Below are 57671 nucleotides of genomic sequence, written 5' to 3' on the forward strand. Positions count from 1 at the left end.
CGACTACTTGACGCCTTATGAAGTGTTCAACAACACTCAGGAATCACTCACCGTTGCGCTTCGCAGTTGAATCCAAGCGGCTTGGAGGGCAAAAATTGCATTAATTCAGCATGTTGGAATGGCCCGACCCCACTTTGCACTTAGAAGGTCTTTTTTAGGCACGAATTGCGGCTTGAAGCGCAAGCAGCTCCAACACTTCGTTATCAGCCGCGTTTTCGAACGATAAATCACGCTCTAAGGTGCAAAACAAGCGACCTGGAGGGCAAAAATTGCATAACTTCAGCATGTTGGAATGGCCCGACCCCACTTTATGCAACCAGCCAGGCCGTGGCCACCAAATCACTCCGGCATTCCATAAACATCTGCGGGTATTACCAGGCCCTGAACCCGGGCTGCAAACCCAACCGAAAATTCATATCTTCTGCGCGCATGAATTCCCTACGCGTTCGTAGCAATTTGGTTTTGTCTCGCGCCAGCACCTTTCGCCAGCGCGCTTCATGGCTGATTCTGCTAGCCGGGTGCCTGGCGTCCAGCGTCACCCAGGCCGGCTTGTGCCTGGTGGATAAGGACGCGGCCGGCGCGAATAACGGTACGACCTGGGAGGACGCCTACACTCATCTGGCGGGAGCTATGCTTCATTCACATTGCGATGAGTTGTGGGTCGCGGGGGGGACGTATACGCCCACCGATAGTCAGGACCCCCAGGGGCGCTTCATCCTCCAGCCCGGGATTGAAGTGTATGGCGGCTTCGCGGGCACCGAAACGGAACGTGAGCAGCGCGACCCGCGGGCCAACCCCACCATTTTGTCCGGCGATCTGGGGGATGGAATACACTCCATTGCGCTGGTTTTTTTTGAAGGGTTTGACCATGATCAGGATCCCCCCCCTGCGCCCCAGGTTCTGGACGGCTTTACCGTCACCGGCGGTGTCACCTCATCAATCAACGAGTTTGGTGCCGGTATTTACATCGATGCGGGTACGCACATCGGGGTTCAAAGGGAGTGCAACCCCATATTGCGCAACCTGATCATCGAGGGGAACGCGGCGGGCACGGGCGGCGGTGGCGTATTCATCGACGCGACGATTGATGGCTTTTCCAGTCCCATCTTCGAGAATGTCACATTTATCAATAACACCGCGTTAAGCGGCGCAGCCATGTACATCGATGGTCATGGCGCCGCGGCTTGTCCCACGCTGAACAATGTCACATTCGTCGATAATCACGCCGAAGACTTCGCCGGCGGCATTCTCCTGATCCAAAATGTTACCGAAGCATGCCTGGTCATGAACAATGCCACGTTTAGCGGCAATACTTCGGGGATTTCCGGAAGTGCAATCACGATTTCCGCCGAGGGGAGCACCGGCGGCACACCGACGTTCAACAACATCATTGTCTGGGGCAATCCCACCGGCGATGACAAGCAGTTCGCCGATTTGCACCCCGTGGCAGAGATCAACAACAGCGTCATCGAGAGTGGCTGCCCGACCGGCAGCACCTGCAACAACCTGGTCTCGACGGACCCGTTCCTGGGAGCGCTGGGTGACCACGGCGGCCTCACACCCACCATGCCGATCTCGAAAAGCGGTTCGGCGTTCGATGCCGGCGACGACGCGACCTGCCTGCCGACCGATCAGCGTGGAGTACCCCGGCCCCAGGGCGAACACTGCGACATCGGCGCCTACGAGAAGCCGGTAGGCTTCTTCGCAGACGGATTCGAGTCGGCCCCGCCCCCCTGAATCACCCGCCGTCCCTGAGAGGCACCGCGCAGAGCGAGACACCGCTCAGGTGGAAGCCGAGCGCGGGTGAACCGAATTCCAGTTCCGCCCTGTTTAATCGCAGGGTCAACACCGAACGGTTACTGAACAGGCAAGCCACCCGCTCCCCATGGAATGGCCCGACCCCACTTTCCCCGGAATGCTCAACCTGGGTCACCCCGGCCTTGAGCCGGGGTCCATGATTCCTGGGCCGATGGATCCCGGATCAAGTCCGGGATGACGGCTCTGGGATCAAGTCCGGGATGACGGCTCTGGGATCAAGTCCGGGATGACGGCTCTGGGATCAAGCCCGGGATGACGATTCCAGGATCAGATTCGGAATGAGGTGTGCACTCTGATCTGACCACCTCTCTGACAAAAAAGGCCCGCCGAAGCGGGCCTTTTTCACGACCGAAAACCGTGAACGGTCACTCCAGATCGAGGAAGCTTCGGAGCTGCTCCGAACGGGTGGGGTGGCGCAGCTTTCTGAGCGCCTTGGCTTCGATCTGCCGGATGCGCTCGCGGGTGACGTCGAACTGTTTGCCGACTTCCTCCAGCGTGTGATCCGTGTTCATGTCGATGCCGAAACGCATGCGCAGCACCTTGGCTTCGCGCGGGGTCAGGCCGGCCAGCACGTCCTGCACGGTACCGGTGAGGCCGGAACCGGTGGCCGAGTCGATCGGCGAGGAGATGTTGGCGTCCTCGATGAAGTCGCCCAGGTGCGAGTCCTCGTCGTCGCCGATCGGGGTTTCCATCGAAATCGGCTCCTTGGCGATCTTCAGCACCTTGCGCACCTTGTCCTCGGGCATTTCCATGCGCTCGGCCAGTTCCTCGGGGAAGGGCTCACGACCCATCTCCTGCAGCATCTGGCGCGAGATGCGGTTGAGCTTGTTGATGGTCTCGATCATGTGCACCGGGATGCGAATGGTGCGGGCCTGGTCCGCGATCGAGCGCGTAATGGCCTGCCGGATCCACCAGGTCGCGTAGGTCGAGAACTTGTAGCCGCGGCGGTATTCGAATTTGTCGACCGCCTTCATCAGGCCGATGTTGCCTTCCTGGATCAGGTCCAGGAATTGCAGGCCGCGGTTGGTGTATTTCTTGGCGATGGAAATCACCAGGCGCAGGTTGGCCTCGACCATTTCCTTCTTGGCGCGGCGGGCCTTGGCCTCGCCGATGGACATCTGGCGGTTGATGTCCTTCAGTTCGGCGATGCTGAGGCGCGATTCGGCCTCGATGCGCGCCAGGCGCTCCTGCACGGCCTTGATTTCGGGCGCATGCTCTTTCAGCGCCGGCACCCACTTCTGCTTGCCACGCAGAATCGGGGTCAGCCATTTCGGATTGGCCGCGTTCTCGCCAAAGCTCTTGAGGAACACGGACTTGGGCATGCGCGCCTGGACCACGGCCATCTGCAGGATCAGGCGTTCCAGGTCACGGGTCTGCGACACCGTGTAGCGCATCCGGTCGATCAGGTGATCGATCATGCGCGCCGGGAACTTGATGCGCAGGAAGATGTGCGCCATGTCCTCACGCAGCTTGAGCACGGTTTTGTGTTTGGGGCCGTGCTTGTCGTACGCGGCCAGATATTTCTTGTACAGAGAGGCGAGTTCGTCAAAGCGACGGGTCACTTCCTCCGGATCGGGGCCGGTGGATGCCTGCTCTTCGGATTCCTCCTCCTCGTCGTCATCATCATCGTCATCGCCGTCGGACTCGTCATCGGAGTCGTCGTCCGAATCGTCCTTTTTATCGTCGGACTCCTGGTTCGGCCGCACCGGCGTGGGAATTTCCTGCTTGGCCAGTTCCTCGGGGTCGATGAAGTCCAGCATCACCTCGGTCAGCCGCTGGCGGCCTTCCAGGTGCAGCCCGTACTCGACCAGCAGGGTGGCAATGGACCCGGGGAAGCGTGACAGGGCTTCGTGCACCTGTAACAGGCCGTCCTCGATACGCTTGGCGATGGCGATTTCACCCTCGCGGGTCAACAGCTCCACCGTACCCATCTCGCGCATGTACATGCGCACCGGGTCGGTGGTGCGGCCGATTTCGGTCTCCACCGCGGCCAGCGCCGCGGCGGCTTCTTCGGCCGCCGTGTCGTCGTCGGTGTCGGTGGTGGCCCCGTCGTTCAGGATCAGCTCATCGGAATCCGGTGCTTCCTCGTGCACCGAAATCCCCATGTCGTTGATCATGTTGACGATGTCTTCGATCTGTTCCGGATCGACGATGTCATCGGGCAGATGATCGTTGACCTGGGCGTAAGTCAGGAAGCCCTGCTCCTTGCCCTTGGTGATCAGATCCTTGAGTTGGGACTGCTGATTCTGATTCATATAGGAATACGTCGGGGTTAGTTAACTATAGTCCAAGACCCTGCATGCAGCGAACCGGTTCACTCGGAATCGGAATCGCCGGCCAGGGTCCGCCTCAGGGCCTGCCTTCTTTGCTGCAAATCCAGCAGCATTCGTTTGTCTTCCGGCCCCAGATCGGCGAGCCGGCGGGGCATTTTTTCGATGCGCGCTTCAGTCCACTGCAGCTCCAGCGAAGTCAACGCATCCCGAAACTCCTGCACCTGATGCCCGGCCTCCCCTTCAAGGGGCCAGGTCGCCAACGTTCTCAGGTGTGGTTGAGCCGGGTGGTCGCGCCAAAGTTCCAATAGCTGAGCCGTGGTCATATTGGGGTGTTTGTCGCAGAAGTCAACAACTTCGCGAAAAATATCCATGCCCTGAACGTCGCATTCCGGTAGCACAGGACGGACCGGAAGGCGGCTGGTCAGGCCCGGATTCTGCACCAGATGGGCCAGCGCCAACCGCAGCGGCGTGCGCTGCATTTGACCGGATGCCCGGCCCGCCTGGCGGGTCTGGCGCAATTCCGGCTGCCGCGGCGCCGGTGTCTCGAACCGGTGCTGTGCCAGTTTTTCCAGGCGTTCCATCATCATGTCGCGATACACACCTTCGGGCAGCTTCTGCAACTCCGGACGGGCCAGTTCGACCAGGCGCGCGCGGCCGTCGAGCGAATCCATGTCCACCCCGGTCGTGAAGTGCCGAAAGAAAAACTCCGACAACGGCTGCGCGGTTTCGAGGCGTTGTGCGAACCGGTCCTCGCCCTCGTTGCGCACCATGCTGTCCGGATCCTCGCCCTCGGGCAGGAACAGGAAACGCGCCTGGCGACCTTCGCGCAAACGCGGCAGGGTGGATTCCACCGCCCGCCACGCCGCCTTGCGGCCGGCCCGGTCACCGTCGAAGCAGAACACCACTTCGTCGGCCGCACGGAACATCAGTTCCACCTGGTCGCCGGTCACCGCGGTGCCCAGGGTCGCCACGGAGCTGGAAAAACCAAACTGCGCCAGCGCGACCACGTCCATGTAACCCTCGACCACGATAATCCGGTCCAGCTTTGGCGCGGACTTGCGCGCCTGGTGCAGGCCGTACAGCTCCCGTCCCTTGTGGAACAGGGGTGTCTCCGGTGAATTCAGGTACTTCGGACCGTTGTCGGAAATGGCCCGGCCACCGAAGGCTATGACGCGCCCACGGCGATCGTGGATGGGAAACATGATCCGCTCGCGGAACTTGTCGTACCACCCTTTCTTGCCTTTGCTGAGCATGCCGGCCCGGTCCAGCAGGGCCTGGCGCGCCGCGTCTGTGCCGATACGGCCAACCAGGTTGTCCCAACCCGGCGGAGCAAAGCCAATGCCGTAGTCACACGCGATTTCACCGGACAGGCCGCGTGACTTGAGGTAATCGCGAGCCACCTCGTGTTCGCGCAGCTGCTCCTGGTAGAACCCGCAGGCGGTATCGAGAATCTCGTACATCGCATCGGCCACGCGCGGACGCGACGAGCCGCCCCCTTCGCGCGGCACTGTCAGCCCGGCATGGCGTGCCAGTTCCTCGACCGCATCGGGGAATTCCAGCCCTTCGTAGTTCATCAGGAAACCGATGGCCGAACCGTGGGCGCCGCAGCCGAAGCAATGGTAGAACTGTTTCTGCGGGCTGACCGTGAACGAAGGGGTTTTCTCGTCATGGAAGGGGCAACAGGCCTGGTATTCCTTGCCGGCCCGTTTCAGGGGCACGTGGCGCTCGATGATCTCGACAATGTCGAGACGACCCAGCAGTTCCTCGATGAAGGACTCGGGAATCAATCCACCCACATACCCCTCCGTGGCCGGCGCCGTGGACGCAGACCGAAACCGGGCATATCAGCCGTTGAGTCGGGCCTTGACGGCCTGGCTGACGGCTTTCATGTCGGCGCGGCCCTGAACCTGCTCACGCAGGGCATTCATGACCGGCCCCATATCACGCATGCTGCTGGCGCCGGTCGCCTCGATCGCCTGCGCGATGAGGGCGTCGAGCTCAGCCTCGTCGAGCGGCTCCGGCAGATAAGACTGAATGGTTTCGAGCTCGTAGCGCTCCCGCGCGGCCAGTTCTTCCCGGCCCGCCTGGTCGTACTGCTCGATGGATTCGCGCCGCTGCTTGACCATCTTGTCGAGAATCGACAGCACCGCAGCATCGTCCAGCTCGATGCGCTCGTCCACTTCTTTCTGCTTCAGGGCCGCGGAAACCAGGCGCAGCACCGCAAGGCGATCGCGGTCGCGCGCACGCATGGCGTCCTTGACGTCTTCCTGGATTCGGTCTTTCAGAGCCATTGACGTTTTTCCACCCCTTGGTCATACGGGAAGCCGATGCCCAGGCCGGGCAATCTGGCGAATATTCCGGCCCACCGCCCGTCAGCGCCGGGATTCGCCCGCCCACCCGGTGCGAGAGTCACCACTCAGTGTAGGACAGGCTGCGGACCTTTTCACAGGCCGGCCCGGACGGGCCAGCCGGAAGAGAAAATCAGTACAGACGGGTGCGACGAACCGCGTCCCGAGACATTCTGCGCAGGTTGCGCTTCACGGCCGCGGCCGCCTTGCGCTTGCGTTCCTGCGTGGGTTTTTCGTAGTACTCGCGGCGGCGCGTTTCGGCCAGCACACCCGCTTTTTCGCAGGAGCGCTTGAAGCGGCGCAGCGCGTACTCAAAAGGCTCGTTTTCGCGAACTTTCACACTTGGCATTACGTTTCACTCTTCCTGTTCGGCCCCGGCGCCTGGGACGCCATCCGGACCTTTCGTTGACGTAGCCGCTAATTGTACCAATTCTGGCGCGGGGTGCGCAATGACATCTCAAACCGCGGAAACAACGCCGTCGCGACGCGGATCGCCCATTCCTTCGAAACGGCCGCCCGAACGGACCGCCACGGTGTGAACCCCACCGAAGAACAGGTTCGGTTCAGGCCATTCCTCGACCTCGGGCACCAGGCGCCGCAGTTCCCTGACCACGGCCGGGTCCCACCCGGACTCGACACTCAATTTGTGACCTTCCAGGTGCATGCGAGGCGCTTCCACGGCTTCTTGGAGACCCAGCCCGTAACCGGCGATGTTGAGGGTGACCTGCAGGATGGCGCTGCGAATCCGGTTGGAGCCACCACTGCCCAGGGCGATGACCCGGTCGCCATCGCGCACTATGGCCGGCGACATCATCGAGGCGAGCCGCATGCCGGGCGGCCAGCGGCCGAAACCGGCCGGATTCAGGTCTTCCTCGCCGAGCATGTTGTTGAGCATGATGCCGGTGTCCGGCAGCACGTAAGCGCTACCTTCACCGTTGGACGCTGTCAGGCTGGCGACATTACCTTCGGCATCGGCCACGCTGATGTGGCTGGTGCCGCGGCTGAACAGCGACTCCGGCTCGAGCCCCCGATGCCACTCGGCGAGCGTTTCGGGCGCCAGGACCCGGTCCGGCGTATCGCGATCCAGCCCCTCGGCCAGACCGTAACGGGCCCGCGCCAGGCTGGCCGCACGCATCGCCCTCAGCAGCGCCCGGGCATGTTCCGCGTCGCCAAACCGACTGTCCGCCGGCAGCCAGTTTTCGAACAGTTTCAGCGCGAATGCGATCAGGCAGCCACCCGGCGAAGGGGGCGGATTGATCAGGCATTCCGCGTTCCGGTAACGGAACGCCAGCGGCTCACGGCGGTGTACCCGGTAATTGGCGAGATCTTCCCGGCTCAGGTGTCCGCCGCGCTCCCGGCTGTCCCGGGCCAGCCGTTGCGCCCACTCGCCCCGGTAGAACAGATCGGAACCCTCATCGGCCAGGGCTTGTAGCGCGTTCGCCAGATCGGGGTTGCGCAGGGTCTCGCCGGTTTCAGCCGGGGATCCCGGTCGGGATGGTGATTCGTACAGCGCAAACGCCGCTTCGTCGGCTTTCAGAATGGCGTCCAGGATGCGCATGATGTACCGCTGCAGAGCATTGAGCTCCACGCCGTCGCGGGCCAGTGCAATGGCGGGTTGCAGCACATCCGCCAGCGGCATGCGGCCCCGGTCACGATGCACCTCGAACAGACCGGCGACCAGCCCGGGCACGGCAATCGAACCCATGCCAATGTGGAATTCCTGGGTGGCGGCACCGAAATCCGCGAGGATGGGATAAAAGTCGGCTTGGTCGGCATCCCGCTTGCGTGACGGCGTCTGGCAGAAAAAATCGTAGACCACGGGCGGCCCGGAAGTGCCGGCCGCCAGCAGAAAGCCGCCACCGCCCAGGCTGACCAGCAGCGGTTCGGCCACGCAGGCCGCGCACATCGCGCCCAGCACGGCATCGAAGGCATTGCCCCCGGCGCGCAGCACATCGGCCGCGGCCGCGGAAGTCGCTGGATGCCCGGAGGCCGCCATCCCTTTGCTGGTCGTCACGTCGATTGGGTCCGAATTCGCCGGATGCTGCGCGGTGGAGCGGGTCACGATACCATAGGCGGTCGGCCCGGCCGCGCTTGTGTGGACGCGCCGAAACGGCCGTTTGATGGAACAAGGAGATCACCCTGCGCGTACTGGGCATTGAGACTTCGTGCGACGAGACCGGCATTGCCATTTACGACGGCGAGCGCGGCCTGCTTGCGCACGCGCTGCACTCGCAGGTCGACCTGCATGCGGCCTACGGCGGAGTCGTGCCGGAGATCGCTTCACGCGACCACGTGCGCAAGCTGATTCCGTTGCTCGACACCTGTCTGGCCGAGGCCGGCTGCGAACGCGGCGACATCGACGGCGTGGCCTATACGGCGGGTCCGGGACTGATCGGTGCGCTGCTGGTGGGCGCTTCCATGGGCCGCGCCCTGGCGACCGCCCTGGACGTCCCCGCCGTCGGAGTCCACCACATGGAAGGCCACCTGCTGGCTCCGCTGCTGGAGCCCGATCCGCCTCCGTTCCCGTTCGTCGCGCTGCTGGTGTCCGGCGGCCACACGATGCTGATCGAAGTGACGGACATCGGCCGTTACCGCCTGCTGGGTGAAACCCTGGACGACGCGGCCGGCGAAGCCTTCGACAAGACAGCCAAGTTGCTCGGCCTCGGTTACCCGGGCGGTCCGGCCCTGGCCAGATGCGCCACCGACGGCCGGCCGGACGCCTACCGCTTTCCGCGGCCGATGACCGATCGCCCCGGTCTGGATTTCAGTTTCAGCGGCTTGAAGACCCACACCCGCAACCTGTGGGCCGAGCGCCGCGACTCACCCGGAGCTCAAGCGGATATCGCGGCCGGATTCCAGCGAGCCGTGGTCGAAACCCTGGTGATCAAATGCCGCCGCGCGATGCAGGAAACGCGCTGCGGACACCTGATTGTTTCGGGCGGCGTGGGCGCCAATCTCGAATTGCGCGAGGCCCTGCGGCGGGCCGGCGAAAAAGCCGGCTGGCAGGCCCATTACCCGCGCATCGAGTTTTGCACCGACAACGGCGCGATGATCGCCTTCGCCGGCTATCACCGCCTGGCCGCCGGCGAGACCGAACCGGAACGCATATTCGCCCGGCCCCGTTGGCCCATGGACGAACTGCGGCCGCCCGGTGAAGCAGCCTCGCGGCCCTGAACCGCTCACCGGCCCCTTCATCCCGACAACCGGAAATATCGCATGACACTGGACCGTGTATTTATCGAGGACTTACGCGTCGAAACCGTGATCGGAATCTTCGACTGGGAACGTGAAATCAAACAGGTCGTCAGCCTGGATCTCGAGATGGCGTTCGACATCCGGGCCGCGGCGCAGTCGGATGCGATCGAGGACACCCTGGATTACAAGGCCGTGGCCAAGCGTCTGATCCGCTTCGTCGAGCGCAGCGAGTTCCAATTGGTCGAAACCCTGGCCGAGCGCTGTGCGGCGATCGTGCTGGAGGAATTTCCCGTGGCTTGGCTGAAATTACGCCTGTCCAAACCGGGCGCCGTTCGCGGTTCCAGCGCCGTGGGCGTCATCATCGAACGCGGAAGCCCGGGCTCATGACGTCCCTGAAGCAGCCGGTCACCGTCTACCTCGGAATCGGCAGCAACGTGGATGCCGAACGCAATGTCGAGGACGGCATCGCCGCTTTGCGCGAGGCATTCGGTGCCGTCACGGTTTCACCGGTCTACCGATCGGTCGCCGTCGGCTTCGAAGGCGCCGATTTTCTGAACCTGGCGGTAGCGGTGAACACCGCGCTGCCTCCGCTGGCACTGAAGCACTGGCTCAATACCCTGGAACGCCGTCACGGGCGGCGGCGCGACGTCCCCAAATTCTCGGACCGGACCCTGGACATCGACATCCTGCTGTACGCGGATCTGTGGCTGATTTCACCGGAACTTGAACTGCCGCGGCGGGAAATTCTCCAGCACGCCCACGTGCTGCGACCGCTGGCCGACCTCGCCCCCGACGCCCTCCATCCGGTCGCAGGCGTCAGCGTTGGCCAACTCTGGGCGGATTTCACCGGCGACCGTTCCGGCCTGCAGCCCACCGCATTTTCTCCCTGATCCCCGCCACGTTCCCGGGCCCGTGACCATGGGCACATGTACTCGGAAGTCTTTTCGTAGATCATTGATTCCGTTGTAACCCTTTGGCGCCTCGCGGCGTCAGTAAGGTGAGTCCAAGTGATTGGCACAAGGTTCGCGCCCAGACGCGCGCCCGACCGGTTCCCCTGCACTCCGGTGGTTGGCGGGGCTTGTCCCGCCTCCACCGGTGCTTTTTAGGCGGAACCGGTTACCGGCCCGAAATCCGGGCAGCAGAAGCCGGAACGAATCCGGCCGCATCGCAGGGGAAACGGCCAGGCATGACCTGGCGCCAACCCGACCGTCCGAATTGGAGGAGTTTGCCGATGCGATTCCCGAAGGTGCGAATCATCCACGCCGCATTTTTTTCCCTGTCCCTGCTCTCGCTGCCGCTGGCAGCCAGTGAAGTCATCTCCCAGGAGACCCTCGATCAGACCCTGCTCGATGCCCGGAACGCCATTGAGCGGGAGGAATTCAAAGCCGCGTTCGCCCTCTACGATCAGGCCGCGCGCTGGGGCCACAAAGGGGCGCAGTACGTGCTGGGTGAACTGTATAACGAAGGCAAAGGCGTCGCCCGCGACCCGGTGCGCGGCTATGCCTGGCTGACCGTGGCCGCCGAAGCGCCTGACCGTGATTTCCGGCGTGCGCTCAAGCGTGCCGGCCAGGCCCTCAGCGACGCCGAAAAAGCGCAGGCCGAACGCCTGGCGCGGGAGTATGCGGGCATCTACGGCATGGAAGCCGCCGGGGTTTACTGCAAGAAGGAATCCCGGGTGGGCTCCAACATCAAACGCGCTCACTGCTACCACCGCAATACCACCGGGAACGGAGACCTGATCGTGCCCGACGCGGATACAGGCGCGCAGCCAGCCTCTTGAGCCGGTAATGCCTGAACGTGGTGCCGGCCGGGCCGATGATTGCCCGGACGGCACCGCATATCACCGCCGCGGTAGTCCCATCAGGGCCTCGCCGCTCCGGCGCACCGGAGCGGACCCGCGGCCCCGTATTCGCGGTTCAGATATTGAGCAGGCGGCCGCCGTCGACAGCCACGATCTGGCCGGTGACGTACGGCGCATCCAGCGCCAGCCAGGCCACGGCGGACGCGATATCGTCAGGCTCTCCCGTGCGCTTCAGGGCCGTGCGCGCCAGAATGTCTTCGCGCGCGCGCTCGTCCGTTTCCGCTTCCGGCCACAGAATGGCGCCCGGCGAAACCCCGTTGACCCGCACTTCGGGTCCCAGCTCCCGGGCCAATGCCAGCGTCATCATGCGCAGGCCGGCCTTGGCGATGCAGTACACGGCATGGCCCTTCATCGGCCGTTCTGCGTGTACGTCGACGATGTTGACGATAGCTCCGCCCGCCGGCCGTAGCGCCGGCAACAGGCCCTGGCTGAGGAAATAAGGGCCGCGCAGGTTGCTGTCGAGCAGGTCGTCCCACTGGTAGCCCTGGGTTTCACCCACGGCGGTGGGATAAAAGCGCGACGCGTTGTTGACCAGCAGGTCAAGGCGGCCGCCACACCACTCGCGGCAGGCCGCGCACAGGCGGTCGAGCTCGTCGGCGCGGGTCAGGTCGGCACTCACGACGCAGGCGCTGCCGGTGCGTTCGCGATTCAGTTCGGCCTCGAGTTCACCGGCACCATCCTGGTTGCTGTTGCAGTGAATCATGATGTCCAGACCACGCCCATGCAGGGCCTGCGCGATGGACCGGCCGATGCGGGCCGCGCTGCCGGTGACGAGCGCCTTGCCACTCGTTTTCGTCGCTCTGGACATCATGTCTCCCGTCCAACACACTTCCCGCCATGACCCGATCCATCCTGCCCGAACCCCCGGACGAGCTCAAGGCACTCAGCACCGCGTTGTGCGACCGGCTGCGCGACGAGTACGCGGAAACGGGTTTCCTCCCCTTCGCCCGTTTCATGGAACGCGCCCTGTACGAGCCGGGGCTGGGCTACTACAGCGCGGGGCTGCACAAGTTCGGCGCCGCGGGGGACTTTGTCACCGCTCCTGAAATCGGCGGCCTGTTCGCCGCCTGCCTGGCCGCCCAGGTCTCCGAAGCCGGCGCGCTGCTGGGCCGTTACGACATCCTGGAACCGGGCGCCGGCAGCGGAAAGCTGGCGGCCGACCTGCTGAACGCACTGCCCGAAGCCGCGCTGCCGGACCATTACTTCATCCTCGAACGCAGCGCCGATCTGCGCGCGGAACAGCGCCGCACGCTGGACGAGCGGGCACCCGGCCGGTGCGGGCGGGTGGAGTGGCTGGATGCCCCGCCCGAGGATGCCTGGCGCGGTGTACTCATCGCCAATGAGGTGATCGACGCCCTGGCGGTCGAACGGTTCCGGCGAGTGGACGGCCAAATCCAACAGGTCGGCGTGCAACCGGCCGGTGAGTCCGGCGCCGATGGATTCGGCTGGGATTACCGTCCCGCCCCAGAGCGCCTGTCGCAGGCAGTGGCCCAGCTGGATTCAGACCTGCCCGAGCCGTACGAGTCCGAGATATTGCCGGAACTCGCCGACTGGCTGCGGGCCGTCACCGAACGGATGTCGTCCGGACTCGCGCTGTTCATCGACTACGGCTACCCCCGTTCCGAGTATTACCTGCCCGAACGCCGGACCGGCACCCTGATGTGCCATTACCGCCACCGCGCGCACACCGATCCGTTCTTCTGGCCCGGCCTGCAGGATCTCACGGCCTTCGTGGATTTCACCGCGCTGGCGGAAGCGGGCGAAGCCTGCGGCCTGAACCTCGCCGGCTACACCAGCCAAACCCTGTTCCTGCTTGGCTGTGGTCTCGACCGGATTTTGGCCGAGCACATCGAAGATACCGATGATGGCGGGCTGAAGCTCAACGCCGAGGCTCGCCAACTGACCCTGCCCGGCATGATGGGCGAACGCTTCCAGGTGATGGCGCTGGAGCGCGATCTGGAACACCGGCTGGATCAGCCGTGGTCCGGTTTCTCGTTACGGGATCTCAGTTACCGGCTCTGATCCGGCCGCGCCGGGCTCGCGACTCAGGAAGACCCTTCCGCTCCGGCCACGGCCATGGCGACGGCTTCGATCCGTGCCTGCCGCAAGAGCTCGCCGATCTGCGGACCGTGCAACCCTTCGAGTTCGAGGTCTCCGGCGCGCACGGCCTGCGCGGCCTCCAATGCACGGCGCACGGTATCACCCTGCGGATAGGACCGCTGTTCCAGTCCCAGGCGGCCGCGGTAGTCCGCCTCGCAAGCCAGCAGGAAGGGCTCGAGGGATTCCGGACGGCGCAGCAGATCGGCGCGTTCCAACAGGTTCAGCAGCTTGCCGGGCCGCATCTCCCGCGCCTTATGGCACCGCAGGTGCAGCGCGCAGACGGCCTCGGCCAGGCGACGGAAGGCCACCGGGGCGCGCAGGCGCTCACAGACCGCACGCACCAGCGCCACGCCGGCCTCGTCGTGACCGGGGTGCGACGGCCACGTCTCGCGCGGCGTCAGGCCCTTGCCCAGATCGTGCACCAGCACCGCGAAGCGCGACTCCACCGGCGCCTGCAGATCGGCGGCGGCGTTCAGCGCCATCAGCACGTGCCGGCCGGTATCAATCTCCGGGTGCCAGCGTTCCGGCTGGGGGACGCCAAACAGCACGTCCACCTCGGGAAGCAGCACGGCCAGCGCGCCCGCCTCGCGTAACACCTCGACGAAACGTCCGGGCGTGGCGGCAGCCAGTCCGCCGGTGATTTCGTTCCAGCAGCGTTCGGCGGCCAGATGCTGCAATTCACCGGATTCCGTAATTTCCCGCATCAGCGCCAGGGTATTCGGATGCACCTGAAAACCCAGCCCGGCGAAGCGGGCCGCGAATCGGGCCACGCGCAACACGCGCAGCGGATCCTCGACGAACGCAGGCGACACATGCCGCAGCACGCGCGCTTCCAGATCGGCTCGGCCGCCGAACGGGTCGATGAGCCGGCCCTCCTCGTCCCGCGCCATCGCGTTGACGGTCAGGTCGCGGCGTTCCAGATCCTGTTCCAGGGTGACCCCGGGATGAAAATCCACCGCGAAACCGTGATAGCCGTGACCCTGTTTGCGTTCTGTGCGGGCCAGCGCATACTCCTCACCGGTCTCCGGATGCAGAAACACCGGAAACGAGGCACCCACCTGGCGGTAACCCTGGTCCAGAAGATCATCGGGGGTCGCGCCGGTCACCACCCAGTCGCGCTCGTGGACCGGGAGCCCCAGCAGATCGTCGCGCACCGCGCCACCGACCAAATAGGTAGCCGTTGTCATGACCGGCTCAAGTGCCAGGCCACCGCGGCGCCGGCATTACGGCCGCGACAGATCGCGCCAGCGATCGAGGCGACGTTGCCGCGGCGAACCGCCAATATAGGCCGACACGATCGCCCGCACCGGCTGCGGTTCGATTCCCAGACCCGGCAGCGCATTGTCATCGCTGACGTTGTCCCACTGCAGCGACTTGTAATTGTCGGTCGAGAACGGCTTGCCGGGCACGAAATCCATGATGAAGGCCTGGATCCGGGAGACCGGGTCGGGCTGGCCGACGATCCAGCACGAGGCACCACTCAGACGGGCGCTCAGCTCGACCAGTTCCCGCAGGGTGTAGACCCTCGGCCCGACCAGTTCCAGCACTTCTCCCACGGTTTCGGGCCGGACCAGGACCTCGCCGACCGCGGCCGCCACGTCGCCCACCCACACCGGCTGCAACCGGGACTGCGGGCAGGCCAACGGCAACACGGGCAGCCAGCGCACCAGCTTCGCGAAGCGAGTGAAGAAAGAATCTCCAAAGCCGAAAATGACCGACGGCCGCAGAATGGTTTCATCCACATGGCCGGCCACGCGCAGGCGCTGCTCCGCTTCGCCTTTGGACCTGAGGTAATGGCTGTCGCCCTTGCCCGCGTTGATGGCGCTGATCTGGATGAATCGGCGCACACCGGTGGCGCGGCAGGCCGACAGCAGGTTTTCCACCGTTTCCACGTGCGCGCGGTGGAAGCCCCTGCCACCGCGGCCACGCTCGTTGAGAATGCCAACTGCGTTGATGACCGCATCGGCACCGTCGAGGGCACGTTCCAGCGAATCGGGGTCGAAGGCATTGCCAGACACCAGTTCCACGCCCGGAATCAGGCGCAGGTGGCGTGCCCGTTCACGGTTACGGCAGATCACCCGACAATGGTGGCCTCGGCGCGACAGTTGCGGCAGCAGATGGCTGCCGACAAAGCCGGTCGCGCCCAACAGGACGATTCGCATGTTCAGCTCCCGGGGACGATGCTCACGGATGGAGCAGGGCAGGCCACGTCGGCGACGCCCTCCGCGTCCACAATGGGCCCCATGGTACCGGAATCAAGAGCCGGCATCCGCGAGGCGAGTCGCTGCACGGGTTGTTGTCGCCGCCAGTCGTAAATGGTCGCGAAAGCCAGCACGCGCGGGATGTAATCGCGGGTCTCGTAGAACGGCAGAATCTCGACCCACACGGTGGGGTCGTCGCCGGGAAGATCCTCCAGCCAGCGCTTCACGGCGCCGGGTCCGGCGTTATAGGCGCCCGAAACCAGCACCGGATTATCGCCGAAGCGATCCATCAGCTCGCGCAGAAAGGTCGTGCCGTACACGATGTTGTCCTCGGCCCGCATCAACTGCGCGCTGCCGTGCCAGGTGAGCGAGGCGTGCCGGCGCGCGATCCGGCTCGCCGTTCCGGGCATCACCTGCATCAGGCCTCGCGCACCGGCCGGCGACACGGCATCCTCGGCCATCGCACTTTCCGAGCGCATCAAGCCAAGCACCCACGAAACATCGAGCCGGCGCGGCTGCGCGTGTTGTTCGACCAGCGGCGCGTAAGCGACAGGAAATCGCCAGTCGTACCACTGCCGGTCACCGCTGGCGGCCAGCGCCGCAATGGCCCGGTCCGGCCAGTCCTCCCGGGTGGCCAGCGCGGCGGCCAGGCGAAGCTGGCGCGGCGTTGCGCCCCGGGTCATCAGACCCCACTCGGCGCGCGACCAGTTCTCCAGACCGACTGCATCGAGTTCGATGATGCGGCGTACCACGGGCTCGAGGCTGAATGCGGCCAGCGCTTGTGGTTCCACCCCGGCTTGATGCGGGCAGATCGCGTAGGGCCGGTCCAGCAGGTCAGCGGCAAGGAATCCATAGTAGCTGGCCGACCGGGCCAGGCCTTCGAGCAACTCGTTGGCGTAATCCGGGTCGCCCAACTGCAGGCGGGCACGTGCATCCCAGTAGCGCCAGCGTTCGCTGCTCCGGGTCTCGTCACTCATGGCGGCCACCGACAACACGACATCCGCCCAGGTGCCGGTAGCGAGACCGTTGCGGGCCCACCACTCGAGCACACGATCGCTGCGGGCCGCCTCGGGCACCGCCCGCATGCGCTTTGCCGTGTCCGGAGCATTGGACACCGCCGACCACAGGGCCAGTTCGGCCATCAGTTCACCACGGCGATTCGCTCCCCACTCGATACGGCCGTCCAGCCGCTCGAACAGATACCAGGCGCGATCCGGATCGCGCCGGGCCAACCGGGCCAGTCCGTACGCCGTGATATCGCGCGCCTTCGCACCATCGCTCCAGTTTCGGGCCTGGTCCAGCCGGGTGTAACCGGTACGGTCCTGCTGTTGCCAGCGCTCCACCCAGATCCGTTCGTTCACCGGAACAAAGCGGGTCAGATACAGGGTCAGGCGCGGATTGCGTGATTCCATGGCCCGGCGCACCCGCAGCCAGGCGAGGTCCGCCGTGATGCCGCCTTCCGAGCGCAGCCAGGCGAATACCGGATCACAGGCATCTTTCTGCGAATGGCCCACCGCCCACAGGTCCTGAACCTCGGCTTCCAGGCCTTCGGTCAGTCCGAGTTCCAGCCGCGCGCGGGCCCGGTGGCAACGTACTTCGGCATCGTCGCTGTTGGCGGAATGGCGCTGGAGGTCCCGCCAGCGGCCGCGCTCTCCGAGAGTACGCAGCCAGGCAGTCTCCAGGCCGGCGGTAAAGGCCCAGTCACGGTGTGCGTTCAGAAAATCCGCCATCTCGGCGGCGGGGACCGACCCGCGCTCGTGACGATAGTGCTCGTAGCGCAGATAGGGATACAGCACGTAGTCGCCCAGCCCGGAACCCAGACGCTCGAATTCGGCCCGCTGACCGCGGCTGGCGGCTTTCCAGGCACGTTCAAAGGCATCACGTTCTACCGCGAGATCGCCGTCGCCGTGGGCGAGGCCCGCCAGGAGCAGCATGGGAAGCAACAGGAGGGCAGTAAACCACCCCGGCCGTCCGATGACGACGGACCGCCCTGTCCTGCCGTGGTCTGGATGCGCGTGGCTCACCCCTTCAGGTTATGAGAATGCAGCGATCCCGGCAAGGGCGCCACCGGCGGACCGAATGTCAGCCGCTAGTCGTCTTCGTCGCCACCCGCGCGCGCGCGAACACTGACCACCGGTCGCAGAGCGGGCCTCAGCCTGACATCCGCCGGCAGCGCCACCTCGACTTCCACCGGGCAGTGGTCGGAATAATCGACATCCAGTACCGCGGCCGAAGCAGACGGCAGGGAACGGCTGAGCAGAATGTGGTCGATGGCCCTTTGCGGCTGCCAGGAGGGATAGCTGGCGAGGCTGCGCGTCGGTGCTTCAAGATACAGCGCGGCGCAGAACGCACTGATTTCCCGACTGTGGGTCTGGGCATTGAGATCCCCCATGACCACGAGGTTGGAATGGCCGTCGAACTGGCGGGTCAGAAACTCGAGTTGCTGCCGCCGAGCCCGCTTGCCAAGCGCCAGATGAACCACCGCCACCACCAGGGCATCCTCACCGGCGCCAAACCGGATCACCAGGGATCCGCGCCCCGGAATGGCCCCCGGCAGACGGAATTCATCCACCGAGTCGGGTTCGAAGCGGCTCAGGAATCCATTGCCCGCGTAGGCCACGGTGCCCACCCGCCGGTTCGACTGATGGCACCAGAACGGCATCCCGGCATGGGTGGCCAGGTAGCGCGACTGGTTGATGAACCCGGAACGCAGGCTGCCCGAGTCCGCTTCCTGCAAGGCCACCATGTCGTAACGGGCAACCAGGTCGGAGATGGCATCGAGATTTTCGGTTCGCCGGGAGTGCGGCAGTATCTGCCTCCAGCTATGGGTCACGTAGTGGTGATAGCGTGAGGTGGACGTTCCAGCCTGAATGTTAAAGCTGAGCAGACGCAGTTTCTGCGGCTCGTCGGCGGATGGCGGTACGAAGTGCACTTTGGGATGATACCGCAGTCCGGTCCGGCGCTACGCTGCGCCGGGCCGGATACCGGGCCGGGAAAACCGCGATCGGCGGCGTTCGGGGTTCAGTCCGCGGCCACTGCCTCGGCTTCGGCAAGCTCGGGTTCGGCACCTTCGGCACTGGCTTCGGCGGTCGCACCCATCGCCGCCGCTTCGGTGGCGACGAGGTAGTCGACGACATCGAGCATGACGTCGAAATTGGCCACCGCCGCATTGCCGGCCACCAGGTACTTGCCGTTCACGATCAGGCTGGGTGTGCCGCGCACGCCGGCGTTTTGAACCCGGCGTTGGTCACGCCGCATCTTCGCGTCCACCGCGAACGATTCGGACATGGCTTTGAACTCGGCCGGATCGGCCCCGAATTCAGCATAAAAGTCGCCCAGCGCGTCCATGTCGCGCATCACGTCGCGCTCTTTCCACAGCTTGTCCATCATGGCGGGATGAGATTCATCGGCGATTCCCATCATTTCCGCGGTCGCGTAAGCGCGCGCGTACAGCTCCCAGGAACTGCGGCCGAACACCACCGGGATTCGCTTGAATTCGACGTGCTCGGGCAGCCGTTTCTTCCAGCTCTGCACGTAGGGCTCGAACGTGGCGCAGTGAGTGCACAAATAGCTGAACGCCTCAACCACTTCGACCGGACCGTCGGACTTGACCGTGGCATCCGGGATCACGGAATAGTGAATGCCTTCCTGGTACGTCCCCGAAGGCGACTGGCCGAACACGGCACCGCTGATCAACAAAAGCAGGCCGGACAGCACGGGCAGACGGATCACTCCATTTCGCATTGCAAGACTCCTGGGTCGTCGGTTCTGTTACCACTCCTGGCCCAATACAGACCACGGTATGCGGCAACGGTTCACTCGAGGGTCAGGTGCAACCCCTGAATGTAGCTGGAGACCGCCTCGATTTCTTCGTCGGTGAGTTCGCTGGCCGCACCGTTCATCACGTGGCTGTTGGCGTCCTTCGGACCCCAGTTTTCGCCACTGCGGAAGCGGGTCAGCATACTGGCCGTATACACCGCGTGCTGCCCCGCCAGCCGCGGGTAACCGGCCAGCGGATTGCCTTCACCCGCCGGACCATGACAGGCCATGCAGGCAGGAACGCCGGATTCGGCATTACCGGCGCGCCACAACGAACGCCCGGCCTCGACCAGCGCCTCGTCGGCAACCGCGTCCTGCGGTTCCTGTTCCGAGAACCAGGCGGCCAGATCGGCCATGTCCTGTTCGTTCAGGCCGGCGACGATGCCGACCATTTCAGGCACCGGCCGCGCTCCGGACTTGATCAGCAACTGCTGGCGCAACAAATAGTCTTCGTGCTGGCCGGCGATCTTGGGCCACTGCGGCACGGCACTGTTGCCATCGGCGCCATGACAGGCGGCACAGATGGCGGCCTTGCCCTGGCCTGCGGCGGCGTCACCGTCGGCCACGGCGTGCAGGCTGAAGCCGATCAGCAGGCAAGCCGCGGCGCGTACGCATGCGTTCATAAATCGTTCTCCCGAGTAATCCGTTTCGGAAATGCGCCAGATGCGCGGTACCACCCTTTTGGGCAGCGAGCATTATAATGGGGCGTCATTATCGCGGTTTCGCCCGCGACGTTCCAGCCAACCGGACCCCCAGATGACTTCCGCAAGCCGACTGCAGGCACCCTACCGAGCCGCCCATTACCTGCGCAGTGCGCACAATCTGCGTGATCTGCCGCCGGACGAAGGCCGAGAGGTCGCTTTCGTGGGACGGTCCAATTCCGGAAAATCCAGCGCGATCAATGCCTTGACCGGACAGAACGCCCTCGCGCGCACCAGCAAGACGCCGGGCCGCACCCAGCAACTCGTTTATTTCCAGCTGGACGATGATCGGCGTATCGTCGACCTGCCAGGCTACGGCTTCGCCAAGGTGCCCGAAGCACTGCGCCGCCACTGGCGCGAAACCATCGATGCCTATTTCAGCAGCCGCCGCTCCCTGCGCGGCCTGGTGCTGCTGATGGACGTGCGCCGTCCGCTGAGCGAATTCGACCGGCAGATGCTGGACTGGTGCGTGCATCACGGCGTACCGGCGCATGCGGTGCTGACCAAGGCCGACAAGCTCAAGCGCGGACCAGCCCAGTCGGCGTTGCTGAAAGTGCGGCGCGAGGTGCCGCCCGGGGTCACGGCGCAACTGTTTTCAGCACGCAAACGCGACGGCGTAACCGAACTGGCCCGGCACCTCGCACCCTGGTACGGCTACGCTCCCGAACCCGACGCAGAAGCCAACGGGGACCGCGATTCCCGAACACGGTCCCGGCACGATAAAATCGACGCAGAGACGCCGGATGACAGCCCGGCAGGAGACAAGGCATGAGTTTTCCCGCCACCCGCCCGAGGCGCCTGCGCGCCGACGAATTCAGCCGCCGGCTGGTCCGTGAAACCCGGCTCAGCCCGGACGACCTGATCTGGCCCGTGTTCGTGCTCGAAGGTGATGACGCGGTCGAACCGGTGCCGTCGATGCCGGAAGTGGAGCGCATGACCATCGACCGCCTGTTGCCCGCGGCACGGCGCGCGCAGGACCTGGGCATTCCCGCAATCGCCCTGTTTCCCGTGGTGCCGGCAGAGTTCAAATCCGAGGACGCACGCGAGGCCTGGAATCCCGAAGGCCTGGCGCAGCGGGCCGTGGCGGCGCTCAAGGATCAGCTGCCGGACTTCGGCGTGATCACCGACGTGGCGCTGGACCCGTTCACCACGCACGGGCAGGACGGCCTGATCGACGACACCGGTTACGTGATGAACGACGCGACGGTGGACGTGCTGGTCAAGCAGGCGCTGTCCCATGCCGAGGCCGGCGCCGACGTGGTGGCCCCGTCGGACATGATGGACGGACGCATTGGCCTGATCCGCCAGGCCCTTGAAACCGAAGGCTTTCCCAACACCCGGATTCTCGCCTACAGCGCGAAGTACGCCTCCGGTTTCTACGGTCCCTTCCGCGACGCGGTGGGCTCGGCGGGCAATCTCGCCGGCGGCAACAAATACTCCTACCAGATGGACCCGGCCAACACCGACGAGGCCCTGCGGGAGGTCGGTCTGGACCTCGAAGAGGGCGCCGACATGGTCATGATCAAGCCGGCCATGCCGTACCTGGACATCGTTCGCCGCGTGCGCGACCGCTTTGGCGTGCCCACCTTCGCCTACCAGGTGTCCGGCGAGTACGCGATGCTGAAAGCCGCGGCCCAGAACGGCTGGCTGGACGAGAAACAGGTAGTGCTGGAAGCGCTGACCGGCATCCGCCGCGCCGGCGCCGACGGCATTCTCACCTACTACGCGCCCCAGGCTGCCCAGTGGCTGCAGGACCAGGGCTGATGAAACTGGCCGTGTTCGGCCATCCGGTCAGCCATTCCCTGTCTCCCGAAATTCATCGGAGCTTCGCGGCCCAGTTCGGCCTGGATCTGCAATACGACGCCATCGACGCGGCGCCGGAGTCGTTTCCCGATGCGCTGGGCGCTTTCGCGAAGGCCGGTGCCACCGGCTGCAACATCACCCTCCCGTTGAAGACCCTCGCCTGGGAAGCCGCCGGCCGCAGCAGCGACGAGGCTGATCGCGCCCGGGCCGCCAATACCCTGGTGTTCGAGTCCTTCTCCAACTGGTTCGCCGACAACACCGACGGCCGCGGCCTGGTACGCGACCTCAAGCGTCTGCTTCCGGGCGGCCCCGCGGACCGGCGGATTCTGCTTCTCGGCGCGGGCGGCGCGGCGGCCGGCGTACTGGGACCGCTGCTGCAAGCCGGCGCCACCGCGGTGCACATCGCCAATCGCACGCCGGAACGGGCCCGCTCGCTGGCCGAACACCACGCCGACCTCGGCACCGTGCGCTGGAGTGGCCTGGCCGAAGCCCTGTCACCGGATGAAGCGCCAGCGGCACCCTACGATCTGGTCATCCAGTCCACCTCGGCCGGTCATGCCGGCAAGGGCCCCCAGCTCACTCCCGACCTGTTCGCCCCCGGCGCCCTGTGCTACGACTTGAATTACGGCGCGGCTTCCTCCGCCCTGGCCCGCTGGTGTGCCGATCACGAAGTCATGCACGCCGATGGTCTGGGCATGCTGGTCGAGCAGGCCGGCCTCTCGTTTGCGCTCTGGACCGGGCACACGCCGGATTGCAGAACCGTACTCAAAGCCCTTCGCTCAAAAGTTGGCACGCCTGGCAGCTGAGTTGCACTGTCATCACAGGTACGGCAGCAGCTGGGGCAACCACCACCGTCAACTCAACGTTTTGTGGCGTCAAGTGCCGCAAGTGGCCAGGCCACCGCGCGCCGTGACATACCCCTTACAGAACACATGGCCCCCGGGCTCGATCCCTGCTTTTTCGCTCGGAAGTTAGTCTTTGCCCCATGAAAATCTGGGGCTGGGTGCCACTGAGGTCCGCCGCGCGCTGTGACATGCCCCTTCCAGGACCCGGCATAAACCCGTCCCTGGGGCCTTGATCGAAAACGTCCTGTTTTCGACAGTCCTGGAAGGGGCATGTCACATCACCCGGCTGGGCTGCAGCGACGTTGGCGGGGCGAACAGAAAGGCAGAAGTGAATTTGAGCGCCGTAGTAGCGGTACGGGGTTGAGGAGAGCCACCGCTCAGGTCCACATCTGCCCAGGCAGGTGATGCGGCGCGTTCCCCTCAGGGGTCTCGCCGCCAGGACGGCGGCGCGAAGGTTACAGGGAAGTACTTGCACCGTCCCCCGAGGGGAATGTGCCGCAGCACCTGCCTGCTCGAGGGCACGGTTATCCAAAAACCTTCCAGATAAGCGAATTTGAACTAACGCGAAACCCGCAAGGTCTCCAGGCTATTTCGCCAGAGCCAAAGGAGAATGAACCGCAGCGCTTAACGATTCGAGGATAGTCGGTACCTCATTTGACGCAACGAGTGAATCGATTTGTTGCGTTGCGACGTGTGTAAATGCGCGTTGAGTTGGCATTTAACGAACAGGGTTGCTCATGAATAAGCATTGGTTGAGTCGTGCGGGTCAGTTGGAGACTGGGGTGCGGGTCAGGCGTTCTTGCCCCGGAGGGTTTGGTAATTTCGGTACAGACCGTTTCCGGCCTGGATGAGCAACAAAGCCGGTAGCAGCAGGAGCAACGTTTTGAGCAGGTAGACCCAGGGCAGGCCCGAGGCTTCCTTCGACGACTCGCGAATCGACCAGGCGGTGGCGACGTACGGACCGGCCTTGATCAGCAGGAACACACAGACCGGCACCAGGAACAGCAGCGTGCCGATGGCATTGACCCAGGCCTTCTGACGCGGGGAACGTTCGCGGTAAAAAATATCGACGCGTACGTGGTCATTGGTCTGAAGAGCCCAGGCCGCGGCCAGCATGAAGATGGTGGCGTGCAGATACGTGACCGTCTCCTGCATCCAGATCCAACCGAGATTGAAACCGTAACGCAGCACCACCACCGTGAAACTGAGCAGCACCATGAGCAGCCCCAGCCACGCCACGGTGCGGCCGATCCAGGCGATGAAAACTTCCGGCCAGGTCGGCGAGACGGATGTCGCGTCGCTGCCGGAACTCATGGGATCAATCCCACTCCTTGATCTTCCAGTGAATCGGCTTCACCGGTTCGAGTCCGTAGTCAGGCGAGGTCTCCAGATTGCCATCACCGTCGGTATCCACGTAGTAGTACGCCGGGCCGACGCTGGGCGTGACCTTCACCATGTAGACGCGGCCGTTGTAGCGGTATTCCTCGACCCGCTGGTCCTCTTCCTCGCGGATCGTGACCGTGGGCTCAATCTGCTCATCCTGCACCTTGGGCGGCAGCGGCTGTTCCGGGGCGTCGATGGCCGGAATTTCCGGCGGACGCTCCAGGTCCTCCTGGGCGGCTGCCGGGAGTGACCACAGCGCCAGCACCAGCAGTCCTGCGAGCCCGTTCAGGATGACCTTGCACGAACACATGGCCATCCATGTCTTCTGGTTCATTTCACACGCCTCCTTGTAAGTTAGACTGGGCATTCAACGGTTCGTTCAGGAACCCCACAACCCGAATTGCCGCGCCCGGTTTGTTGACTCTCATGATATCAGACCGTCCGTGGCCAGGAAGCATCGCAACGACATCATGACCCAGGCACCCGTGCTCTACCTCGTCGACGGCTCGTCCTATTTGTACCGGGCCTTTCACGCCCTGCCCAACCTGACCAACAGCAGCGGCCAGCCCACCGGCGCCCTGCTCGGCGTAGCCAATATGCTGCGGCGATTGATCAACGAGGACGACCCGCAATGGGTCGCCGTCGTGTTCGACGCCAAGGGGCCGACCTTTCGCCACGAGATGTACGCGGAATACAAGGCCAATCGGCCGCCCATGCCGGCGGATCTTTCCAGCCAGATCGAGCCCATTCACGACTTTGTGCGGCTGCTCGGCCTGCCCCTGGTGCAGGTGGAAGGCGTGGAAGCGGACGACGTGATCGGCACCCTGGCGCGCCAGGCCGAGGAAGCCGGCATGAAGTGCGTGGTATCGACCGGCGACAAGGACATGGCGCAGCTCGTCAACGATCACACCGAGCTGGTCAACACGATGACCGAAACCCGCATGGACGCGAACGGGGTGGCGGACAAGTTCGGTGTGCGGCCGGACCAGATCGTCGATTTTCTGGCACTGACGGGTGACACCTCCGACAACATTCCCGGGGTGCCCAAATGCGGCCCGAAGACCGCTGCCAAGTGGCTCGACGCCTATGACACCCTGGACGCGGTGATGGAACACGCGGACGAGATCAAGGGCAAAATCGGCGAGAACCTCCGCGCGGCGCTGGAGACCTTGCCGTTATCGCGCGAACTGACCCGCATCCGCCGCGACGTGGAACTGGAGATCGGGCCCGATGACCTGAAGCGACAAGCGATGGATGAAGAAGGTCTGCGCGAGGCGCTGAAGCGCTTTGAGTTCAATACCTGGCTCAAGGAACTGGGCGGCGGGGAAAAAGCAGCCGACAGCGTACCGGCGGACTACACCACGGTATTCGACGAGAAATCCCTGGACGAGCTGGTCCAGCGCCTGGAATCCGCCGACCTCATCGCCTTCGACACCGAAACCACCAGCCTGAACCCGATGCGGGCCGAACTGGTGGGCCTGAGTTTTTCGATCGAGCCTGGCCAGGCCTGGTACATCCCGGTCGCCCACGAGTACGCGGGTGCGCCGGAACAACTCGACCGCGACTGGGTGCTCGAACGCCTCAAGCCGGTGCTGGAAAACGAATCCAGCGCCAAGGTGGGGCAACACATCAAGTACGACATGAATGTACTGTCGAATTACGGCATCGAGGTGAGCGGTGTGGCCTTCGACACCATGCTTGAGTCCTACGTGTTCAACAGCACCGGCAGCCGGCACGACATGGACTCGCTGGCGCTCAAGTACCTGGGACGCCAGACCGTGCATTACGAGGACATCGCCGGCAAGGGCGCGAAACAGATTCTGTTCAGTGAAGTGCCGGTGGACGACGCCAGCCACTATGCCGCGGAAGACGCCGACATCACCCTGCAGTTGCACCAGCACCTGTGGCCGAAGCTGCAGGCCGAGCCGTCGCTGGCGAAGGTACTGACGGACATCGAGGTGCCGCTGATCCCGGTGCTGGCCCGCATGGAGCAACGCGGCGTGCTGCTGGACGGCGAGCGGCTGGCCGAGCAGAGCCGGGAACTGGCCACGCAGATCGCCAGGCTGGAAAAAGAAGCGCACAAAGAGGCCGGCGGCCCGTTCAACCTGGGCTCGCCGATGCAGCTGCAGAAAATCCTGTTCGAACAGCAGGGTCTGCCGGTGATCCGCAAAACACCCAAGGGCCAGCCGTCGACCGCCGAGGACGTGCTGCAGGAACTGGCGCACGAATACGCGCTGCCCAGCCTGATCCTGGAGTACCGCTCGCTGTCCAAACTGAAGTCGACCTACACCGACAAACTGCCCGAGGATATCAATCCCCGGACCGGGCGGGTGCACACCTCCTATCACCAGGCCGTGGCGGCCACCGGCCGCTTGTCCTCGTCCGACCCCAACCTGCAGAACATTCCCATCCGCACCCCGCTGGGCCGGCGCATCCGCCAGGCCTTCGTCGCGCCGGAAGGCTGCCTGATCGTGGCCTGCGACTACTCGCAGATCGAACTGCGCATCATGGCCCACCTGTCGGGCGACGAGGGCTTGCTGCGAGCCTTCCACGACGGTGTCGATGTTCACCGGGCGACGGCCGGCGAAGTGTTCGACACGGACTATGAAAAAGTCGACGGCGATCAGCGACGCGCGGCCAAGGCGATCAATTTCGGCCTGATGTACGGCATGTCCGCCTTCGGGCTGGCGCGGCAGCTCAATATCGGCCGGGCCGAGGCCCAGGCCTACATGGACACCTATTTCCTGCGCTACCCCGGCGTGAAAGCCTTCATGGACGAAACCCGCGAGCAGGCGCGCGAGCAGGGCTACGTCGAAACCCTGTTCGGTCGCCGGCTGTACCTGCCCGATATCAAGGCCAGTAACATGCAGCGCCGCCAGGGTGCCGAGCGGGCGGCCATCAACGCGCCGATGCAGGGCACCGCGGCGGACATCATCAAGCGCGCCATGATCACGGTGGATGCCTGGCTGCAGGACGAAATGCCCGAGGCCCACCTCGTCATGCAGGTACACGATGAACTGGTTTTCGAAGTACCTGAGGACCGGCTGGAGACCCTGGTCGAAGCCGTCAACGCCCGCATGGAATCGGCCGCCGACCTGAAGGTGCCGCTGGTGGTCGATACCGGCCACGGCCCGGACTGGGATACAGCGCATTGAGCCCTGCGGCAAGTCCGCTGGCCGGTCAACGTCTCGCTCGCATTCAAACCGGTTCCGGATGAACCAGGCGCGGCGCAATCGGTCCGGAGTCCAGAGCGGCCGCGCGGCCAGGCTCCTGTTCTGGACCTCGCTGCCGCTGGCGGCCATACAGGGACTGGGCGTACGCCGCCGGGCACTGCAACTGCCGCCCCCGCCCGGAATCGGCAGCGGCACGGCGCGACCGGAACCCGGCAACGCCGTAGCCGTGGTGGCAGACAGCGAACCAGGCGATGCCCGGCCCCGGGCCACCGCGCTGCGCCTGCTCGTGGTGGGCGACTCGATCGCGGCCGGCATCGGTGCGACCGCGTGGCGCGGAACCCTGGCGTCCTGCCTGGCCAAGGCACTGGCCGCGACCACCGGTCGATCTGTCGAATGGGCCGCCTCGGGCCGCAGTGGCGATTCGGTCGCCGATCTGCTGCTTCGGGTCACCGGCGGCGTCACGGCCGCGGGGGCGGAGTGGTGGGAAGAGTCCGGCGCACCGCCCGATGTGGTGCTGGTCTCGATCGGGGTCAACGACGTGACCGGACTGACCCGGCTCCGCCACTGGAGCCGCGCCATCACGGAACTGGCCGACCGGCTGCGCCGGCGCTGGCCGCGGGCCGTAATCGTTTTCGCAGGCCTGCCGGAAATGGAACATTTCCCGTTACCGCCCCAGCCGCTGAAGTATTGTCTCGGCCTGCGCGCGCGGCAACTCGACCGCTTGCTCGCCACTGCAGTCTCGCCCCGGCCCGGCATGCTGCATGTTGAAACCCGGGTGGACCCTGAAAACCCGGCGTTCTGCGCCGACGGCTTCCACCCGTCCACGGAAGGCTACGCGGCCTGGGCAGAGGCGCTGGCACAGCGGCTCACTCCGCTGATGCCATCCGATGACACCCGCAACAGGAGCATCCGTTCATGAGCGAGAAGAACTCAATCCGCGCCACCGCCCGCGAAGCCGACACGACGTCGCCGGACGCCATCATCACGGCGATGTACGACGCGATATCGGGCCAGGGCGGCGAGCGCGACTGGGACCGCATCCGCAACCTCTACCTGGACGGTGCGCGGCTGATTCCCACCGGAGTGCGGGCCAACGGCGAAGAAGGACTGCGGGTGCTGGACATCGAGGCCTGGATCGAGGGAGCCCGTCCGCTGTTCCGCGACCAGGACTTCTACGAGGTGGAAGTGGCGCGGCGCATGGACCGCTTCGGCAACATCGTGCAGGCTTTCAGCACCTACGAGTGCCGCCGCGAGCCGGAGGGCCCGGCCTGGATGACCGGCATCAACAGCATCCAGTTGCTGCGCAAGGACGGGCGCTGGTGGATCGTCACGGTGTTCTGGGACAACGCCACCGGGTCGAACCCCATTCCGCACGCTTACCGGCCCGCGTCCTGAGCCCCGGCCGCGGATTCTTCGTCCAGCCAGTCGCGCGGCACCAGGTACTCGTCGTACAACCGGGCTTCGGCGCTGCCCGGCGGCGGCTGCCAGTTGTATTCCCAGCGCACCAATGGCGGCAGCGACATCAGAATGGATTCGGTACGCCCGCCGGACTGCAGCCCGAACAGGGTGCCGCGGTCGTAGACCAGGTTGAATTCCACGTAGCGCCCGCGGCGGTACAGCTGAAACGATCGCTCCGCGTCCGTCCACGGCTGTTTCTTGCGCCGCTGCACGATGGGCCGGTAAGCCTCGAGGTAGGAATCGCCCACCGCGCGCTGGAAATCGAAGCAGCGCTCGAAGCCCCATTCGTTCAGGTCGTCGAAGAACAGTCCGCCGACTCCGCGGGTTTCACCGCGATGCTTGAGATGAAAATAGCGGTCGCACCATTCCTTGTAGCGCGGGTACACGTCATCGCCGAACGGCGCGCAGGCGTCCCGGGCCGTCCGGTGCCAGGCGACCACATCTTCGTGCACCGGGTAGAACGGCGTCAGGTCGTAGCCACCGCCGAACCACCACACCGGATCGGCTCCGTCTTTCTCAGCCACGAAAAACCGGACATTGGCGTGACTGGTCGGGACGTGGGGATTGCGGGGGTGCACCACCAGTGAAACGCCCAGGGCCTGAAAGCGGCGATCGGCCAGTTCCGGCCGCGCCGCGGTGGCCGCCGCGGGCAGGCGCTCACCGCGTACATGAGAAAAGTTCACGCCGGCCTGCTCGAACACCTGGCCCTGCTTGAGCACCCGGCTGCGACCGCCACCACCCAGTCCTGTCGCGTTCGCCGGTCGCGAGGCTGTCTCCGGTGCGGTGGGGGACGATGGCCCGGGTTCCCAGACCTCTTCCACGAACGCCGCCTCGCCGTCTTCAGCCGCAAGCGCGGTACAGATCCGGTCCTGCAGCCCGAGCAGGTAATCCCGAACCCGGTCGATGCGCTGCGGAGCCGTGTCTTTCATGCGCTTCCTCCACGCACGACGGCACCGGTGTCGAGCCGGCGGATTTCGCTGGGCGCGGCGCGGCCGCCCAACTCGCCCTCGAGAATGCCGTCAATGTCGTCGTCGAAATAATCCGCCACCGCTCCGGCGCTGCGCGCCGGTTCCTGACCGGCCGGATTGGCACTGGTGGACACCACCGCTCCGCCGAATGCCGCGCACAGGGCGCGGCATTCCGGATGAGCAGTGACCCGCAGCGCGATGGTGTCGTGGCTGCCGGCCAGCCAGTCCGGAACCGACGGATGTCTCGGGAACAGCCAGGTCACGGGGCCCGGCCAGGTGGTTCGGGTGCGCTCGAGCCCGCCGTCGGGCAGCTCACCCACGTAGGGCAGAAAGCGCTCGTACCGGTCGGATATCAGGATCAGACCGGCCTCGGCCCGTCGCTGCTTCACGGCGAGAATGCGCCGCACGGCAGCTTCGCAGCCCGGGTCGCAACCCAGGCCGTACACCGCTTCAGTGGGATAGGCGATAACGCCGCCGGCGTGCAGACACGCGGCGGCCCGACCGGGGTCCAGAAGCGACAAGGCGTTCATGGCCGCTCGGCTTCAGGCGGATGGGCTGTCAGCGGACTCGGTTTTCGCGGCCGCCTTCTTCTTCGCCGTCTTCTTGCGGGAAGCCTTCTTTTTCGATGCCTTTTTCTTTGCCGCCTTTTTCTTTGAAGCTTTCTTCTTCGCCGTCTTGCTGGCCGCGGTCTTTTTAGCCGCTTTCTTGCGGCCGCGCCGGGATTTCTTGTCGGGCGCAGCGGCCAGCAATTCCTCGCATTCCGCCAGGGTCATGTCTTCGGGCTCGCGGTCCTTGGGCATGCGCGCGTTCTTGTTGCCGTCGGTGATGAACGGCCCCCAGCGGCCCTTGACGATCTGCACGTCGGAGTCGTCCCAGGTGCGGATGATCTTGTCCAGATCGGCCTGCTTCTTGGCGGCGATGAGTTCCAGTGCCTCGGAAAGCTGAACCGTGTGCGGATCTGCCTCCTTGAGCGAGACGAATTTGTTGCCGTAGCGGATGTAGGGTCCGAAGCGCCCGATGCTGGCGGACACCGCCTCCCCCTCGGGGGTGAAGCCGAGATCGCGCGGCAGCTTGAACAGCTCCAGCGCTTCTTCCAGGGTGATGGTTTCCAGGCGCTGGCCCGGCCGCAGCCCGGCGAACTTGGGCTTTTCCTCCTCTTCGACCGTGCCAATCTGGGCGTGTGGCCCGAAACGCCCCAGGCGCACGGAAACCTCGCGGCCGGACTTGGGGTCGGTCCCCAGCACCCGGGTCAGCTTGGCCTCTTTGCGTGAAACCGTTTCCTCTTTTTCCTTCACCCGGCGGATGAACGGATCCCAGAATTCCTTCAGCGGCGGAATCCAGTCCTCCTCGCCGCGCGAGATGGCGTCGAGTTCGTCTTCCATGCGCGCGGTGAACTCGTAGTCCACGTAGGGATGGAAGTGCAACTCGAGAAACCGGGCGACCACGCGGCCCGTATCGGTGGGGATGAACCGCCGCCGGTCGAGTTCCACGTAGCGCCGCCGCACCAGGGTCTGGATGATGCTGGCGTAGGTGGACGGGCGGCCGATGCCGAATTCCTCCAGCGCCTTGACCAGGCTGGCTTCCGAGAAACGCGGAGGCGGCTCGGTGAAGTGCTGGTCGGCGCGGATGTCCTTGATGGTCACCACGTCGCCTTCGTTCATGTCGGGCAGGCTGGACTCGGCCTTCTTCTCGTCTTCGGAAGTGGACTCCTCGTACACCGCGAGAAAACCGGGGAAGGCCACCACGGAACCGTTGGCACGGAACGTGGCGTCGTCGACGTCGAATTCCACCTGCACGGTGTCAATCAGCGCGTTGGCCATCTGGCACGCCATGGCGCGCTTCCAGATCAGCTCATACAGCCGGAACTGATCGTCGCTGAGCACGGACTTCAGGTCGCCTGGTTTCAGGGCCGCGGAGGTCGGGCGAATGGCCTCGTGCGCCTCCTGTGCGTTTTTGGCCTTGGTCTTGTAGGCCAGCGGCTTGTCCGGCAGGTAATCGTCGCCGTAAATCGACTGGATCTGGCCACGCAGATCCGCCAGCGCGTCGTTGGACAGGTGAACCGAGTCGGTACGCATGTAGGTGATCAGCCCCTGGCTGACCCCGTCGATGCTCACGCCCTCGTACAAGGCCTGCGCGGTGCGCATGGTGCGCTGCGCCGTGAACCGTAGCTTGCGTGACGCGTCCTGCTGCAGGGTGGATGTGATGAACGGCGGTGCCGGCCGGCGCTTGCGCTGCTTGCGCGTGACCCGGCTGACTTCGAGTTTGCCGCCGGTGGCCGCAAGCAGTCGCTCACGCACCCCGCCGGCCTGGTCGGCATTGTTGATGTCGAACTGCTTCAGGCGTTCCTGGTCCAGAGTGACCAGCCGCGAGATGAAGTCGCGCTCGTCGTGATTCATGTCGGCTTCTACCGACCAGTATTCCTGCGGCTCGAAGGCTTCGATTTCGCGCTCGCGCTCGACGATCATTCGCAAGGCCGGACTCTGCACCCGTCCGGCCGACAAGCCGGGCTGAATTTTCTTCCACAACAGCGGCGACAGGTTGAAGCCGACCAGGTGGTCCAGTGCGCGGCGCGCCTGCTGGGCGTTGACCAGATCCATCGACAGCTCGCGGGGGTTGTCCACGGCGTCGCGAATGGCCTTCTGGGTAATTTCGGAGAATTCCACGCGGCGGAACGGCGTCGTCTCGGTGAGGCCCTGTTCGCGCAGGATTTCATAAATGTGCCAGGAAATGGCCTCGCCTTCGCGATCAAGGTCCGTCGCGAGATAGATCATGTCGGCCTTCTTGGCGGCCCGAATGATGTTGTTGACGTGTTTTTCGCTGCCCTCGTTGAGCTCGTACGTCATCGCGAAGTTTTGCTCCGGGTCCACCGCGCCATCGCGCGAGGGCAGATCACGGACATGCCCGTACGACGCCAGGACCTCGAAGTCCTCGCCGAGGTAGCGCTTGATGGTTGTGGCCTTGGCAGGCGATTCTACGATCAGGAGCTTGATGAGTTTGCCCTCAAGTGAATTTCGGGTTTCAGTGAGACGAACGGCGGACGAAAGCAGGCGCGCCCTTATTATTAATGTCGGTAGTCCTGCTGCGTGTCAAACATCAGATCTTCCATCCAGGCGTAATTGGCCTCCTGTCCGGGCTGATTGAACAGCACCATCAGCACGACCCACTTGACGTCCTCGAGCGAAATTTCGTCACTTTCCAGCGCCAACAAGCGGTCGATGACCAACTCCCGCCGTTGCGGATCCAGGATGCCGACATTGGACAGGTAAATGAGGAAGTCGCGGCAGTCGGTATCCAGTCGCTCGGTTTCCGAGTCGATGAACACACGGATGGGCTGATCGGTGCGGATGGCGAACTCGGGCTGGTAGCGTTGCTCCGCCAGGCCGTCGAGCCACTGGAACGCCTTTGCGATCTCACCGTTGCTGAAGCCGGCCAGATGCAGGCTTTCCTCCATGCTTTCTCGGTCGGGCTCTTCGTCGGGTTCGTCGTAAAAGTAGTTCTCGAACAGGTACATCAGCACGTCGAGCACGTTTTCTTTCATTTATCGACCTCTTGTCTTACGGCTGAAGGCACCACCGGGATGCGCTTCGACCTGTCCTTTCAATTCAAGCAGTAGCAGCATGGCCGACACGGCCTTCGCCGTCAATCCGCTGCTGCGGATGATGGTGTCCATGGGCAGGGGGTCGTGTCCGAGACTGTCCCACAGCTTCCGGTATTCCGGGTCGTCCCCGATTTTGGGGCCATCGTCTTCGGACTCAAGGCCGGCGGTCGAAGGGGTGTTCAGCTCGGCCCGCAGCGAATCCGCCAGGCGACCGGCCATGGGCGCCAGTTCCTGCAGGATTTCGGCATCGGTTTCCACCAGTTTGGCGCCTTCGCGGATGAGCCGGTGACACCCTTTGGCCAGCGGATTGTGAATGGAGCCCGGCAGCGCGAATACCTCGCGCCCCTGCTCCGCGCCGAGCCGGGCGGTAATCAGGGACCCGCTGTTCAGTGCCGCCTCGACCACCAGTACGCCCAGGCTCAGGCCCGAGATGATGCGGTTACGCGCCGGAAAATGACGCCGGTGGGCGGTGGTGCCTGGCGGAAAGCCGCTGACCAGCACGCCGTCCGCCGCGATGCGTGCGGCCAGGCGGCGGTTCTGCGCGGGGTAAACCACGTCCGGGCCAGTTCCCAGCACGGCCACGGTCCCGCCACCAACGTCGAGCGCCGCCTGGTGGGCGGCGCTGTCGATGCCCGCCGCCATGCCGCTGGTCAGCGTGAAACCGGCCCGCGCCAGCGCCCGGCCAAACGCACGGGCATTCTCCAGGCCGCCGGCGGTCGGATTGCGGCTGCCGACCACCGCCAACTGGGGCTGCCACAGCAGGTCCACGTTGCCGACCGTCCACAGGCCCGGGGGCGGGCCGGAGGTTTCCCGCAGCAGAGCCGGGTAACGCGGATCGTCCCAGGTCAGCAGATCACGACCCGGCCGCGCCAGCCACTCCAGATCGGCGTCGATCCGCGCTGTGTCGGGATGGTGCAGACCGTCGATGGTTTCGTCTGCGAGGCCGGCGCGCCGCAGTTCGGCGGGACGCGCGGAGACGGCTTGGTCGATGCTGCCGAAGGATTCCAGCAGCCGGCGGATTTCCGTGCCCCCCATGCGGGGAGCGCGAAGTGCGATTGTCCAACTACGCTGCGTGGCAGCAACCCCCTTGACCCGTCAGTAATCGATGGGCGCCGCTCGCTGGCGGCGCCGATGTCGGCGGGAACGCGATCAGGTGCGTTCGTCCGGGTGTTTCAGCTTGTCGAATTCGCGAATCGGGTGGTCCCCGGACATAACCATGGCGTAGCTGATGTCGTCGAACGTACGGAACACCATCACCATTCCGTGGAACCTGTCCGGCAGGGCGACCCGGGACTCCTCGGCGAAACTGCCATAGCGGTAACCGGTTCGGTCATCCACGGTGGCGCCGGGGCGGAACACCGAGAAGACGTGCCCGGACTCCACGCCCTGCCGCGAACCCGCGCTCAGCGCGACGATCTGGAAGTGACCGACGCCGTAGAGCGAGTCCTTGGTGGCGAGAACGCGCATGCCCTCGGGCACCGAATCCATCGCGTGCGGATAAAACGTGGCGTCGTACCCGCGACTGTCTACCGGGAGTATATAGTCGCCCTCACGAACCTCTGTACGATCGCGGATAATATCCAGGACGGAAATTTCCCCGGATTGCGCCATCCGCACACGGCTGACCTCGATCAGTTCGTAAGCCACGGGATTTTGCGGACGCCGCTGCCAGGGCAGGGTGTCGTTCCACATCGTCTCGTTGCGGTCCTTGACGTTGGGCACCTGCTTCCAGTGTTCTTTCGGCAGCACACGCCGAACCTCGGCGCCTTCCTCGACCCGGTCGTAAATGCTGTATAGGCGCATCACGGTGAACTCGTCACCGACGTTGCCCTTCAGGCCGCGGGCGTAGGTCTGGTCGCTGTAGGTCGCCGTGATGCGCTTTTCTTCGTTGGCCAGCACGTAGGGCAGGCCTTCGAATTCGCTGGGCGAAAGTACCCGGACTTCACGCAGAAACGGCTCGAGGGAGTCGAGCGGAATCGCGTTGATCGGATCCTGTCGACTGACAACGCGGACCTGCGGGCTCAGTTTGACCGTATCTTCACGGCTCAGCCGAAGCTGGGGGACCCCATCGATATACACCAGCGAGAGTTCATCGCCCGGATAAATGAGGTGCGGATTTGCGACTTGCGGGTTGACATGCCAGATCGCGGGCCACTGCCAGGGCTTGTCCAGAAATCGTCCGGCAATGTCCCACAGGGTGTCGCCCTTGACGACAATGTAGCGATCGGGATGATCGGAGCGCACCGACACATCCTGTGCCATTACCACTCCCGTTAATAGCGCCGCAATAGTGAGGTGAATGAGTTTCCTGATCACGTTCCTTCCTCTCTCGTTGGCATCCAGCCATTTGTGTAAGATGCGGTCAGTCTTTACTGGCGAACGGGGTCCGCCATTGGCTACTATAATAAAACCCGCACAAAAGTTCACCTGAATTTTATTTAGCGCGTGTAAATATATGGCGATATTGGAAATTCTCGAATTCCCCGATCCGCGCTTGCGCACGGTGGCCGAACCCGTTGACAGCTTCGACGAAGGCCTGCGCAAACTGGTGGAGGACATGACCGAGACGATGTATGCCGAGAGCGGCATCGGTCTCGCCGCGACCCAGGTCGACGTGCACCGGCGCGTGCTGGTGCTGGACGTGAGCGATTCCCGCGACGACCTGCGGGTGTACATCAACCCGGAAATCGTCGCCGAACACGGCACCGAGATCAGCGAGGAAGGTTGCCTGTCGGTACCCGGCATTTACGCCGAGGTGCAACGCGCCGAGCGCATTGACATTCGCGCCTGCCGCGCCGACGGCAGCAGCTTCGAAGAATCGCTGGACGGGCTGCACGCTGTCTGTCTGCAGCACGAAATGGACCATCTGGCCGGCAAGCTGTTCGTGGACTACCTGTCACCGCTGAAACGGCAGATGGTGCGCAAAAAACTGGAAAAACGGCAACGCCAGGCGCAGAAAAAAGCCGCCGCGGTTCTCTGAAACGCCACCCACCGATTCCATGCCCAGGCCTGCTTCCCCGCGCATCGTGTTCGCGGGCACCCCGGATTTCGCGGTGCCTCCGCTCCAACGCCTGATCGAAAATGGCCTGAAGCCGCTGGCCGTGCTCACCCAACCCGATCGACCGGCCGGACGTGGCCGCAAGCTGCAGGCCAGTCCGGTCAAGCACGCCGCGCTGGAGGCTGGCATCGCGGTGCATCAGCCCGCATCGCTTCGCAACGAGGAATTCACCGACTGGCTGAACCAGTGCCGGCCCGACCTGATGGTCGTGGTGGCCTACGGTCTGATCCTGCCCGCCGAGGTACTGGCCATTCCCCGTCACGGCTGCTGGAACATCCACGCTTCACTGCTGCCCCGCTGGCGCGGAGCCGCCCCGATTCAGCGCGCCATCGAGGCCGGCGACGCGGTCAGCGGCGTCTGCATCATGCAAATGGACGAAGGCCTGGACACCGGCGGCGTGCTGCTGCGCCGGGAAACCCCCATCGGCCCGGACGACACCGGCGGCAGTCTGCACGACCGGCTGGCCGAACTCGGTGCCGATGCGCTGCTGCAGGCGGTGAATCAACTCGCAGCGGGCGAGCGTCCACGAGCGGAGCCGCAGCCGGCGGAAGGTGTGACCTACGCGCGCAAACTGGACAAGGCCGAAGCCCGTATCGACTGGCGCGAACCCGCCGCCACCCTGGCGCGCCGGGTGCGTGCCTTCAATCCCTGGCCGGTGGCCTGGTGCGACATCGGCGGCGAGCGCACCCGCATCTGGGACGCGTCCGCTCGCTCGGATGCCGCGGAAGCGGCTGAACCCGGCGCCGTGCTGAACGCCGGTCCGGACGGTATCGCGGTAGCCACCGGCGACGGCATTCTGGTACTGCGGCGCCTGCAGCGCCCCGGCGGCCGCCCGGTCAGTGCCGCTGAATACCTCAACGCCAGGACCCCGCCCGACCGCCTGGCCGTGCCCGCATGAAGCGCTCCGGCGGTGCCCGGCTCGCGGCAGTGCGCGCGCTGGCCGACGTGCTGGACGAACACCGCTTCCTCGGTGACAGCCCGGCCCTGGACGGCGGCGACCCGCGCGAGCGGGCGCAGGCTCGTCACTGGGCCTACGGCGTACTGCGCTGGTACACGGCCCTGGACTGGCTGGCCGGCCAGTTGCTCAGCCGCCCGCTACGGCGCAAGGACCGCGATATCCGCCGCCTGGTGCTGCTCGGCCTGTTCCAGCTGTGGCAGGATCGCACCGCCGAGCATGCCGCCATCCATGAAACCGCCGAATGCGCGCGCCGGCTGGGCAAACCCTGGGCCGTCGGCCTGATCAATGCCGTGCTCAGGCGCTTTCAGCGCGAAAAAGACGACTGGCTCCAGCGGCTGGAGGCAAGCGACCAGCGGTGGGCGCATCCGTCGTGGCTGCTGCGACGCCTGCAGGCCGAGTGGCCGAATGACTGGGAGGCCATTGTCACCGCCAACAACCAGCAACCGCCGCTGTGGCTGCGCCACAACCGCCAGGGACCACCATTGGAAGATGTGATCACCGGGCTGGAGGCCGCTGGCTTCGCGGTGGTGCGCCACCCGCACCTGCCGGATGCGCTGAGGGTGGAACCTGCCGCCCCGGTTCAGGACCTGCCCGGTTTCACCGCGGGCCACCTGTCGGTGCAGGATCCGGCTGCACAGTTCGCGGCCGGCCTGCTGGACGTACAGGATGGCATGCGCGTTCTGGACGCCTGCGCCGCCCCCGGCGGCAAGACCGCCCACCTGCTGGAACGCCATCCCAATCTCGTTCTCACGGCCCTGGACCTGCAGCCCGGGCGCCTGGAACAGGTGCGGGAAAATCTCGACCGGCTGCGGCTGCGATGCACCCTGCTGGCGGCCGACGCGGCCGTACCCGATGCCTGGTGGGACGGCGAGGCCTTTGACCGAATTCTGCTCGACGCGCCGTGTTCGGCCAGCGGTGTGATCCGCCGCCACCCGGAAATCCGTCACCTCCGCGATGCCGGGCAAATCGGGTCTGCGGTGGAACTGCAGGCCCGGTTGTTGCAGCGCCTGTGGCCCCTGTTGGCGCCCGGCGGTATCCTTGTGTACGCGACCTGCTCCGTATTCAAAGATGAAAACAGCCATCAAATCAGGGGCTTTTTGGCGGAAACCCGTGATGCCGAAGAGCTACCGCCGGCCGTTGACTGGGGCCGGGCCGAACCTCATGGTCGGCAGATACTGCCCGGCGAAGCGGACATGGATGGCTTTTATTACGCGGTGCTGCGCAAGCGTGGAGCCTGAGCCGCCACGGCCCTCCTTTCGCAGCCATCCCTTGCGTCGGGTCTGGATGCGGCGGCGCGGCCGCGAGGCGGCCCGGATCCTCGCCTGCCTCGCCACCGCCTGGCTGATGGCCGCCTGCGCGTCTGAAGCGCAAGACTTCGGCGTTACCATCGAGTCACTCGAAACCAGCCGCCAGGCCGGGCACGTCCAACTTGTTGTACACCAGGACATTCGCCTCAGCACGGAGGCGCGTGCCGCCCTGGAGCACGGCGTACCACTGGTCATACAGGTCGAGGCCAGGCTGCGCCGAAGCCGCGGCGGCAACGACGTGATGACCATCGAGCGTCACTTCGAAATCCGCTACCTGCCGCTGAGCGACCACTACCAGGTGATGGAAGGTGACGGCCAGCAACAGGGCACCTACCCCCGCCTGCGCCACGCGCTGGCCGACCTGCGCGAAGTAACACTCCCGCTGCCCGGGACGCTTGCCGGCACCGGCCCGTGGGAAGCCGGTGCGCGCAGCCGGTTGCTGGCCAGCCGCCTGCCCCGGCCAATGCGCCTGCCGGCCTGGTTCTCGGCCCGTTGGCGGCACGACTCCGGCTGGCGGGTGGAAGCGGTGCGCTGGCCGGAGCCGACGTGACCGGGGCGGATACACGCGCACGCGATCCGCGCGACAAGAGCACGCCACGCCGCTCGCTGCGCCAGATGGCCTGGCGCACCCTGCCGCCGGCAGCGCTGCTGGTGGCCCTGCTGGCAGCCTTGCTTCTGGTCGGGGGTGTGCTGCCCGAAGGCGATGGCACCGCGGCCGCTCTGCTAGACGAGTACTACCTGTGGGTGCTGGGCATTGCCGCGGTGGCGCTGCTGGCCTTGTTCTGGAGTATCGTTTCGCGGCTGATCAGCCTGATCCGCAAGGTTCGGAACGCCACCCCGGGCGCCCGGCTTTCGGCCCGCTGGGTGCGCAATTTCCTGATTCTGTCACTGCCCCCGGCTCTGATCGTTTACTTTTTCTCGGCCTGGTTCCTGACCAGCAGCATCGACAGCTGGTTCGACGTGGAAGTGGAACGCGCGCTGGAGGACTCGCTGGCCCTGGGCCAGGAATTTCTCGACACCCGAACACTGGAAGTGCGCAATCAATTGCTGGAAATCAGCGACGAGATCCAGTTGCTTCAGGACGACGGCGAAGCACTGCGCCGGCGGCTGCTGTCACGGGTGCGCGCCACCGGGCCGGTGGAGTTGTCGGTGCTGGAACCTGACGGCGCCTACGTGGCCACCGCAACCATCGATCCACTTATCGGGCTGCCCGAACGGCCCGGCGACTTCGCCTTGCTGCAGGCCAGTGACCGGGGCGAATACGCCGCTGCCGAGCCCACCGGAGACGGCAGCCTGCAGATCCGGGTGATCGTGCGCATGCCGGCCCCCTACCCGGGCCGTTCGCCGCGGCTACTGCAGGCGATCTACCCGCTGCCCGCCGACATTACCGCGCTGACCGGCTCCGTCGAGCAGGAATATTACCGCTACCAGAATGTCGCCTACCTGCGCGAATCCCTGAAACAGAGCTTTCTGCTGATCCTGTCGCTGGTTCTGTTGTTGACCATCCTGCTGGCCATCCTGGCCGCACTGAATGCAGCCCGCCGCATGGTGGCCCCGTTATCCCGCCTGTCCGCTGCCACCCGGGACGTGGCCGGGGGCGACTTCGACCGCCAGGTGGAAGCCGGCGAGCGCGATGAGATCGGCTTCCTGGTGGCTTCGTTCAACGACATGACCCAGGCGCTCAAAAGGGCCAGCCAGTCGGCCGAGGAAAGCCGCGCCAAATTGCAGGCGCAGGGTGACTATCTGGAGACCGTGCTCGGCAGCCTCTCGTCCGGTGTACTCACCCTCGACGCCAGCGAACAGGTGTTGCGCGCCAACGCCGCCTGCCGCGCCATCCTGGGACTGGATGGCCTCGCGCCGGGCGGCCGTCTGGGCGATCTGATCGCAAGCACTCCGGGGCTGGAGCCCTTCGCCGACGCCATCCGCCAGCAGACCGAGCGCGGCCGCACCACCTGGCAGCAGGAGATCCGCCTGCAGCGCGACGGCGCACCCCTGGTCCTGCTGGCGCGCGGTTCGCGCCTGCAGGACGGCATGGTCATCGTGTTCGACGACGTCACCGTACTCAACCTCGCCCAGCGCGAGGCCGCCTGGGCCGAAGCCGCCCGCCGCCTGGCCCACGAAGTGAAGAACCCGCTGACTCCGATCCGGCTGGCCGCCGAACGTCTGCGCATGAAGCTGGCCGACAAGCTGGAGGCGGACGATAGCCGGGTCCTCGATCGTGCCGCCGACACCATCGTCGCCCAGGTGGAAGCCTTGCGAACCCTGGTCGATGCCTTCGGCGACTACGCTCGCGAACCCGTACTGTCCCGCGACCCGGTCAGGCTGGACGAACTCATCCGCGAAGTCGTCGCGCTGTACCAGCAAGGCGACACCGCAGGCTCGTTCGAACTCGACCTGCGCCCCGGCCCGGACGGCCTGGCCGCCGACAGCGGCCGCCTGCGTCAGATGCTGCACAACCTCATCCGCAACGCCCGCGAGGCCGGCGGCGACTCGGTGCCGAATATTCGCATCAGCACCACAATGAAATCATTCGAAGGACAGAGCTGGTTGAAACTGGAAATTGAAGACAGTGGCCCCGGTTTTCCCGCCGAGATCCTCGAACGTCCGTTCGAGCCCCACGTCAGTCGCAAATCCGGCGGCAGCGGGCTCGGACTCGCCATCTGCCGCAAAATCGTCACCGAACACGATGGAAGAATCACCCTGGCCAACGCCGAGCACGGTGCTGGTCGGGTAACGATATTGCTGCCATTGGAAGTCGGTGCGAGCAATGCCCCGCCACCTCACTCCGGAACCGCGCAGTGAGCCGGGTCAGGAAATTGACGACACCGGTCGCCTAGCGTCCGCGCGCGGAAGCGAGCGGTTCGGCGATCTCGGGCAGCTCGCTGCCTTTGTGATGTCGGATGGCCAGAAGAACGGCGGGTATACTCAAAAGACCGATGCCATTGACGACCATCATGGCGACCGACAGCGGTTGCGCCAGCCCCCAGCTGGTGAATGCGTCCGTCAACATGCCGAATACGGCACTGCCCAGCGAGAAACCGACGAGCGTGGTCGCCAGCAGGACGAAGGCCAGCACGGTGGATCGCATGTGCGCCGGCGACAGTTCCTGGATGCTGGAGTAATACGGCCCGATGGTCAGTGAAGCGAACATGCTGGAAAGCACGGCGAACACGTAGAAAAAGGGCAGATCCGGCGGCGTGATCCGAAACAACAAGGTCGGCACCAGGAACAGGGCGGCGATGAGCAAGGCGTGGAGCTTGCCTTGCGGATGGCGCGCCCCCAGCCAGTCCGCGAGCAAGCCACCCAGGATCAGCGCGATGGTCGCAGCAACCAGGTAAATCGAGCCGAAGATGAGCCGGGCGCTCTGGCTGTCGAAACCCCGTTCATTGACCAACCAGACCTGTTCGAAGACATCACCCCCCAGCGAAAACTGCATCAGAACCGAGGCCAGGATCAGATAACGCAATGCAGGCGAGCCTGCCAGCGTGCGGGCGAGGGCCTGGAACGAGGTACGGAAATTGATGGCGCTCGGCGTTCCTGACTGGCGACGGGGTTCCCGGAACAAGAGCACCAGCAGGCTCAGGACGACTCCCGCCATGCCCAACAGGATGAACGTTCCCCGCCACCCGAGCGAAGGCCCCAGCAGCCCCGCGACCACCACGCTGAACCCGGTCCCCAGGGGGACACCCAGGTAGTACAGCGAGGTAACCAGCGCCAGGCGGCGCGGCGGAAAAATGTCTTTGATCAAAGACAGACTGGCCGGCGTCAGGGCACTCTCGCCGACGCCGATGAAGGCGCGCGCCAGGGCAATGTCGGGAAACCCCCTGGCCACGCCGGTCAGTGCCGTCAGCGCGCTCCAGATCATGGCCCCGGCCGCGATGACCTTCAGGCGATTGAAGTGATCCGCGATGATGCCGATAAAAAGACCACAGGTCGAATAGAACACCGAGAACACGATGCCGGTGAGCAGACCGAACTGCAGGTAGGTGAGACCGAGATCCGAAATGACGTCGTTGGCGAAGCCCTTGAGGAGATAGCGGTCGACGAAGTTGAGAAAGTTCAGAGCAATGAGCAGGACGAGCAGCAGATGGGTTCTGAGCGAATTCAGAACACCGAGGCTTTGCGTGGACCCGGGCGCCCGGGCAGTCATGCGATGGTCGAGCGGATGGCATTCGCCATGGTTCAGGCGTTCCCTATAAACCGAGCAATAGCTCTATATTATGAACCGCATGATCCACCGCCGGAGTGCCGCCGTCAAGTCGGGCGGTGGCGCTCGACCATCGAAACCAGGTTTTCGGTGATGTCATCGAGGTTCTTGTCCGCTTCCCCGCTCGACATCGAAACCGACAGCAGCAGCCCGTAATGCAGCATGTTCAGGATCAGGGTGGACAGGCGTTTCTGTTCTCGTTGGCTCGCCTTGATGCCGAGCAGGCGCAGGTAGAAGCCGATGCGAAGGATGACCTTTTCGTCGAACCTCACGTCCAGCTCCTTGATCTGAGGCCACATCTCCGTCGCCTGGGTGATGGCGCGTAATCCGCGGGTCATACGATAGCCTTCGAAGAGCCGGTCGATTAGGGCGCGCCAGAAAGCACGTGGGTCCTCTCCGTCCAGTCCCAGTTCCTCGAACGACTCGTACTTGGCGGTGATACTGTCCAGCCAACGCGAACACAACGCGAAGAGAATCGCTTCCTTGTTTGGAAAGTAGTGGTATACGGAGCCAATGGCGACGCCCGAACGTTTCGAAATTTCGTTGGTGTTGAAGCCTTCGACACCGGCCTGCTCGAGAATCTCGGCGGATACGGCGAGAATTCGCTCAAGGCTGTTTTCGGACCGTTTCTGCACCGGCCGTTTACGGGCCTGTACCGATCTCTGCTTGTTGTTCGCACCACCCATTCGCTTTCCCCTGGCCCGGGTCAACACAGACATGCGCCCTATCGCTGAAACGCCATTCTAATGCCCGCCCGGAACATTGACACTCTTCCAAACGCAGTATACGCTCGGAAATATAGAGCAATTGCTCTATTTTACCCAAAGCGCATCCGCGCGGGAGTAACGCCATGATCGAAATGAAGAGTCCCTTTCTTCGCAGGCAGTGGCACTGGAGCCTGCTGTTGATGAGTTCGCTGTTCCTGAACCCCACGTTCGCGCAGGTCTCGCAGCTCGAGGAAATCATCGTCACGGCGCAAAAGCGGGAGCAGTCGATCCAGGACGTGCCGGTCGCCATTACCGCTTTCGGCTCGGATTTCATCGAAGATCATGGTGTCCTGGATGTGCAGGATCTCTACCTCTATACGCCGGGATACACGGCGCCTCCGAACTACGACTTCATCGGCTTGTCGAGCATCCGCGGCATCCGCTCCAACGACTTCGGCTACGGCGGCGACCCAGCTTTCGGTATTTTCGTCGACGGCGTCTACCAGGGGCGTACCGGCGCATCGATGAGCAGCATCTTCGACGTTCAGCGAGTGGAGGTGATCAAAGGACCGCAGGCCACCCTGTTCGGGCGCTCGGCGACGTCAGGCGCGATCAGCATCACGAACAACAGGCCGGTGGAAGGATTTGACGCCAGCCTCGAACTGGGCCTGGGTGAGCGCGACCGTCAGCGGGTTCTGGCCACCCTGAATGGCGAACTGTCGCCGGAATTCTTCATTCGCGGATCTTTTCTCAGCCACGAGATCGATGGCTATCTGAACAATGAGGCCGGCGGAGAAGACCTGAAGTTCCGCGACATCGAGGCTTTTCGACTCGCGGCCCGCTACGCCGGCGAGCAACTCGACGCGACCTTGACCTACAATCACGAAGAGCGTCGCGGCAGCGGCAACGACCGGCACCAGGGAGCCACCGCCCGGTTCGAGTCGGACCTGATGGGCGACGAGTCCTTTATCGAAAACGAACACGACACCGTGGTTCTCGACGTCACGTTTTCGCCGACGGAGATCCTCGAATTCCAGTCCATTACCGCGTATCGCGATTCCACCTGGGACTACGCGGAAGACTTCGATGCGCTGGCCATCGCCCTCACGGCGTCACCGTTCCTGCAGGGACAGACCTCCGAACTGTTCAGCCAGGAGTTCCGCATCAGTGGACAGCGCGAGTCGCTGCGGTGGTTCGTCGGCGCGAGCTGGTTTTCGGATGACGTCACGGGCTACATCGACGAGCAAGTGGACCAGGGCTTCGCGTTCACCGGGGTGCGGGAAGGGTTCAGCGGCCAACCTTTCTACGAACTGGGTCTGTATGACGGCACATCGGAAGGCTGGAGCGTCTATGGCGAAGTGTCTTTCGATGTCACGAGCAAACTGGAACTGATTCTCGGCGGACGCTACTCCTACGACGAGAAAGAGCTGGAGATCTTCCTGCAGAATCCGGCGACCGACCCGAGAAACACCACGGCCAGCTTCCCCTGCGCCTGTTACCTGTGGGGCCTGTATACATCCGTTCCGGTTGTCAGCCAGGGCGATTGGGATGATTTCAGCCTGCGGGCGTCCGCCAGCTATCGGTTCAATGACGATGTGCTCGGATTCTTCACCTACTCCCAGGGCTTCAAACCCGGCGGCATCGATTCTTTCGGTTTCGATACCGATGACCCGTCGTTTCGCCGCTTCTTCGGCTTCGACGGTGTTCCGGCCGGTGCGCGCCCGAAAGTCTACGACCCCGAGGACATCGACAATTTCGAGGTCGGCATCAAGTCGATGTGGTTCGATAACCGCCTGCGCCTGAACCTGAGCGCCTACCTGTTCTACTACGATGGCCTGCAGGTGGCTGTGAATACATCGGGCGCGGCTTTCGGCATCGAAAATGTCGGCAAGGTCAGGGGCGATGGCCTTGAAATTGACTTGACCTATCTGTTGGGCGAACACTGGGAATTCGCGGCCGCGGGCGGGGTGTCCAACACCGAAGTGACCAAACTCCGGGCCGACGTCACGCGAATCGCCGAAGGTGACCGGCTGGTGTACAACCCGAAGCTGAACGGCGTCATCAGTTCCACCTACCGGCAGGCTTTGTCGTTCGGCGGGCAGGGCTCCGTCCGGCTGGAATACGTTTATCAGGACGACATGATGGGAACCAACAGTCTCGAACTGGATGACTACGGGGTCTTCAACCTTCGCGCCGGTTATGTCAGCCGCAGCGGCAAGTGGGGCCTGAGCGCCTACCTGAAAAACGTGACTGACGAGGTGTATTTCACCAACGGCACGGGTGCGCGACCGTTCACGGCGGTCGTCGACCTGGTTTCGGGCCTGGGCGAGCCACGCACGTTCGGGATTGATTTCACCTGGCGCCTGTAGCCGGATCCGGGTCATGGGGTCACAACGTCTTCGGGTCGACTGCCAGGCCGGCACCGCAGAGGGGCTGGCCGACGTCGGGGACGGCGTTGCGGGCTTTTTCGGCATGCCGTTTACCGAGCCTGCCGGCGGGGAGCGACGTTTTCAGCCCCCGTTGAGCCCGGTTTCCTGGCCCGGCACCCTGGACGCCACCGATTTCGGCCCGTCGGCGGCACACCTGTACGACCGCCATGAAGGAACCCTGGAAGACTTCGGTGAAACGGATGACGACCCGGAGCGGATCTTCGTCGGTGGCGAGGGCAGCCTGACACTCAACATCTGGACGCCGGGCTGCGACGCACGGCGACGGCCAACGGTGATCTTCATCCACGGCGGCGCCAACTGGGTGGGCAGCAGCCGGCTGCCCCTGTACCACGGAGACCGACTCGCCCGGAGATGTGATGTTGTATTCGTTTCCTTCAATTACCGCCTGGGCATGCTGGGTTTCATGGAATTCGGCGCATTCGGCGGCCCGGACTATCGGGGCTCGCACGCCAACGGGCTGCGTGACCAGCTGGCCGCGATTCTGTGGGTCAGGGAGAACATCGCCGCATTCGGAGGTGATCCGGAACGCATCACGCTGATGGGCGAATCCGCCGGCAGCATCGACATCACCTGGCTCATGGCCTCGGGCGCGCTCAGCGGCCTGACGCGCCGGGTCATTCTCATGAGCGGAATCGGCGGCAACCGGATGCGCCACGACTACAGCATTGCCGGAGGCGAGGCGGCCGCGGACCGGTTTCTCGAAGCGGCCGATATCCAGGACATGCCGTCCCTGCTGAGTCTCGATACCCGGGAACTGATGGAGCGGCACCGCCGCGCATTTTCGAAACTCCACGTGTTCGAACAATCGATGTTCACGCCCCGGGTGGACGGTGACTTCATCGCCCAATGCCCCATCGCGGCCGCCCATTCCGGAGCCTTCGCGGAATTCGAAATCCTGCTCGGCTACACCTCCTTCGAGATGGGGCTCTACCTTCTCTACGACCCTGACCTGGCGGCCAAGCCGTATGAACAGCAGTTGCACGGCCTGAACATCGATCCGGAACATCAACGGCAAGTGATCGATGTGTATGACCGGGTCTATGGCGACGATCCACAGGGCATCCGGGGGATGCGATTGCTGTCCGACATCTGGTACGTCATGCCGTCCCTGGTCATGGCGGAAGCCTTGAGCCAATTCTCAGAGTCGGTCTGGGTTTACGAATTCGCTTGGCAGAACAGTGCATCCCCCCTGGGGGCGGCGCATGCGACCGACTTGTGTTTCTGGTTCGACAAGCTGGAAACCGAGCAAGCGAAAGTATTGCTGGGGTCCACGGGACGAGGGCCGGAACGGCAGCGCAGGAACCTGCTGGCACAGGCCATGCAGAATGCCATCGGGCGATTCGCACACGGTGAGCAACCCCAAAGTCCACTGCTGGCCGGCGAGTGGCGGCCCTATTCCCGAGCAGCCCGAAACGTACTCGTTATCGACGAGCGTTCGCGCCTGATCTGCGACCCTAGAAAAGAAACCCGCGAGTGGTGGAGCGAAAACCAATGCCTCATCTGGGACTGAAATTCCGACTGTGCGACACGGCAGCCGCACCAGCCGGGACGACCAGCAGGAGGAACCGTTGAATCCCGAATCGCCCTCACTCGACGTGTTCTGGCACGACGACATTCTCCTGCACGATACCGGCGAAGGGGTGTTCGAAGATGCTCCTTCGCCACTGATGTACGCGCAGGAACCCCATCCCGAGAACGCCACGCGCCTGCTCAACGTCAAAGCGATCCTGGAGCGCGGGCCATTGCGATCCCGGATTCGCTGGAACACGGCGGCTCCGGCTTCCGAAGACCAGATTCACCGGTTCCATACCCGCACCTACACGGATTGCGTCAGAGAAGCCGACACACGCGGTCCGCTGCGGCTGGACGGCGCGGGCACCGTGGCCGGACCGGGAACCTGGCGAGCGGCCATGCGGGCCGCCGGACTGAGTATCGCCGCGACGGACAGCGTGCTGTCGGGCGAGAGCCGCGCCGCGTATGCCCTGGTCAGACCGCCGGGGCATCACGCACAACCGGGGCAGGCGGACGGAAGCTGCATTTTCAACAATGTAGGTATCGCGGCACACCACGCACTGGATCGTGGCGTGAAGCGCATCGCCATCGTGGACTGGGATCAGCACCACGGTAATGGCACCCAGGAAGGTTTTTATGATGACGATCGCGTGCTGACCGTCTCGATTCACATGCCCCACGGGTGCTGGGGCGAGAATCATCCGCAGCGCGGGACCGTGGACGAAGTCGGCGAGGGCGCCGGCATCGGATACAACCTGAACCTGCCTGTTGCGTACGGTGCGGGAGACGCCTGTTACGACGAAGTGATGAGGCTCGCGGTTCGGCCGGTTATCGACGAGTTCGCACCGGAGCTGATTCTGGTGGCTTGCGGCCAGGATGCGAATCAGTTCGACCCCAACGGCCGCAGCCTGCTGACCATGCGGGGCTTCCGGGAACTTGGACGCCAGGTCAGGGCCTGGGCGGCCGCGCACGCGAGTAACCGGCTGGTATTGTTTCAGGAGGGTGGATACGCGGTGACGTACACCGCGTTCTGCGCTCACGCCACCCTTGAGGGCGTTCTGGGCGTGGACAGCGGGTTGCGCGACCCCGCCGCCTATTATGACCAGTCCGGCGCCGGGACCAGCATCAATCCCGGTGAAATACTGAAAACGTGGCGTGAGTGCATCGAGAACTCACGCAGAAACCCGGGACCCACAAATCCATAACGCGCCTGTTCAGCCACCGGAACAAATAAGGCTGGATTCAGTTCAGGATCAGGCGGCTGATTTGGCGACCGCTTGCATCTCTAATCCGGGCACTCGGGCACGGTCATTGCGCCAGGCTACAGAAGCCGCAGCGGCGACTCCAGGCTGAAATCATTCGAAGGACAGAACTGGTTGAGACTGGAAATTGAAGACAGCGGCCCCGGTTTTCCCGCCGAGATCCTCGAACGTCCGTTCGAGCCCCGCGTCAGTCGCAAATCCGGCGGCAGCGGACTCGGGCTCGCCATCTGCCGCAGAATCGTCACCGAACACGATGGAAGAATCACCCTGGCCAACGAAGGTCCGTACGCTGAACCTGCGTCACCCCGGCCTTGAGCCGGGGTCCATGGTTTTTGGGCCGGTGGATCCCGGATCAAGTCCGGGATGACGGTAATGGGATCAAGTCCGGGATGACGGTTTTGGGATCAAGTCCGGGATGACGGTTTTGGGATCAGGTCCGGGATGACGGTCTTGGGATCAGGTCGGGGATGACGGTCTTGGGATCAGGTCCGGGATGACGGTTTTGGAATCAGGTCCGGGATGACGGTTTTGGGATCAGGTCCGGGAGGGCGGTTTTGGGATCAGGTCCGGGATGAGGGGAGTTCGGGTGTTGGCTGCTGCTGTTGCGTCAGGTTTCGCTGTCGAACAGGCGGGCGTTACCGAACTGCAAGGTAGACCATGTGGCCCGGGCCGGGGCGTACAAGGCCATGCCCAGAATCATTGCGGCGACGAACAGCAACGGCTTGAAGCTCCACAGTCCCAGAGCCGAAATCGCCGGACCGGGGCAAAAACCGACCAGACCCCAACCGATACCGAACACGGCGGAACCCGCGATCAAGCGCGTATCGATGCCGCTCCATCCGCCGCGCCGAATCAATGCATGTGCGGGCCGGCCCCGGTCCTGCCACCACCAGGCAACAGCCGTGACACCGACCGCTCCGGCCATGACGAATGCGAGGCTGGGGTCCCAGGCTCCGGCGAAATCGAGAAAGGCCAGCACTTTCGCCGGATCGAGCATCTGGCTCAGCGCCAGACCGATGCCGAAAAGGGTGCCGCTCAGCAAAGCCAGTAGATTCTGTTTCATTTTCAGGCTCCCGCCACGTGACGGCTGAGGTAAACGACGATGGCCGCCGTAACCATGAAGATGATGGTGGCGACAATCGAGCGCGCCGAACCCCGTGAAATTCCGCACACACCATGGCCGCTGGTGCAGCCGCCACCCAATCGGGTGCCAAAACCCACGAGCACGCCACCGATCACCAATACGGTGCTGTCGGCATCGATCCGGATCTGCGAGGTGTCCCCACCCAACAACTGGAACAACACCGTGCCCAGCACCAGCCCGGCGACGAACATCCAGCGCCAGCCCTGCTTTCTTTCCGTCGGCTCGAGAAGACCGGCGGCGATTCCGGAGACGCCGGCAATGCGCTGCTGCGACAACAACAGGATGGCCGTTGCAATACCAATCAGGCTGCCTCCGGCCAGTGCGCTCCAGGGTGTAAACTCGATCATGTCCTCGTACTCCTTCTCACCGTCTGCCTAGAGCTTCCAGCCGAGGCTGACGGAAGCACCCACCTGGTACATCCGCAGGGTGATTTCCTGCCCGGGCCCCAGTGGGTTGTTTCCAGTCACACTTTTGGATGGCGCATAGAAAACCATGCCGGAAAGCTCCAGCCGTTCGAATCGGTGCGTAAACCCACCGGTGAAGTGCCATTCGGGAACACCGGGAGCAAGGATGTTGAACAGCACTTCGCTGTCCGGAATCGGCTGCTCCCCGTAGCTGACGCCCGCGCGCCATGCATGGCGTTCGTTCGGATCCCATTGCCACCCCAACTTCAACGTGGTCACGTCGTCCCAGCCGAAGCCCGCGCCGTCGTCGTCACCCAGCCTGGCCAGTTGCAGATGGGGGAGCATCGGATTGCCGACGGCGTCGATCTCGGAATAGGCAACATGCTGGATATCCAGCAGGAGGTGCTGATTCGGGGTGAACTTCCAGGCCAACCCGGCATTGATCATCGGCGGGATGTCGAAATCACCCTGTTCGGCGAACAGGCCGCGGTAACGGTTGAATGCCTGCATGTAGATTTTCGACCGGTAGCTGATCCCGCCGCGCACACCGGCGCCGAGAGCGCCCTGCCAGCCGATCTGCAGGCCAAAACCCCAGCTCTTGTCGAAACCCCGGTCCGAAAGATTTTGCGGGTCCGAGGAGAAAGGGGCGAACGAGCCGACGTTTTCGATCTCGAAGCGTTGCCAGGCGATGATCGGTGAAACACCCAGGGCCTGATCCTCGGCAAACCGGAACGTCCAGGTTGGCGCGATGAATACCTGCGCCAGGTCGACGCCCGTGTCGCCATCCGCGCAGGGGGGGCAGAAGGTACTCTTCGGATAATCGGTGCGCATCCCGCCGTTGGCGAAAATCGTCAGCCCAACGGTGTGGCGTTCGCTGATCTGCCGGTTGTAGCCAAAATCCGGGATGATGAAGTGTTCTGCATTGCTGGTGACCTTGCCCGGCTCCAGAAAGAACGTACCGGGCGGCGGTGCCGTCATGCCGCCTTCGACCGCATATTCGCGGCGTGGCGAGAACCATTCCGCGCCGACATCCACGCGATCGCCGACAAAAGCCATACCGGCCGGATTGGCCGCAGCGGCCAGGCTGTCCTGAGACCAGGCTGTCCCGGCCCCCGCCATGCCCATGCTGATGGTGCCCCAACCGTGGCTGAAGTACCCGTTGGTGGCGGCAGCGTCGAAGGAGACGAGCATACCCACAACCAAGCCGACTGCGTAAATGCGGTTCAAGTTGTTGCTCCTGCGAAATTTCGGATGGGCCATCGGATGGGCCAGACGTACTTGCACACGCCTAATTTAGTGGCGACAGGCGCAACACCGAAGGAATATCTCGTGATATGCACATAAGCGATTCGAATAAGAATGACCAGGCGAGGCGCCGCCGCGCTCCTGGCTTCAGGCTTTGGGGCTGTAATCCGAACAGGCTCGGGCCGGTCTCCTCAACCAGCCCCAAAAGATTGCTGGTAACGTCCGAAAGGGTCAGCCTGATCAGGCTGATCGTTGCGGCACCCTGGTGGGCGCCATGCACGGGAGGCGGTGCCGGTCCGGAGGTACGTCAGGGCTAGCCGTCGAGCGCTTCCAGCACGGCGGTGTCGCGACCGTAGATATCGTCAATGAAACGCACGTGATTGCCGGTGCCCGGCACCACGGTCAGGTAAAGCAGGTGCACTGGCACTCTGGCCGGCACTTCGACGCGGGTTTCCTTGCCGGAAGCCACGGCTTTTTCGATGCGCGCGCGATCCCAGCCCGGGCTGCCGTTGAGTATCCACGCGGTCAGGCCGAGCGCATCCTCGACCCGGATACAGCCCGATGAGAAGTCACGCCGGACCCTGGAAAACAAACCACGGGTTGGCGTGTCGTGCAGGTACACCGCGTGCGAATTGGGAAACATGATCTTGACCTGGCCCAGCGCATTCAACGGACCCGGCGCCTGGCGGAGGCGAAAAGGAAATGTCTGCGCGGTGACCGTGGCCCAGTCAATCGAGCCCGGGTCCACCTTGCGCCCCTGGGCGTCCACGATCTCGAAGCCGAGCCGATCCACCGCTCCGGGGTCCTGCCTGAAGGTGGGCAACTTGTCCTGCACCGTGAGGCGGCGCGGTGTCTCCCACCACGGGTTGAGAACAAGATAGCTGATCTCACCCGAGAAAATCGGCGTGCGGCGGTACTGTCTGCCCACGATCACCTTGTGCTCCCGCTCAACGGCACCCGCGGCCCGGGCCTCGAGCCGGAAGTCGGCAATGTTGACACGAATGTGCTTCTGCCCGAGATCTTCGGGCAGCCAGCGCCAGCGCTCCAGGTTGACGCGCAACTGGGCGACCCGATCCGCGGCGGTCTGGTTCAGATCACTCAGCGTCATGGCGCCGACGATGCCATCCGGCTCGAGGTTCGCGCTCAACTGGAACGTCTTGACCGCGGCTTCCAGGGTTGCGTCGAACGGATCCGTGGATTCGGCCAGTGACGGATCCAGCAACCCGCCGCGCGCCAGGCGCGAGCGCAGCTGCTGCACGCGCGGACCCGCGTCCCCGGCGCGCAGCACGGGTCCGTCGTCGATCGCGGGCCAGCCACCCCGCGCCGCATGGCCCCGGAACTGAACCAAGGCCTCCTTCAAGGCGCGGTAGAACGGCTGGCTGGGCGCCAGGCCCAGGAGCGATTCACGCACGTTGTCTTCGGCCAACGCCTGCTCGAGCCGCGCGGCAAAATCCATGTCCAACCGCCGTGCGGTCCAGTCCGGCTCGAGCGTCACCGGGTCCGTCCGGCCGCCGCGCAGGTGTGCAGCGAGGCTGAGCCATGCGTCGGTGGCCGCCAATTCGGTATCCAGGCTGCAGCCCTTCGACCGCGCCAACGCCGAACGGTGATACACGTCCGAATTCAGGCCGTGTGCATCGCTGGCTTTTATGGCGTCCGAGAGGTCGGCCAGCCGCTCCAGGCAGGCCGGGCCCTGCCAGGCGGCCACGAAGGCGCGAGCTCCGTAGAAAGATCGGACTGCCGCCAGGTCGGTCAAGGCCGGGCTCGCGGACGGGTCCGCGGCCATGGACTCCAGCCGCGCCTTCAGCTCGTCCGGGGAGGTGTCGGATCGCGCATCGCCCAGGGCAATCGCCGCGAGCACCGCCAGTACCTGAACGATGCCGCGCCGGCCAGGCATCAGGGGGAAAGACCGGGCTTCACCCGCTCGGGGCCGACACGGGCCACGTTGTTCGCGCGACAGCCAATGAAGGGTGACGAGGACAACCAGTCGGAATCCGGGTAGTAAGCGAACAACAACTGCCCTTCGGCCAGCGTGTCGATCACCTCCCCGGCGACCTCTTCGCGAACCGCGGGGCACCCCTGGCTACGCCCGAGCCGACCCTGCCGCAGCGCCAGATCGGGATCAACGTACCACGCGCCGTGCATGACGATGTAGCGTTCGCGCGCCCGATCGTTGATACCGGATTCGAGGCCATCCAGCCGCAGGGAATAACCGTTACCGCCGTGATAGGTTTCGGCCGTGAGGAACAGGCCGAGGCTGGACTGGTGGCTGCCTTCGGTGTTGGAAAAGTCGACCGCCCGGTTGCCGCCGCTGCCGCTGCCGTGCGCAACGTGCTCAGCGTACAGAAGCTGCGGCTCGGAAGAGAGATCGAACACCCACAGCCGCGGCTCGGTCGAAGGCCGCGAGTAATCGATCACAGCCAGCCGCGCCGAGGACGGGGCCACGCCACTGATGGCCGCGCACTCACGCGCTTCGAGCGCCAGAGCCAGCACCCGTGGCGATACATCCGGCGCCTCGGCGGTGAGTTGCCGGAGCAGGCTGTCCGCCAGCGCCGGAAGGCTCACCGGCACGAGCACGACGAGGCCGAGGAATGCGAACAGGCGGGAGGACAGGGAGATCATCGGATCCAGCCTAACCCAGTCTGTGGGTTTCGGGAAGCACGGACGGCCGCCGGCGCAGTCCGGCCGAACCGGACGGCACCCCTCGGGTCGGCGTGTCAGCAACGGGTCGAGGCGCCGTGGCAACCGTGCTTCGACCGGTCGCGAGGAAGGTCCGGACGGCTAGGCAGCCCCGGATGATTGGAGTAGCATGTTGCGCCGACGCAACACACCCTGGGAGCTGCCTTGACGGCCCAAGCACACATCCTGGTCGTAGACGACGAACCGGACATTCGCGAACTGGTCTCCGAGATTCTCGCGGACGAGGGATACCGGGTCAGTACGGCCGACAACGGCGAAAACGCGCGAACCGTCTTCGGGCAGAATACGCCCGATCTCGTTCTGCTGGACATCTGGATGCCGGATGTCGACGGCATCACCCTGCTCAAGGAATGGTCCACCGGCGGGCTGGACTGCCCGGTGATCGTGATGTCCGGGCACGGTACCGTGGAGACCGCGGTGGAGGCCACCCGGCTGGGCGCGCACGATTTCGTGCAGAAGCCCATTTCACTGGCACGCCTGCTGGCGGTGGTATCGCAGGCGCTGGCGGCCAACCGGCCGGCCGGAGACAACGGCCAGAAGGCGCGCGCGACCCAGGCCATCGAGCCGATCGGCAGCAGCGCGGCCATGCAGTTGCTGCGCACCAAAGCCGAGCAGGCGGCGCAGCACGACTCACCGGTGCTGATTTCCGGTGAGCCGGGCAGCGGACGCGAGAACCTCGCCCGTTTCATTCACGCCCGCAGCGGGCGTTCCGGTGACTTCGTTTCCGCGGATTCTTTCGAACTCGAGAGCGATTGCGTGCGGGCTTATCTGCTGGGTCGCGACGGCAACGGCGAGGCCCAGTCCGGCCTGTTCGACCTGGCCGCCGGCGGCACCCTGTTTCTGGGCGATATCCAGGATCTGCCGACCGACGCGCAGCGCATCATCACCCAGGTGCTCGAAGCCGGCGCCTTTGTCCGTGAGGGTAGTTCGGGCAAGCGCGAACTGGCCTGCCGGGTCATCGCGTCCGGCAGCGCCAACCTGTTGGAAATGGCCAAGCGCGACAGCGGCCTGGAACAACTCTACTACCGGGTCAATGTATTGCCGCTGGAAGTGCCGCCACTGCGCAACCGGGCCGACGACGTGCCCGACCTGGTGCGGTTTTTCGCCGACTGGTTTCCCAACCACGAAGGCCTGCCCTACCGCAATTTCTCGGTGGCGGCGCAGAACCGGCTGCGAAATCACGGCTGGCCGGGCAATATCCGCGAGCTGCGCAACCTGGTGCAGCGCTTGCTGATCCTGGGCGGGGAAGGCGATGTTTCAGTGGCCGAGGTGGAAGACGCCCTGCGCCACAACCTGGCCGAACCCGCCGTGGCCGAGCGTTTGCAGGCGGATATATTCGAGCTGCCGTTGCGCGAGGCGCGCGAGCAATTCGAACGCGAGTACCTCTCGCACCAGTTGCGCAAGGCGGGTGGCAGCGTGGGCAAACTGGCCGAGGCGGTCGAGATGGAACGCACGCATCTCTACCGCAAGCTGCGCGCCCTGGGCATTGATCCCAAGTCGGTCGTTGCCGGAGGCGGCAAATGAAAATCGTCGTACTGGGGGCGGGACAGGTCGGCTCCACCGTCGCCCACAGTCTGTCCAACGAAGAAAACGACATCACCATCGTCGACACGGATTCCAACCGGCTCAAGGAATTGCAGGACCGCCTGGACATTCGCGGCGTGCTCGGCTTCGCCTCCTACCCCAAGACCCTGATCCGTGCCGGCATCGAGGACGCGGACATTGTCATCGCGCTGACCAACAGCGACGAAGTGAACATGACCGCCTGCCAGGTGGCCTACACCCTGTTCAACACGCCCACCCGCATCGCCCGCATCCGCTCTGCGGAGTACATGGAACAACCGGATCTGTTCACCCGTGAACACTGCCCGGTGGACGTTCTCATCAGCCCGGAAACCCTGGTCGTCCAGTACATCTCGCGCCTGATCGAATACCCGGGTGCACTGCAGGTGCTGGATTTCGCCGACGGCCGCGCGCAACTGGTCGCCACCCAGGCCTATGCCGGCGGCCCGTTGGTGGGCCAACGGCTGCACCAGCTTCGGCAGCACATGCCGACCGGCGCCGACGCCCGGGTCGCGGCCATCTACCGCCAGGACAAGACCATCATTCCCGACGGCCGCACTGTCATCGAAGAGAACGACACCATTTTCTTCCTGGCGGCGCGCAAGCACATTCGCACGGTGATGAAGGAACTGCGACCGCTCGAGCGATCGGTACGCCGCATCGTGCTGGCCGGCGGTGGCAACATCGGCAGCAACCTGGCCCGCAAGCTGGAACACCTGCACCACGTGAAGGTCATCGAGCGCAATCGCGACATTGCTGAAACCATCGCCGAAGATCTGGAAAAAGCCATCGTGCTGGTGGGCGATTGCGCCGACGAGGAACTGCTGCGCGAAGAGGCCATCGACACCGCGGACGTGTACTGCGTGCTGACCAATGACGACGAGGCCAATATCCTGTCTTCGATGCTGGCCAAGCGCATGGGCGCGCGCAAGGTGATTGCGCTGATCAACCGGCCGTCGTACGTGGATCTGGTCGAATCCGGCTCCATCGACATCGCGGTGTCGCCGCAACAGGTGACCATTGGCGCGCTGCTCACCCACATCCGCCGGGGCAACATGGTGCGGGTCCACTCCCTGCGCCGGGGCGCGGCCGAGGCCATCGAGGCCATCGCGCTGGGCGACAAACGTTCCTCGCGCGTCGTCGGTCGCGCGGTCGAAGATATCGACCTGCCGGAAGGAACCACCATTCCGGCCATCGTGCGCGGCGAAGACGTGATCATCGCCCACCACGACACGGTCATACAGCAGGAGGACCACGTGCTGCTGTTCGTGCCCGACAAACGCCAGATCGCCGCCATCGAGCGGTTGTTCCAGGTCAGCGCCACGTTTATATGACAGGCCCCGGAATGGGATTTGCCAACGTCCAGCGAGTCATCGGTTTTCTCATCGCGGCATCCAGCCTGATGATGCTGCCGCCCGTGCTGGTGTCCTGGTGGTACCACGACGGCACCGCCAACCTGTTTCTGATCTGCGCCGCCATCCTGCTGCTGGCCGGCACCCTGATCTACCTGCCGGTGCGCGGCGCCCGCCGCGAACTGCGCCTGCGCGACGGTTTTCTGATTGTCGTGTCCAGTTGGCTGGCCCTGGTGCTGGTCGGCGCGCTGCCCTTCGTGC

The 57671-nt window shown here is 64.4% G+C and carries 50 protein-coding genes and 1 pseudogene (1 of these 51 running past the window's edge); 24 read left to right on the forward strand and 27 right to left on the reverse strand.

The features are described from left to right. The first annotated feature begins 429 nt into the window (after positions 1-429). Positions 430-1737 (forward strand): choice-of-anchor Q domain-containing protein, encoded by a 1308-nt coding sequence (locus tag V3330_RS17965; protein ID WP_354696837.1) that lies wholly within the window; start codon positions 430-432, stop codon positions 1735-1737. Between the two features lie 446 nt (positions 1738-2183). Here the strand turns inward: V3330_RS17965 and rpoD are convergent, their stop codons facing one another. The 5 genes from rpoD to ggt form a co-directional block, all read right to left on the reverse strand. After that, positions 2184-4073, reverse strand: a complete 1890-nt coding sequence (rpoD, locus tag V3330_RS17970) for an RNA polymerase sigma factor RpoD (RefSeq protein WP_354696838.1) — start codon at positions 4071-4073, stop codon at positions 2184-2186. 59 nt (positions 4074-4132) lie between these two features. Next, the gene (gene dnaG / locus V3330_RS17975; protein WP_354696839.1) at positions 4133-5887 is read right to left on the reverse strand and encodes a DNA primase; all 1755 of its coding nucleotides are present in this window, start codon (positions 5885-5887) and stop codon (positions 4133-4135) included. Between the two features lie 48 nt (positions 5888-5935). Next, a complete protein-coding gene (locus V3330_RS17980) occupies positions 5936-6382 on the reverse strand; it encodes a GatB/YqeY domain-containing protein (protein WP_354696840.1) in 447 nt (148 codons plus the stop codon). A 190-nt stretch (positions 6383-6572) separates the two neighbouring features. Further along, the gene (rpsU, locus tag V3330_RS17985; protein ID WP_354696841.1) at positions 6573-6788 is read right to left on the reverse strand and encodes a 30S ribosomal protein S21; all 216 of its coding nucleotides are present in this window, start codon (positions 6786-6788) and stop codon (positions 6573-6575) included. A gap of 108 nt (positions 6789-6896) precedes the next feature. After that, the gene (gene ggt / locus V3330_RS17990) at positions 6897-8453 is read right to left on the reverse strand and encodes a gamma-glutamyltransferase (RefSeq protein ID WP_354696842.1); all 1557 of its coding nucleotides are present in this window, start codon (positions 8451-8453) and stop codon (positions 6897-6899) included. A gap of 125 nt (positions 8454-8578) precedes the next feature. On the opposite strand from ggt, the gene tsaD reads away from it, so the two are divergent. From tsaD to V3330_RS18010, 4 genes are all read left to right on the forward strand, one after another. Next, complete coding sequence (gene tsaD / locus V3330_RS17995; RefSeq protein WP_354696913.1) at positions 8579-9613, forward strand: tRNA (adenosine(37)-N6)-threonylcarbamoyltransferase complex transferase subunit TsaD; 1035 nt, start codon at positions 8579-8581, stop codon at positions 9611-9613. Positions 9614-9661: 48 nt separating this feature from the next. Beyond that, a complete protein-coding gene (gene folB, locus V3330_RS18000) occupies positions 9662-10021 on the forward strand; it encodes a dihydroneopterin aldolase (RefSeq protein ID WP_354696914.1) in 360 nt (119 codons plus the stop codon). Continuing rightward, positions 10018-10524, forward strand: a complete 507-nt coding sequence (folK, locus tag V3330_RS18005; protein ID WP_354696843.1) for a 2-amino-4-hydroxy-6-hydroxymethyldihydropteridine diphosphokinase — start codon at positions 10018-10020, stop codon at positions 10522-10524. Before folB ends, folK begins: the two co-directional genes overlap by 4 nt. Positions 10525-10865: 341 nt before the next feature. Beyond that, on the forward strand, positions 10866-11414 hold the full coding sequence (locus V3330_RS18010; RefSeq protein ID WP_354696844.1) for a tetratricopeptide repeat protein: 549 nt from the start codon (positions 10866-10868) through the stop codon (positions 11412-11414). A gap of 136 nt (positions 11415-11550) precedes the next feature. Here the strand turns inward: V3330_RS18010 and V3330_RS18015 are convergent, their stop codons facing one another. After that, on the reverse strand, positions 11551-12303 hold the full coding sequence (locus V3330_RS18015) for a pteridine reductase (protein ID WP_354696845.1): 753 nt from the start codon (positions 12301-12303) through the stop codon (positions 11551-11553). Between the two features lie 29 nt (positions 12304-12332). Here V3330_RS18015 and V3330_RS18020 point away from each other — a divergent pair, with 29 nt between their 5' ends. Further along, entirely contained in the window at positions 12333-13517 is a 1185-nt protein-coding gene (locus V3330_RS18020) for a class I SAM-dependent methyltransferase (RefSeq protein WP_354696846.1), read from the forward strand. Between the two features lie 23 nt (positions 13518-13540). On the opposite strand, the gene V3330_RS18025 is transcribed toward V3330_RS18020, so the two are convergent. The 6 genes from V3330_RS18025 to V3330_RS18050 all read right to left on the reverse strand — a co-directional run bounded on the left by V3330_RS18025 (position 13541) and on the right by V3330_RS18050 (position 20238). Continuing rightward, positions 13541-14782, reverse strand: coding sequence for a multifunctional CCA addition/repair protein (locus V3330_RS18025; RefSeq protein ID WP_354696847.1), 1242 nt, complete (start codon positions 14780-14782; stop codon positions 13541-13543). A 36-nt stretch (positions 14783-14818) separates the two neighbouring features. After that, positions 14819-15757 carry a complex I NDUFA9 subunit family protein gene (locus V3330_RS18030; protein WP_354696848.1) on the reverse strand — a complete coding sequence of 313 codons (939 nt, stop codon included), beginning with the start codon at positions 15755-15757 and terminating at the stop codon, positions 14819-14821. 2 nt (positions 15758-15759) lie between these two features. Beyond that, positions 15760-17730 (reverse strand): transglycosylase SLT domain-containing protein, encoded by a 1971-nt coding sequence (locus tag V3330_RS18035; protein ID WP_354696849.1) that lies wholly within the window; start codon positions 17728-17730, stop codon positions 15760-15762. Between the two features lie 155 nt (positions 17731-17885). Next, entirely contained in the window at positions 17886-18728 is an 843-nt protein-coding gene (locus V3330_RS18040) for an endonuclease/exonuclease/phosphatase family protein (RefSeq protein ID WP_354696850.1), read from the reverse strand. An 89-nt stretch (positions 18729-18817) separates the two neighbouring features. After that, positions 18818-19540, reverse strand: coding sequence for a thiol:disulfide interchange protein DsbA/DsbL (locus V3330_RS18045; protein ID WP_354696851.1), 723 nt, complete (start codon positions 19538-19540; stop codon positions 18818-18820). Positions 19541-19611: 71 nt separating this feature from the next. Further along, entirely contained in the window at positions 19612-20238 is a 627-nt protein-coding gene (locus V3330_RS18050; RefSeq protein WP_354696852.1) for a c-type cytochrome, read from the reverse strand. Positions 20239-20371: 133 nt separating this feature from the next. On the opposite strand from V3330_RS18050, the pseudogene yihA reads away from it, so the two are divergent. The 3 genes and pseudogenes from yihA to aroE form a co-directional block, all read left to right on the forward strand. Continuing rightward, positions 20372-20971 (forward strand): annotated as a pseudogene (gene yihA, locus V3330_RS18055) (ribosome biogenesis GTP-binding protein YihA/YsxC); the annotation flags it as partial. A 113-nt stretch (positions 20972-21084) separates the two neighbouring features. Further along, on the forward strand, positions 21085-22080 hold the full coding sequence (gene hemB, locus V3330_RS18060) for a porphobilinogen synthase (protein ID WP_354696853.1): 996 nt from the start codon (positions 21085-21087) through the stop codon (positions 22078-22080). Further along, a complete protein-coding gene (aroE, locus tag V3330_RS18065; RefSeq protein ID WP_354696854.1) occupies positions 22080-22925 on the forward strand; it encodes a shikimate dehydrogenase in 846 nt (281 codons plus the stop codon). Before hemB ends, aroE begins: the two co-directional genes overlap by 1 nt. An 828-nt stretch (positions 22926-23753) precedes the next feature. Here the strand turns inward: aroE and V3330_RS18070 are convergent. Together V3330_RS18070 and V3330_RS18075 are read right to left on the reverse strand one after the other, a co-directional pair. Further along, complete coding sequence (locus V3330_RS18070) at positions 23754-24278, reverse strand: TRAP transporter small permease subunit (RefSeq protein WP_354696855.1); 525 nt, start codon at positions 24276-24278, stop codon at positions 23754-23756. A 4-nt stretch (positions 24279-24282) separates the two neighbouring features. Next, positions 24283-24681: a DUF2782 domain-containing protein gene (locus V3330_RS18075; RefSeq protein ID WP_354696856.1), complete on the reverse strand. Its 399-nt coding sequence runs from the start codon at positions 24679-24681 to the stop codon at positions 24283-24285. Positions 24682-24817: 136 nt separating this feature from the next. On the opposite strand from V3330_RS18075, the gene polA reads away from it, so the two are divergent. From polA to V3330_RS18090, 3 genes are read left to right on the forward strand one after another with little or no spacing between them, the layout of a single operon-like run. Next, positions 24818-27502: a DNA polymerase I gene (gene polA / locus V3330_RS18080; RefSeq protein WP_354696915.1), complete on the forward strand. Its 2685-nt coding sequence runs from the start codon at positions 24818-24820 to the stop codon at positions 27500-27502. A gap of 58 nt (positions 27503-27560) precedes the next feature. Continuing rightward, complete coding sequence (locus tag V3330_RS18085; RefSeq protein WP_354696857.1) at positions 27561-28439, forward strand: SGNH/GDSL hydrolase family protein; 879 nt, start codon at positions 27561-27563, stop codon at positions 28437-28439. Further along, positions 28436-28915 carry a Cif family virulence factor gene (locus V3330_RS18090; protein ID WP_354696858.1) on the forward strand — a complete coding sequence of 160 codons (480 nt, stop codon included), beginning with the start codon at positions 28436-28438 and terminating at the stop codon, positions 28913-28915. Before V3330_RS18085 ends, V3330_RS18090 begins: the two co-directional genes overlap by 4 nt. Here the strand turns inward: V3330_RS18090 and hemF are convergent. The 6 genes from hemF to V3330_RS18120 form a co-directional block, all read right to left on the reverse strand. After that, positions 28897-29907, reverse strand: a complete 1011-nt coding sequence (hemF, locus tag V3330_RS18095) for an oxygen-dependent coproporphyrinogen oxidase (protein ID WP_354696859.1) — start codon at positions 29905-29907, stop codon at positions 28897-28899. The two genes, V3330_RS18090 and hemF, sit on opposite strands and share 19 nt — an antisense overlap. Next, positions 29904-30476 (reverse strand): L-threonylcarbamoyladenylate synthase type 1 TsaC, encoded by a 573-nt coding sequence (gene tsaC / locus V3330_RS18100; protein WP_354696860.1) that lies wholly within the window; start codon positions 30474-30476, stop codon positions 29904-29906. Before tsaC ends, hemF begins: the two co-directional genes overlap by 4 nt. Before the next feature lie 12 nt (positions 30477-30488). Further along, complete coding sequence (locus V3330_RS18105) at positions 30489-32993, reverse strand: DNA topoisomerase I (RefSeq protein WP_435791842.1); 2505 nt, start codon at positions 32991-32993, stop codon at positions 30489-30491. A gap of 14 nt (positions 32994-33007) precedes the next feature. Further along, a complete protein-coding gene (locus tag V3330_RS18110) occupies positions 33008-33484 on the reverse strand; it encodes a Smg family protein (RefSeq protein WP_354696861.1) in 477 nt (158 codons plus the stop codon). Further along, complete coding sequence (gene dprA / locus V3330_RS18115; RefSeq protein ID WP_354696862.1) at positions 33485-34579, reverse strand: DNA-processing protein DprA; 1095 nt, start codon at positions 34577-34579, stop codon at positions 33485-33487. Between the two features lie 114 nt (positions 34580-34693). Continuing rightward, positions 34694-35806 (reverse strand): LysM peptidoglycan-binding domain-containing protein, encoded by a 1113-nt coding sequence (locus V3330_RS18120; RefSeq protein WP_354696863.1) that lies wholly within the window; start codon positions 35804-35806, stop codon positions 34694-34696. Between the two features lie 193 nt (positions 35807-35999). On the opposite strand from V3330_RS18120, the gene def reads away from it, so the two are divergent. From def to V3330_RS18145, 5 genes are read left to right on the forward strand one after another with little or no spacing between them, the layout of a single operon-like run. Then, positions 36000-36524, forward strand: a complete 525-nt coding sequence (gene def / locus V3330_RS18125; RefSeq protein ID WP_354696864.1) for a peptide deformylase — start codon at positions 36000-36002, stop codon at positions 36522-36524. 19 nt (positions 36525-36543) lie between these two features. Further along, on the forward strand, positions 36544-37500 hold the full coding sequence (gene fmt / locus V3330_RS18130; protein WP_354696865.1) for a methionyl-tRNA formyltransferase: 957 nt from the start codon (positions 36544-36546) through the stop codon (positions 37498-37500). Beyond that, positions 37497-38798 carry a 16S rRNA (cytosine(967)-C(5))-methyltransferase RsmB gene (rsmB, locus tag V3330_RS18135; RefSeq protein WP_354696866.1) on the forward strand — a complete coding sequence of 434 codons (1302 nt, stop codon included), beginning with the start codon at positions 37497-37499 and terminating at the stop codon, positions 38796-38798. The genes fmt and rsmB overlap by 4 nt, the downstream gene beginning before the upstream one ends. Before the next feature lie 31 nt (positions 38799-38829). Next, the gene (locus V3330_RS18140) at positions 38830-39417 is read left to right on the forward strand and encodes a DUF4390 domain-containing protein (RefSeq protein ID WP_354696867.1); all 588 of its coding nucleotides are present in this window, start codon (positions 38830-38832) and stop codon (positions 39415-39417) included. Then, positions 39360-41669 carry an ATP-binding protein gene (locus tag V3330_RS18145; protein WP_354696868.1) on the forward strand — a complete coding sequence of 770 codons (2310 nt, stop codon included), beginning with the start codon at positions 39360-39362 and terminating at the stop codon, positions 41667-41669. Before V3330_RS18140 ends, V3330_RS18145 begins: the two co-directional genes overlap by 58 nt. Positions 41670-41700: 31 nt before the next feature. On the opposite strand, the gene V3330_RS18150 is transcribed toward V3330_RS18145, so the two are convergent. Beyond that, the gene (locus V3330_RS18150) at positions 41701-43017 is read right to left on the reverse strand and encodes an MFS transporter (RefSeq protein ID WP_354696869.1); all 1317 of its coding nucleotides are present in this window, start codon (positions 43015-43017) and stop codon (positions 41701-41703) included. A gap of 104 nt (positions 43018-43121) precedes the next feature. Further along, positions 43122-43760 carry a TetR/AcrR family transcriptional regulator gene (locus V3330_RS18155; RefSeq protein ID WP_354696870.1) on the reverse strand — a complete coding sequence of 213 codons (639 nt, stop codon included), beginning with the start codon at positions 43758-43760 and terminating at the stop codon, positions 43122-43124. A gap of 164 nt (positions 43761-43924) precedes the next feature. On the opposite strand from V3330_RS18155, the gene V3330_RS18160 reads away from it, so the two are divergent. The 4 genes from V3330_RS18160 to V3330_RS18175 all read left to right on the forward strand — a co-directional run bounded on the left by V3330_RS18160 (position 43925) and on the right by V3330_RS18175 (position 49320). Continuing rightward, positions 43925-46150 carry a TonB-dependent receptor gene (locus V3330_RS18160; protein ID WP_354696871.1) on the forward strand — a complete coding sequence of 742 codons (2226 nt, stop codon included), beginning with the start codon at positions 43925-43927 and terminating at the stop codon, positions 46148-46150. 13 nt (positions 46151-46163) lie between these two features. Continuing rightward, the gene (locus tag V3330_RS18165) at positions 46164-47741 is read left to right on the forward strand and encodes a carboxylesterase/lipase family protein (RefSeq protein ID WP_354696872.1); all 1578 of its coding nucleotides are present in this window, start codon (positions 46164-46166) and stop codon (positions 47739-47741) included. Between the two features lie 10 nt (positions 47742-47751). Next, entirely contained in the window at positions 47752-48948 is a 1197-nt protein-coding gene (locus tag V3330_RS18170; RefSeq protein ID WP_354696873.1) for a class II histone deacetylase, read from the forward strand. A 144-nt stretch (positions 48949-49092) separates the two neighbouring features. Continuing rightward, positions 49093-49320 (forward strand): ATP-binding protein, encoded by a 228-nt coding sequence (locus V3330_RS18175; protein WP_354696917.1) that lies wholly within the window; start codon positions 49093-49095, stop codon positions 49318-49320. A 292-nt stretch (positions 49321-49612) separates the two neighbouring features. Here V3330_RS18175 and V3330_RS18180 read toward each other — a convergent pair whose 3' ends face one another. The 5 genes from V3330_RS18180 to V3330_RS18200 all read right to left on the reverse strand — a co-directional run bounded on the left by V3330_RS18180 (position 49613) and on the right by V3330_RS18200 (position 54417). Then, on the reverse strand, positions 49613-50068 hold the full coding sequence (locus tag V3330_RS18180) for a DUF6691 family protein (protein WP_354696874.1): 456 nt from the start codon (positions 50066-50068) through the stop codon (positions 49613-49615). Positions 50069-50070: 2 nt separating this feature from the next. After that, positions 50071-50496, reverse strand: coding sequence for a YeeE/YedE family protein (locus tag V3330_RS18185; RefSeq protein WP_354696875.1), 426 nt, complete (start codon positions 50494-50496; stop codon positions 50071-50073). 27 nt (positions 50497-50523) lie between these two features. Then, positions 50524-51780, reverse strand: coding sequence for an OmpP1/FadL family transporter (locus V3330_RS18190; protein WP_354696876.1), 1257 nt, complete (start codon positions 51778-51780; stop codon positions 50524-50526). Positions 51781-52111: 331 nt separating this feature from the next. Beyond that, positions 52112-53692 (reverse strand): L,D-transpeptidase family protein, encoded by a 1581-nt coding sequence (locus tag V3330_RS18195; protein ID WP_354696877.1) that lies wholly within the window; start codon positions 53690-53692, stop codon positions 52112-52114. Beyond that, positions 53692-54417 carry a murein L,D-transpeptidase catalytic domain family protein gene (locus tag V3330_RS18200; RefSeq protein ID WP_354696878.1) on the reverse strand — a complete coding sequence of 242 codons (726 nt, stop codon included), beginning with the start codon at positions 54415-54417 and terminating at the stop codon, positions 53692-53694. The genes V3330_RS18195 and V3330_RS18200 overlap by 1 nt, the downstream gene beginning before the upstream one ends. A gap of 222 nt (positions 54418-54639) precedes the next feature. On the opposite strand from V3330_RS18200, the gene V3330_RS18205 reads away from it, so the two are divergent. The 3 genes in view from V3330_RS18205 to V3330_RS18215 are tightly spaced (at most 11 nt apart) and all read left to right on the forward strand, a layout consistent with a single transcriptional unit that may run on beyond the window. After that, on the forward strand, positions 54640-56019 hold the full coding sequence (locus V3330_RS18205) for a sigma-54-dependent transcriptional regulator (RefSeq protein WP_354696879.1): 1380 nt from the start codon (positions 54640-54642) through the stop codon (positions 56017-56019). Further along, positions 56016-57392 carry a Trk system potassium transporter TrkA gene (trkA, locus tag V3330_RS18210; protein WP_354696880.1) on the forward strand — a complete coding sequence of 459 codons (1377 nt, stop codon included), beginning with the start codon at positions 56016-56018 and terminating at the stop codon, positions 57390-57392. The genes V3330_RS18205 and trkA overlap by 4 nt, the downstream gene beginning before the upstream one ends. Positions 57393-57403: 11 nt before the next feature. After that, positions 57404-57671, forward strand: the start of a protein-coding gene (locus V3330_RS18215; protein WP_354696881.1) for a TrkH family potassium uptake protein. The gene runs 1184 nt beyond the window's last position; 268 of the gene's 1452 nt are visible here — the first part of the coding sequence; it begins with the start codon at positions 57404-57406; its stop codon lies off the right edge, out of view.

Origin of the sequence: Elongatibacter sediminis (genome assembly GCF_037892215.1) — a bacterium.
Classification (GTDB): domain Bacteria; phylum Pseudomonadota; class Gammaproteobacteria; order Xanthomonadales; family SZUA-36; genus Elongatibacter; species Elongatibacter sediminis.

Bases quoted from the DNA above. Each gene is read 5' to 3' on its own strand.
- V3330_RS17965 (WP_354696837.1), top strand. From the start codon at position 430: ATGAATTCCCTACGCGTTCGTAGCAATTTGGTTTTGTCTCGCGCCAGC.
- rpoD (WP_354696838.1), bottom strand. From the start codon at position 4,073: ATGAATCAGAATCAGCAGTCCCAACTCAAGGATCTGATCACCAAGGGC.
- V3330_RS17980 (WP_354696840.1), bottom strand. From the start codon at position 6,382: ATGGCTCTGAAAGACCGAATCCAGGAAGACGTCAAGGACGCCATGCGT.
- rpsU (WP_354696841.1), bottom strand. From the start codon at position 6,788: ATGCCAAGTGTGAAAGTTCGCGAAAACGAGCCTTTTGAGTACGCGCTG.
- folK (WP_354696843.1), top strand. From the start codon at position 10,018: ATGACGTCCCTGAAGCAGCCGGTCACCGTCTACCTCGGAATCGGCAGC.
- V3330_RS18010 (WP_354696844.1), top strand. From the start codon at position 10,866: ATGCGATTCCCGAAGGTGCGAATCATCCACGCCGCATTTTTTTCCCTG.
- V3330_RS18015 (WP_354696845.1), bottom strand. From the start codon at position 12,303: ATGTCCAGAGCGACGAAAACGAGTGGCAAGGCGCTCGTCACCGGCAGC.
- V3330_RS18020 (WP_354696846.1), top strand. From the start codon at position 12,333: ATGACCCGATCCATCCTGCCCGAACCCCCGGACGAGCTCAAGGCACTC.
- V3330_RS18025 (WP_354696847.1), bottom strand. From the start codon at position 14,782: ATGACAACGGCTACCTATTTGGTCGGTGGCGCGGTGCGCGACGATCTG.
- V3330_RS18030 (WP_354696848.1), bottom strand. From the start codon at position 15,757: ATGCGAATCGTCCTGTTGGGCGCGACCGGCTTTGTCGGCAGCCATCTG.
- V3330_RS18035 (WP_354696849.1), bottom strand. From the start codon at position 17,730: ATGCTGCTCCTGGCGGGCCTCGCCCACGGCGACGGCGATCTCGCGGTA.
- V3330_RS18045 (WP_354696851.1), bottom strand. From the start codon at position 19,540: ATGCGAAATGGAGTGATCCGTCTGCCCGTGCTGTCCGGCCTGCTTTTG.
- V3330_RS18050 (WP_354696852.1), bottom strand. From the start codon at position 20,238: ATGAACGCATGCGTACGCGCCGCGGCTTGCCTGCTGATCGGCTTCAGC.
- hemB (WP_354696853.1), top strand. From the start codon at position 21,085: ATGAGTTTTCCCGCCACCCGCCCGAGGCGCCTGCGCGCCGACGAATTC.
- aroE (WP_354696854.1), top strand. From the start codon at position 22,080: ATGAAACTGGCCGTGTTCGGCCATCCGGTCAGCCATTCCCTGTCTCCC.
- V3330_RS18070 (WP_354696855.1), bottom strand. From the start codon at position 24,278: ATGAGTTCCGGCAGCGACGCGACATCCGTCTCGCCGACCTGGCCGGAA.
- V3330_RS18075 (WP_354696856.1), bottom strand. From the start codon at position 24,681: ATGAACCAGAAGACATGGATGGCCATGTGTTCGTGCAAGGTCATCCTG.
- polA (WP_354696915.1), top strand. From the start codon at position 24,818: ATGACCCAGGCACCCGTGCTCTACCTCGTCGACGGCTCGTCCTATTTG.
- V3330_RS18085 (WP_354696857.1), top strand. From the start codon at position 27,561: ATGAACCAGGCGCGGCGCAATCGGTCCGGAGTCCAGAGCGGCCGCGCG.
- V3330_RS18090 (WP_354696858.1), top strand. From the start codon at position 28,436: ATGAGCGAGAAGAACTCAATCCGCGCCACCGCCCGCGAAGCCGACACG.
- hemF (WP_354696859.1), bottom strand. From the start codon at position 29,907: ATGAAAGACACGGCTCCGCAGCGCATCGACCGGGTTCGGGATTACCTG.
- tsaC (WP_354696860.1), bottom strand. From the start codon at position 30,476: ATGAACGCCTTGTCGCTTCTGGACCCCGGTCGGGCCGCCGCGTGTCTG.
- V3330_RS18110 (WP_354696861.1), bottom strand. From the start codon at position 33,484: ATGAAAGAAAACGTGCTCGACGTGCTGATGTACCTGTTCGAGAACTAC.
- dprA (WP_354696862.1), bottom strand. From the start codon at position 34,579: ATGGGGGGCACGGAAATCCGCCGGCTGCTGGAATCCTTCGGCAGCATC.
- V3330_RS18120 (WP_354696863.1), bottom strand. From the start codon at position 35,806: ATGGCACAGGATGTGTCGGTGCGCTCCGATCATCCCGATCGCTACATT.
- def (WP_354696864.1), top strand. From the start codon at position 36,000: ATGGCGATATTGGAAATTCTCGAATTCCCCGATCCGCGCTTGCGCACG.
- fmt (WP_354696865.1), top strand. From the start codon at position 36,544: ATGCCCAGGCCTGCTTCCCCGCGCATCGTGTTCGCGGGCACCCCGGAT.
- rsmB (WP_354696866.1), top strand. From the start codon at position 37,497: ATGAAGCGCTCCGGCGGTGCCCGGCTCGCGGCAGTGCGCGCGCTGGCC.
- V3330_RS18150 (WP_354696869.1), bottom strand. From the start codon at position 43,017: ATGACTGCCCGGGCGCCCGGGTCCACGCAAAGCCTCGGTGTTCTGAAT.
- V3330_RS18155 (WP_354696870.1), bottom strand. From the start codon at position 43,760: ATGGGTGGTGCGAACAACAAGCAGAGATCGGTACAGGCCCGTAAACGG.
- V3330_RS18160 (WP_354696871.1), top strand. From the start codon at position 43,925: ATGATCGAAATGAAGAGTCCCTTTCTTCGCAGGCAGTGGCACTGGAGC.
- V3330_RS18165 (WP_354696872.1), top strand. From the start codon at position 46,164: ATGGGGTCACAACGTCTTCGGGTCGACTGCCAGGCCGGCACCGCAGAG.
- V3330_RS18180 (WP_354696874.1), bottom strand. From the start codon at position 50,068: ATGAAACAGAATCTACTGGCTTTGCTGAGCGGCACCCTTTTCGGCATC.
- V3330_RS18185 (WP_354696875.1), bottom strand. From the start codon at position 50,496: ATGATCGAGTTTACACCCTGGAGCGCACTGGCCGGAGGCAGCCTGATT.
- V3330_RS18195 (WP_354696877.1), bottom strand. From the start codon at position 53,692: ATGCCTGGCCGGCGCGGCATCGTTCAGGTACTGGCGGTGCTCGCGGCG.
- V3330_RS18200 (WP_354696878.1), bottom strand. From the start codon at position 54,417: ATGATCTCCCTGTCCTCCCGCCTGTTCGCATTCCTCGGCCTCGTCGTG.
- trkA (WP_354696880.1), top strand. From the start codon at position 56,016: ATGAAAATCGTCGTACTGGGGGCGGGACAGGTCGGCTCCACCGTCGCC.